Origin of the sequence: Halomonas sp. (genome assembly GCF_014859505.1) — a bacterium.
Taxonomy (GTDB): domain Bacteria; phylum Pseudomonadota; class Gammaproteobacteria; order Pseudomonadales; family Halomonadaceae; genus Halomonas.
The window spans coordinates 1-47,712 of sequence record NZ_JACUUD010000010.1; the positions used below are offsets into that span (position 1 = coordinate 1).

Here is a 47,712-nt window from a genome sequence, read left to right on the forward strand (position 1 = left end):
ACACCGGGCACTCTATGAATCGTTCAATGGCAAGAATCGCGAACTCGACGATCCGGGCGAGTTCGAATTGGCATGGCGTGGCGCACCGGTTGGTGTGCGGCGTCCGCCTCACAGCACCGCGGCGGTTGGCCGCAACTGCTCCCTGAACCTCCTTTAGCAAGCATAGATACACCCCCGCGGTGCCTGAAGGTCGCCGGGGCTGGCAACCGCGCGAGTTCTGGGTACAATCCCGCGATGATTGAAGTAGACGGAGATACGATGGAAACGGAACTGAACGAGTTCGAGCGCAAGATGCGCCGCGACATCAACACTTTCATGGACAAGGCTCAGGACACCAGGCGCAAGGCGGCGACATCGCCCCCCGAATGGCCCAGGGAACCCGGCGAGGAGGCCAAGACCAAGGCGCCGCGCAGCAAGGCGGCCGGCTCGCCCAAGACCGGCCACCTGGTGAAGCTGGCGGTGCGCACCAAACCGCTCGAGCTGGACACCGTCTTCGAGCACGTCTCCTCCAGCATCTCCAGGATCGAGGCTCAGTTCGAGGCCGAGAAGGCCGCCCGCAAGGCCGGCTATCCCATCATCGGCCATGTGATCGAGACCACTCGACTGTAATGCCTTCCCGCCTGGGCCAGGCGTTGGGGGTTTCCAGCAAGGAGCCGCCCGTGAGAATCACCCAGCTCAATATCTACCCGGTCAAGTCGCTGGGCGGTATCTCCCTGGATGAGGCGCGGCTGACCGCCGAGGGACTGGCCCATGATCGCCGCTGGATGGTGGTCGACGATGTCGGCCGTTTCGTCACCCAGCGTCAGCTGCCGGCCATGGCGCGCATCCGCGTGGGCCTCGAGCCCGATGCCCTGGTGCTCACGCACCCCGGGGCATCGCCGCTGCGGGTGCCACTGGAGGCGGGAGAGCTCTCCCGGCGCTCGGTCTACGTCTGGGAGGACCGCTGCGATGCCCTGGACGAGGGCGCCGAGGCCCGTGAGTGGCTGGGCGCGGTGCTGGGCGATCTGCGCGGCAGCGGCCTGGGCCTGGTGCGCTTCGCCCCCGACCACCACCGCCCGGTGGAACCGCACTACCTGGCGCCCGGCGAGCGGGCCCACACCGGCTTCGCCGACGGCTACCCGCTGCTGGTGGTGAGCGAGGGGTCGCTGGCCGAGGTCAACCGGCGCCTGGTCGCCAAGGGGCTCGCCCCGGTGCCCATGAGCCGCTTTCGCCCCAATATCGTGATCGAGGGTGCCGAGCCCTTCGCCGAGGATGGCTGGGACACCCTGGCCGCGGCCGATGGCGCCTGGCGGCTGGGGCTGCGCAAGCCCTGCCAGCGCTGCAAGGTCACCACCGTTGACCAGCAGAGCGGCGAGATCAGTGTGCCCGGCGAACCGCTGCGTACCCTGGTGGAGATGAACACCCGTCTGGCTCCCGGCGGCTACTTCGGCCAGAACGCCATCGTGCTGGCGGGGGAGGGCGCGCGCCTTGCCGTCGGCGATGCTCTGGTGGCGAACCCAGCGGCATCGTCCTGAACAGAGCGTATTTCTGGAACGGTTTTTCACATACTTCCTGCTGGGCTTTGATGGCGGGCCCCATTCGTCTCCATCAGGAGCCCATCATGATCTTTCATGTCTATCTGTCCGGCGAGATCCTGCGCTACGTGCTCGAGGCCTGATTCAGCGGCCTGCCCCTCTTCCATGCTGCATTCTGGCGGTAAAGTTTTACGGACTTTTTAGCTGGCCTCGTGATTCCATCGCCGGGTACTGCCTCGGCACGACATGCCGGGGCAGGTGACTGAGCCGATGGGATGGGCATGGGCATGGCCGCAGCAGAGATGATGCGTCGATGGGGGGGCAGCCGGGTGCAGGGCTGGGCACCTGTGCTCAAGGTGATGTCGGTGCTGTGGCTGGTCCTGGCGCTGTTCATGGCGATACCCTGGGTGGTCCTGCTGATCGAGCAGGAGCCCGACGCCCGGGCGTTCGGCCTGTCGATGGGTATCGTGCTGGGGGCCGTGGCGCTGACCTGGCTGGCGACACTGAGGGTCAGGATCGAGCTCAAGCCCTGGCAGATGTTCGTGCTCACCACCCTCAGCTGGGTCTCGATCAGCGGCTTTGCGAGCCTGCCCCTGGTGCTCGGGGCGCCGCAGCTCTCCTTCACCAATGCGGTGTTCGAGTCGGTCTCCGCGATCACCACCACCGGCTCGACGGTGCTGGTCGGCATTGAATCGCTCTCCGACGGCCTCAAGCTGTGGCGCGGCATCATGCAGTGGCTGGGCGGCATCGGCATCATCGTGATGGGAATGGCCATCCTGCCGTTCCTCAAGGTGGGGGGCATGCGCCTCTTCCACACGGAATCCTCGGACTGGTCGGACAAGGTGATGCCGCGCACCGGCGGCATCGCCAAGGCAACGCTGGGGATCTATTGCGGCTTCACGTTCACGGCGATGCTCGCCTACTGGCTGGGTGGCATGGCGCCGCTGGATGCCGTGGTACATGCCATGACCTCGCTGGCCACCGGGGGCTTCGCCAACTCCGACGCCTCCTTTGGCGCCTACGCCGGCCAGCCCCACCTGCTGTGGATGGCAAGCCTGTTCATGCTGGCCGGTGCCCTGCCCTTCGTGCTCTACATCCGCCTGCTGCGCGGTTCGCGCGGCTCGCTATGGCGCGACCAGCAGGTCCGGGGGCTGCTGCTGTTGCTGCTGGTCGTGATCCTGTTGCTCACCGGGTGGCGCATGTGGGAGGGCACGCCGCCCTTCGAGGCGCTGACCCATGTCACCTTCAACGTGATTTCGGTGGTGACCACCACCGGCTATGCCTCGGATGACTACACGACCTGGGGCGCGCTCGCCGTCGTCGCCTTCTTCTACCTGACCTTCGTGGGAGGCTGCAGCGGCTCCACCAGCGGCGGCATGAAGATCTTCCGCTTCCAGGTGGCCACGATCCTGCTGCGCAACCAGCTCCGCTACCTGATCCATGCCAGCGGGGTCTTCGCCTCACGCTACAATAATCAGCCGCTGACCGACGATATCACCCGTGGCGTGGTGGCCTTCTCGTTCTTCTTCTTCCTGACCATTGCCGGCCTGGCCCTGGGCCTTTCGATGATGGGGCTGGATATCGTGACGGCGCTCTCGGGGGCGGCCACGGCGGTGGCCAACGTCGGCCCGGGGCTCGGCGATACCATTGGCCCGGCCGGCAACTTCGTGTCGCTGCCGGACGCGGCGAAGTGGCTGTTGTGTGTCGGCATGCTGCTGGGGCGTCTCGAGATCCTTACCGTGCTGGTGCTGCTGACGCCGATGTTCTGGCGACAGTAGGCTGCCAGCTGACCTGACCCGAGGAGGGCCGGATGAGCATGACACCCGAAGGGCAAGACCAGGCGATGCCGTCGCGATCCGCCCGCCTGCTGGTGGCACTCAGCGGCGGCAGCGAGGATGCGACCCTGGTACGTGCCGCACACCGCCTGGCGGAGCGCGATGGCGTTCGCTGGCGGGCCATCCACTTGGACACCGGCCGCGACGATGCCGAGCGGCGTCTGGTACTGGAGCGCGATTTCGCCATGGTGCAGCGCCTGGGCGGCGAGACGCGCGTGCTGCAGGGCCAGGATCGCGCCTCGGAGCTGCTCGACCATGCCCGTGAGCACCAGGTGGCCACCCTGCTGGTGGGCTGCTCGCGCCCCTCCGGCTGGCGGGTGTGGCGCCGCACCCTGGCAGAGCAGCTGCTGCGCCGTGGCGGTACCTTCGACCTGGTGGTGGTGGCCGAGGCTCGCAAGCGGCCGCGCTTTCGCCCGCGTCGGCGGCAGCTGTCCCTGCGCCTGCACGAACCGCTGGTCGCGCTGGCGAGCACGCTGGCGGCCCTGGTGGCGGCCTGGGGGCTCGACTTCTGGCTGGACCTGGCCAACCTCTCGCTGGTGTTCCTTGCCGCCGTGCTGGCCAGCGCGGCCCTGGCCGGGACCCGCGCGGCGATGCTCAGCGCCGTGCTCGGCTTCCTGGCCTTCAACTTCTTCTTTACCCAGCCGCGCTTCTCCCTGGCGATGGTCGAGCACAGCCAGTTGGTCACCGTGGTCTTCTTCCTGCTGGTGGCCCTGGTGGTGGGGCAGCAGGCCGGCAGCGGGCGCCGCCGGCTGCTGGCCCTGCGTGCCAGCCGCGAGCAGACCCACCGCCTGCTGAGTTTCTCCCGGGCCCTGGCGGCGGCTACCGATCGCGCCCAGGTCACCGACATCGGCCTCTCGGCGCTCGAGCGCTGGCTGAGGGTGCCGGCCGTGTTTCTCGAGCGCGATGCGACCGAGCCGGGCCTGGCGGTGCGTGAGGCAGTGCCGCCCGGCTCGACGCCCGACGCCGGTGCGCTCTCGGCGGCCACCTGGAGCTGGCAGCACCGCCGCCCGAGCGGGCATGGCACCGGGGATCTCGCCGACCAGCGCTGGCGCCTGCTGCCGCTGGTGGAGCATGACACCGTGCTGGGCGTGCTCGGGCTGGAACTCGCCGTGCGCGACGCCGCCATCGGCCCCGACCACGAGGCGCTGATCGATGCCGTGGTCAGCCAGCTCGCCATGGCGCTGGAGCGGACCCGCCTGGTAAGCGAGCTGGGCGAGGCGCGCCTCTCGGAGGAGAACGAGCGGCTGCGCTCGGCCCTGCTGTCGTCGGTGTCCCACGACCTGCGCACCCCACTGGCCTCGATCATCGGCTCGGCCAGTTCGCTGCGCGACCTGGAGGCCCAGCTCGGCGCGGCGGATCGCCGCGAACTGCTCGATGGCATTCTCAGCGAGAGCGAGCGGCTGAACCGCTATATCCAGAACCTGCTGGACATGACCCGGCTGGGGCAGGGTGACATGAAGATCGAGCGGGACTGGGTCTCCCTCGACGACCTGGCGGCGTCGGCGCTCAAGCGTCTCGGTCCCTCGCTGTCCGGCCTGACGGTGGAGCGCGACTGGCCCGACGACCTGCCGCTGCTCCACGTGCATCCGGCGCTGATCGAGCAGGCGCTGGTCAACGTCATCGACAACGCGGTGCGCTTCTCGCCCGAGGGCGGGACGCTGCGGCTGGAGGGCCGCTGGCGGGAGACGGAGCACCGGCTCGAGATCCGGGTAACGGACCAGGGGCCGGGGATCCCGCCGGAGCTCCGCGAGACGGTGTTCGACATGTTCACCACCGGCGGCGACGGCGACCGCAGCCGCTATGGCAGCGGGCTCGGCCTGGCCATCTGCCGCGGCATGCTGGGCGCCCACGGCGGGACCATCGCCGCCAAGCCCGGCCCCCACGGGGAGGGCACGACCATCGTGATGCAGCTGCCGCTGCCCGAGGAGAGCCCCCATGACGAATGAGCCGCAAAGGGTGCTGGTGGTGGACGACGAGCCGCAGATCCGTCGCTTCCTGCGGATCAGCCTGGCCTCCCAGGGCTTTCTGGTGAGCGAGGCGGCGACCGCTGGCGAGGGCCTGAGGAAGGCGCTGGAGGAGGCGCCGGATCTGGTGCTGCTCGACCTGGGCCTGCCGGACCTGGATGGCCAGCGCGTCCTCGAGACCCTGCGGGCCCGCAGCGCGGTGCCGGTCATCGTGGTTTCCGTGCGCGAGCAGGAGGGCGAGAAGGTCCGGGCGCTGGACAGCGGCGCCAGCGACTACGTCACCAAGCCGTTCGGCATCCAGGAGCTGCTGGCCCGGGTGCGCTCGCTGCTTCGCCGCCCGCTGCCTAGCGCCAGCGACCCGGCCAGGTTGCGCTACCGTTGCGGCGAGTTGCTGATCGACCTGGGGGCCCGGCGGGTCACCCTGCACGATGAGCCCGTGCATCTCACCCCCAAGGAGTACGCGGTGCTGGAGCGCCTGGCGCAACAGGCGGGCAGGGTGGTCACCCAGACGCAGCTGCTGCGCGACGTCTGGGGGCCCAGCCACGCGGACGACACCCACTACCTGCGCATCGTGGTCAGCAAGCTGCGCCACAAGCTGGGCGACGACCCCCAGGCGCCCGAGCTGCTGCAGACCGAGGCGGGCGTCGGCTATCGGCTGCTGGCGGAACCCGAGCCCCGAACGGGTACACGCGAGGAGATCGTGCCATGAAGATCATCGTTCTCGGCGCCGGCCAGGTCGGCCTGACCTTCTTCTGACGGGGAGCCGGTCCTCGCCAACCGTATGGCTTTCCTGGTCTACGCTGATCAGGGAAACCCTACGGGCTCCAGGCAGGGGGGATGCGCATGGGGTCCGCCAACTGCTTGCCCGGCGACCCCCGCAGCGACTGGGCCCGCCCAGCGCGGGTCATGCCGGCAGAGGAGCGTCAGGATGACCCTGGAGTGCTACCATCCGATCATCTACGTGCGCGGTTTCGCCATGCGTGACAGCGAGATCGAGGCGACCGTCAACACGCCCTATATGGGCTTCAACCTGGGGGCGACCCGGGTACGCCAGGGCCCCAGCGGGGAGTTCAACTCCCTGATCTTCGAGTCGCCGGTGATCCGCCTGATGAAGGACCACGGCTACCGGGACGTCTACGCCGAGGGGGCGGAGCGCGAGGACCGGCTGCCGCGCCGCACCCTGCTGATCCACCGCTACTACGAGGGGGAGGGCGGTGAGGGGCAGCGCCCCTCGATCCCCGAGGCGGCCCGGGCACTCTCCGAGCGCATCCTGTGGCTGCGCGAGCGGATCTGCGGCGACGACGAGGAGGCGCTGGCGGCCTTCAAGGTCTATCTGGTCGCCCACTCCATGGGTGGGCTGGTCTGCCGCTGCCTGCTGCAGAACCCCGAGGCGGGCAGCGCCGAGGCGCGGGCCTGTGTGGACAAGGTCTTCACCTACGGCACCCCCCCACGATGGCATCGAGATGGCCGGGCTCAACGTGCCGCGCTTTCTGGGCCTGTGGGACATCAACAACTTCAACCGCAAGAGCATCGCCGGCTACCTCAAGCTTTCCCCGCGCGGGGGCCGGGTCAATCGCCTGGGGGGGCACTTCCCGCCGGAACGCTTCTTCTGCCTGGTGGGCACCAACCACCGCGACTACAACGCCACCCGCCACGTGGTGGGCTCCCGCAGCGACGGCCTGGTGAAGATCGACTGTGCCTGGGTCGAGGACGCCCCGCGGGTGCATCTCTACCTGGCCCACAGCGGCCCCTTCGGCATGGTCAACTCCGAGGCCGGCTACCTCAACCTGACGCGCTTCCTGTTCGGCGATGCCCGCATGCTGGGGCGCATGGTGGTCGAGCACCTGCCGCTGCCGCCCTCGCTGCAGCAGGCTCGTGACGAGGGGCGCGAGATCGAGGGCAGCTACCACTTCGAGTGCACGGTGATGCCGCGGCTCTACCTGCACATCGATCCCTGGCAGTGAGGCATCGCCTGGGCATCAAGGACAACGCCGCCCCCGGCCATGGCCGGGGGCGGCGTTTCTCGCGGTCGCGCCCTGTGTCAAGCGCGCCTGTCGGATCGAGAGAGAGGCTCAGAGGGTCATGAAGGGCGTGGCCTCGCCGTCGCGGAACTGGTAGACGTCCCAGTCGCCCTGCTTGGGCCCGGGCATGCCGGGGGTGCCGATGGGCATGCCGGCCAGGCCGATGCCGCGGGTGTCGGGGCGCTCCTCGAAGAGCTTCTCCAGCGCCTCGAAGGGCACGTGCCCCTCGATGGCGTAGCCGCCCATCTGGATGGTATGGCAGGAGCCCAGGCCATAGGGCAGCCCGACGCGCTGCTTTATCTTGCCCACCTCGATATCGTCGACGATCTTCACCGTGACCCCGCGGGCCTCGAGCTGGCGGGCGTACTCGTCGCAGCAGCCACACTGGGGGTTCTTGTACATCGTCGCCTCGTCGGGCAGGGCGGCGTGGGCGGTGCCGGCGCCCAGCAGCAAGGCGGCGGAGAGCAGGAGAGTGGAGCCTGTGCGGTTCATGAGCGGGCCTCCGGAAGGTCGCGGGACGTGGGGCGGGAGGTGAACAGGTACTTGGTGAGCGCGGCGATGCCGAGGCCGAGCAGGGACAGCATGGCGACGGGCATCAGCCAGCCCAGCCAGGACAGGTTGCCCATCAGGGCGAGGCAGTTGTTGAGCATGGGAGTATCTCCTGACGAACGGTTACGAATGGGTCGGGAAGGCGCACGGCCTTCGGGGCGGAGAGGTCCGCCGGGCGTTCGGTCAGGCCCTGGGAGGGCGGCGGGGGGGCAAGGTGCGGTGGGCGATCACAGCCAGCGCCGGGGCGAAGGCCGGGAAGCGGTGAGCGGCCGTGGCCAGGTCGATGGCGGGTGGCAGCGCCGCGCAGCTGGCGCAGCGAGGCTCGTCCGGCGTGTCGCCGTCGAGCAGCTGCGCCGGCGCGGCGAGCCCGCAGTCGGCCTGGTGGCTCTCCATGGCGCCATGGCTCGAGAGGCTGGTCACCGCCAGCAGCAGCGCGAGGAGCAGGGCCAGCAGGCGGCCTCCTCCTGCGCTGTGCCTTGATGCGATGACGGTGCGAGTCATGACGATGCCTCCTGGATGATGGTGTCAGGATGCCGCGTCGGCAGCGCCTGCGTATTGACCCAGGGCAACTTCCCGGCGGGCCGCTCACTCCTCGTGGCGATGGCCGTGCCGGTGCAGGAAAAGATGCATGCCGAGGCAGAGCCCCATGGGGAGCAGCAGCCAGGTGCCAGCGCCAAAGGGGTTGCCGCGCCACAGCACGATGAGCATGGCCACCCCCATCAGCACCAGGCAGGCGGTCATCATTGCGTGGTGCAGGCGGTTCATCGGGTATCTCCTTGCGGGTTCGTGCGGGTGAAGCCCCGCTTGAGCAGCAGCGAGTTGCCGATCACCGAGAGCGAGCTGGCGGTCATGGCGATCACGCCGATCATGGGGTGCAGCAGGCCGATGGCGGCGATGGGAATGGCCGCCACGTTGTAGGCGCTGGCCCAGATCAGGTTCTGGACGATCTTGCCGAAGGTGGCGCGGCTGAGGTGCATCGCCTCCACCACGCTGGTCAGCTCGCCGCGCACCAGGGTGACGTCGGCGGCCTCGATGGCCACGTCGGCCCCGGCGCCGATGGCGATGCCGACGTTGGCCTGCTTCAGCGCCGCGGCGTCGTTGATGCCGTCGCCCACCATGGCCACGTGGTTGCCGTGCTTCGCCTGCAGCGCGCGGATGGCATCGACCTTGCCCTCCGGCAGCACGCCGGCCTGGACCTCGTCGATGCCGACTTCCTCGGCCACGGCCCGGGCGGCGCGCTCGTTGTCGCCAGTGATCATCACCACGTGCAGGCCGAGGTCATGCATCCCGCGGATGGCCTCGATCGATTCCTGCTTGAGGGTATCGGCCACGGCCACCAGGCCGAGCGCCTGGCCGTCGGCGGCGACGATCACCACGGTGCGTCCCTTGGCCTCGAGCTCGTCCATGGCGTCATCCAGGGCCTCGAGGCCGGTCACGCCTTCTTCTTCCAGCAACCGGCGATTGCCGATCAGCACCGTTTCGTTGCCTACCTTGCCGGAAACGCCGCGTGCCCCGGTGGAGCGGAACTCGCTGACCTCACCGGGTTTCACGTCGCGCTCCCGGGCACCGTCGACGATGGCTCGGGCGATGGGGTGCTCCGAGGCGTTCTCCACGCTCGCCGCCAGCGTCAGCAGGCGGTTTTCGTCGACGCCCTCGGCGTTGACGGCCTCGGTGAGCGTCGGCTCGCCGCGGGTGATGGTGCCGGTCTTGTCCAGCACCATGACCTTGATGTCCTTGAAGGTCTGGATGGCCTCGCCGGAGCGGATCAGGATGCCGCGCTCGGCGCCGATGCCGGAACCCACCATCAGCGCCGTGGGCGTAGCCAGGCCCAGGGCGCAGGGGCAGGCGATGACCAGCACGGCCACCGCGGCCAGTATCGCCAGCACCGGGGTGGCGGCCTCGGGGTTCACCCAGGGCAGGAAGGTCGCGCCCCAGTCGAGGACAGGGCGCAGGGCCTCCGGGAACAGCGCCCAGACGATCAGGCTGGCCAGGGCGATCAGCAGCACCGCCGGCACGAAGCGCCCGGTCATGCGGTCGGCAAACTCCTGGATCGGCACCCGGGACCCCTGGGCTTGGTCGATCAGGCGCACCACCTGGGAGAGGAAGGTATCGCCGCCGACCCGAGTCGCCTTGACCCGCAGGCGCCCCTCCTTGTTGATGGTGGCACCGATCACGCTGTCCCCGGTGCTCTTGTAGACCGGTATCGACTCACCCGTGGCGATGGACTCGTCGAGATGGCTCTCGCCCTCGACCACCTCGCCGTCGGTGGGGATCTTGTCGCCGGGGCGCACGATCATGATGTCTCCGGGCGCCAGCTCCTTCACCGGCACCTCGACCTCCTCGCCATCACGCTCGACGCGCGCCGTCTTGGCGCCCAGGGTCATCAGGCGGCGGATGGCCTGGGAGGCGCGCCCCTTGGCCAATGCCTCCAGGTATCGGCCCAGCAGGTGGAAGGTCATGATGGTGGCAGCCATCTCGATGAACGAGGTCATGGGGTAGACGAAGCCGACCAGGCCGATCAGGTAGGGCGGCAGGCTGCCCATGGAGATCAGCACATCCATGTTGAAGGTGCCGTTCTTCAACGAGCGCCAGGTCGACCTGTGGGTGGCGATGCCGCCGTAGAGGAATACCACCGGGAAGGCCAGCACAGCGACGATGGCCAGGTAGCCGGGAATCGGCTGCCAGAACATGTGCGGTATCATCAGCAGCATGATCAGGATGGTGGGCACAGCGGCGATGATCAGCCGCTTGCGCGCCTGGGCGAGGTAGGCCTCCTCGATCTCGGCGTCGCCGTCGGCGTCCTCCGCCTCGTCGGCCTGCACGGCGGCCACGTCATAGCCGGCGCCTTCCACGGCGCGCTTCAGGTCGTCGCCGTCGGGGCCATCCGTGGCAACGGAGACCAAGACACGGTGACTGGCGATATTGGTCTCGATCTCGTTCACGCCATCGAGGCGTTCGAGCGTCTTGCGCACGATGCCAGCACAGTGGTCGCTGCCCATGCCGGGCACCGTCAGCCGCACCTGGCGCTTCTGGGAGCCGCCGCCGCTCACGGCGGCCACGTCATAGCCCGCCCCCTCGACGGCCTTCTTCAAGGCGTCGCCGTCGGGCCCACCTTCCTCGATGGTCACGCGCACATGGTGGTTGGCGATATTGGTCTTTATCTCGCCTACGCCATTGTGGCGTTCGAGCGTCTTGCGCACGATGCCGGCGCAGTGATCGCTGCCCATGCCGGGCACCGTCAGGGTGATCGTTCTGGACCTGGTGTCACTCATCACGTGCCTCCTGCTGCTGTCGCCGAGTGGACGGCCAGGGTTGGCCGTCCTTGATGTTGCTTACTCAGTGACTCCGCCGCTCAGTGATGGGCATCGTGGTCCTCGGGATCCACCTCGGCGGGCGCCGCCTGGCGGAGCTGCTCGCGCTGCTCATCGGTCATGAGGTCGTGCATGGCGTTACGCATGCGCACCATCTCGGCCATCATCTCGCCGTGCAGCTCGGCCATGCGGCCATGCAGTGCCTGCACCTGCTCGGGATCCGGACGCTCGCCATGCATCTCGGCCATCAGGTCGTCGCGCAGGTTCATCAGGCGGCCCTTGCGCTCGAACTGGGCGGGGCGGTGTTCCTGCATCAGCTCGCGCATCTGGCTGCGCTGGTCGGGCTCGAGCATCGACATCATGCCCATGCCCTCGGCCATCATCGGGCAGGGCATCATGCCGCCGCCCATCATGCCGCCCTGGCCGCCGCCGCTCATCATTCCACCCATCATGCCGGGGCCCATGCCGCCCTGGCCGCCGCCGCCCATCATGCCACCCATCATGCCGCTGCCCTGGCCGGGCTGACTGTCCGGCATGCCCTGGGCGAGGGCGGCGCCGGCACTACCGGCACCGAGTGCCAGGGCGAGTCCGAGGGCGAGGGTATGCTTGCGAAAGTTCATGATCGTTCTCCTTGCGGTTATTGGGCCCTTTCATGGGCCTCTGGTTGAGTGTAGAAGGTATGTGTTACACAAAGGTCAATGCCGAGACGGCAGGTCTTTTCCATTGAGCAAAATGAAAAGGTGTCAAACGGTTAACCTGCGTGCAGGACCCAGGTTGCGGTGCTCCGCATGGCCATGAAATACTCGCGCTTCCGCTTCCATTGCCTGACAAGGCCGTTTCACCCCATGCGTAGACTCTCCTCTCACTGGCTGCTCTGTCTGATGATGGCCCTCGTTCTGGCCATCGCAGCGCCGGTGGCCACGGGAGGGCACCATGGCGATGCCGCCTGTGTCGAGAGCCTGGTCGAGCAGGATTCGGCGGTCGCATGGGAATTGTCTGCAATGGTCGACCCGGGTGAGTCCGATGCTCCCGCGGCTTCGTCCTGCGGCTCGCCCTGCGCCCAGTGCGTCGCCTCCATGGCTAGGCTGGCCGACGATGCGGTGGCAGCTTCCATTCCCCTGTCCGGGCCCGGCCTGGGCACTCCCTCTGGTCCTCCCGCTCCCTTCGAGCGGCCTCCTCGCGCCTGAACCTCTCTTTCCCTGATGGTGCCGCGGGTGATCGAACCGCGGTGTGAGTGTTCATGTCACGAGGACTACCTGATGAATCGTCGCGATTTCCTGCGCTACTCGGCCCTGGGTGGCCTGGTCATCTCATCGGCGGGCTACATGGCCTTTGCCGCTACTCGTAATCAACTCAACGGCATGGCACTCGCCATGTTCCCCGAAGGCGGCCAGCCGCTTCAGCCGCTGCCGCGTATCAACAACCTGAGCGAGACGGCCGGCCGCTTTCACAGCGCGCTGACCCCGGGCCCTCATTCGGTGCCGCTCGGCGATGGGTTCGAGGCCAGGCTCTGGCTCTACAACGGCAAGGTGGCGCCGCTGATCGAGGTGCGCGAGGGGGATGAGCTGGATATCACCCTGATCAACGAGCTGGAGCAGGAGACCACGGTGCACTGGCACGGCGTTCCGGTTCCCCAGGCCCAGGATGGTGCTCCCTGGGATGCCGTGGCGCCAGGCGAGTCACGCCGCTATCACTACACCTTCCCCGAGGGTAGCGCCGGCCTGCACTGGTTCCACCCCCACCCCCATCAGGGCACCGCCCGTCAGGTAGCCCATGGTCTGGCGGGGGCGCTGCTGGTGCGCCCGCCTCAGGATCTGCTGCCCGTGGAGGTGGAGGAGCACCTGCTGGTGGTCAGCGACCTGCGCCTGGCGGCCAACGGTGAGGTGGCGCCGCATACCGCCGAGGACTGGATGAACGGCCGCGAGGGGGAGTTGCTGCTGGTCAATGGGCAGCGTGAACCGCGCCTGGACGTGGCGCCGGGCACCACCCTGCGCCTGCGGCTGATCAACGCCTGCGCCGGCCGCTACCTGCGCCTGCGCCTGGACGAGCACGAACTCACCCTGATCGGCACCGACGGCGGGTTGCTCGAACGGCCGCAGCCGCTCGAGGAGCTGCTGCTCACCCCGGGCGAGCGCGCCGACCTGCTGGTGCGGGTGAGCGAGCAGGCCGAGGGACGCTTCCAACTGGCCAGCCATCCCTACGCGCGGGGCTGGATGGGACCCCGGCCGCCCCATCTTGACGAGGTCGCGCCGCTGCTGGCCATCCATACCCTCGACTCGAGTGTACACCCCTCGGTCGCGCTACCCGAGCGGCTGGGCCGCGTCGAGCCCCTGGGCGAGCCGGCGGTGCAGCGTCGGGTGGAACTGACCGAGGAAATGCCGGGGCATGACGATAACGGCGCAGGACATGGCGACGCAGGCGGCATGCCGGAAGCGGGTCATGGCGACCATGGCGGGATGTCCGGCTCCTCGGGTGGCCACGGCGATCATGGCGGCATGTCGGCAGCGCCGGGCGGCCACGGAGCCCATGGCGGCGACGCGATGTCCGATAGCGACGCCACGATGTCCCACGGTCGTACCGGGATGGCCCATGGCGACGCCGGTCGCGAGGCGCCCCACGGGATGGACCATGGAAATGGCCAAGGCATGCCCGAGATGGCCGGCCGGCCTGCGGTGGACTTCCTGATCAACGGCCGTGCCTTCGCCATGGACGAGGTGCTGTTCGAGGGGCAGGCCGGCGAGGTGGAGGAGTGGGAGGTCTTCAACAACTCCCACATGGACCACCCCTTCCACGTGCACGGCACCCACTTCCAGGTGATCGCCACCCGCGATGCCGACGGCGAGTGGCGCGAGGCGCCCTGGCTGGCCTGGAAGGACACCGTCAACCTCGCGCCCTACCAGCGCCTCAAGCTGCGCATGGTGTTCCGCGAGCCCGGCGACTGGCTGTTCCACTGCCACATCATCGAGCACGAGGAGCTGGGCATGATGGCGACGATCCGCGTGAGCTGATCCTGCCTTGGCCTGCTTCGGCGCCATGCGGCGGTTTCGCATGGCGCCGGCCACACCTGACGAAGGATAAGGAAATGACGTCATGACCCGTTATCGATGGCCACTTGTCATGGCCGTGCTGCTGACCCTGCTGGCGGGCTGTTCCCGCGAGCCGAGCGGCACCAGCCTCGAGCAGCTACGACAGCAGACTCACATTCACGGCCTGGCCTTCGACCGAGCCGACAGCGACCGACTGTGGCTGGCGACCCACCATGGCTTCTATGCCGTGGGTAGCGATGGAATGGCCCGCCGGGTCTCGGAAGACACCCATGACTTCATGGGCTTCGCACCCCATCCCGAAGAGGCCGAGACCTTCTTCGCCAGCGGCCACCCGGCCAGGGGAGGCAATCTCGGGGTGGTGAAGTCCCGCGATGGAGGTCGCAGCTGGTCACGGCATGCGGCGGGCGTCGATGGCCCGGTGGACTTCCATCAGTTGACCATCAGCGCGGCCAGCCCCGGCGTGCTCTACGGGGCCCACGCCGGCCAGCTCCAGGTCAGCGAGGATGGCGGTGCCAGTTGGCGGGTTCATGGCAAGGCACCGGCCGGGCTGATTGCCCTGGCCGCCTCGAGCCGTGACCCCGAGCAGCTCTATGCCGCGACTCAGACCGGACTCCTGATGAGCCCGGACGGCGGCGAACGCTGGCGCCAGGTCCATGCCGAGCGCCGCCCCGCGAGCCTGGTGGTGGCCAACCAGGGGACGCTCTACGCCTTCATGCTGGACGTCGGCCTGCTGCGCGCCGAGGAAGCCAGCCGTGACTGGGAAGTGGTGAGGCGTGGTTGGGAAGAGCGCTATCTGATGCATCTGGCGGTGGATCCGAGTGACCCCCAGCGCCTGGTTGCGGCTGATGACCTGAACCAGCTGCTGATCAGCGAAAACGGTGGACGCGACTGGTCGCGCCTCGAGTGAACCGGGAGGTACCCCCATGCTGCAATACCCCAATATCGACCCGGTGGCCATCAGCCTCGGCCCCTTCGCGATCCACTGGTATGGCCTGATGTACGTGGTGGGCTTCGTCGCCGCCTGGTGGCTGGGGCGCCGACGGGCCCACCGCCTGGGCCTGACCCACGATGACATCGGCGACCTGATCTTCTACGCCGCCGTGGGCGTGGTGCTCGGCGGGCGGCTGGGCTATGCGCTCTTCTACGGCAGCGAGCAGTGGCTGGCCGACCCCCTGTGGCTGCTGCGTATCTGGGAGGGCGGCATGAGCTTCCACGGCGGCCTGATCGGGGTGCTGGTCGCGGCCCTGGTGTTCGCGCGCAAGCACCGCCTGGGCTTCTTCCGGCTTACCGACTTCATCGCCCCGTTGGTGCCGATCGGCCTCGGTGCCGGGCGGATCGGCAACTTCATCAACCACGAATTGCCGGGCCGAGTCAGCGAGCTGCCCTGGGCGATGCCCTTCCCGCACATGGGCCCGGAGCCACGCCACCCCACGGCGCTCTACGAGTTCGCCCTGGAGGGGGTGGTGCTGTTCGCGGTGCTCTGGTGGCTGTCCCGCGAGCCACGCCGCACCGGGCTGATCTCCGGGCTCTTCCTGCTGCTCTATGGCGTCTTCCGCTTCGCCGTGGAGTTCGTGCGTCTGCCCGATCCCCACATCGGCTTCATCGCCTTCGGCTGGGTGACCATGGGCATGCTGCTGACCCTGCCGATGATCCTGGCCGGCGTGGCGCTGATCGGCTGGTCGCGTCGTCAAACCATGGAGGTAACCTCATGAGCCATCACGATCATCGTGTCGGTGTATCCGAGATCCACCTGGTGACCCGGCATCTGAAGCTCGAGCCCAACGATGAGGCGGCGATAGGCGCCGCAGTGGCCGATATCGATGCGCTCTACGGGCTGGATAGTGTCTCCTACGATGCCAGAAGGCACCGGCTGGACTTCGCCTATGACGCGACACGGCTGTGCATCGACTGCATCGAGGAGATACTCGAGAAACACGCCGTGACCATCAGCCAGGGGTGGTGGAACCGGTTCAAGGAAGATCACTATCGATTCGTCGATCAGAACGTGAAAGACAACGCCCGCCAGGAACCCTGGAGCTGCCATCAGTCGCCGCCTGGGGGAAGGAAGAAGTGACTGGAAAGAGGCTCAGTCTCGCCACCCCAGAATTCAATGTGGCGCTCTTTGCCTTGCTGCTCAACTTCCCCTGGGAGTTCCTGCAGGTCCCGCTCTTCGCCGAGATGCCGACCATGGCGCACTGGGACGCCGTCCTGTTCTGCACCCGGGCGACCCTGGGTGACGTGCTCATCGCCCTTGTCGCCTACTGGGTCGTGGCGGGGGTGCGGCGACGGCGCGACTGGCTGCGCTGCCCTGACGTCAAGGCGATCGCCGGCTTCGTGGCGGTGGGCGTCGTGATCACGATCGGCCTGGAGTGGCACGCTACGGTGCTGCAGGATCGCTGGCAGTATGGTGAGCTGATGCCCACCCTGCCGCTGCTGGGCACGGGGCTGGCCCCGCTGCTGCAGTGGCTTATCTTGCCGCCGCTGATCGTCTGGCTGGCGCGTCGCCAGCTGTTAGGCGTGAGCTATCTCCAGAGAGGGGGCAGCAGGTGAGGGGGGCGCGAGAATCATCCGCCTCAGGCCAGCTGCCGGCCCGGCGACGTCGACCCTGGCGCCGGCTGCTGGTGGTGGTGGGCATCGCTCACCTGGTGGGCCTGGTCTCGTCGCTGGATGCGATGATGTCGAGCCGTACCTCCCAGGGGGCGGTGGCGTGGATCGTCTCCCTGAACACGGTGCCCTATGTGGCAGTGCCCGCCTACTGGGTGTTCGGGCGTGCCAGGTTCCAGGGCTATGTCTCGGCGCGGCGCGACGAGGACTCGGCGCTGGGGCAGGCGCTGGCCGACAAGCTGGCGGAGTTGCGCGCTCACGGCGTCTCCGTCGCTCACGCCGACAAGCACCTGGTGGGCGTCGAGCAGCTGGCCAAGCTGCCGTTCCTCGGTGGCAACCGGGTGGAGCTCTTGATCGATGGCGAGCAGACCTTCGAGAGCCTGTTTGCCGGTATCGAGTCGGCCGAGCGCTATCTGCTGGTGCAGTTCTACATCGTGCGCGCCGACGAGGTGGGGCTGGCGCTGCAGGCGCGGCTGATCGAGAAGGCGCGGGCGGGGGTGGAGGTCTTTTTCCTCTACGACGAGATCGGCAGCTATGCGCTGCCGGGCCGCTATCTCCAGGAGATGGAAGAGGCCGGGGTCCGGGTGCACCGCTTCCACTCCACGCGGGGCACGGGCAATCGCTTCCAGCTCAATTTCCGCAACCATCGCAAGATCGTGGTGGCCGACGGCGAGCGGGCCTGGGTGGGGGGCTTCAACATCGGCGACGAGTACCTGCATGGCCACCCGAGCATCGGTCCCTGGCGCGACACCCATCTGATGATCGAGGGGCCGGCGGCGCTGGCGCTGCAGCTGGTGTTCCTCGAGGACTGGCACTGGGCCACGGAGGAGTTGCCCGAGCTGCCCTGGTCGCCGGTGGTGCCGAGCCACCATGGCACCCCGGTGCTGATCCTGCCGACCGGCCCCGCGGATCGCTTCGAGACCGCGAGCCTGATGATCCAGCAGGCGATTCATGCCGCCCAAGAGCGGATCTGGATCTCCAGCCCCTACTTCGTGCCCGACGAGGGGGTGCTCTCGATGCTCAAGCTGGCCGCCCTGAGCGGCGTGGACGTGCGGGTGCTGATCCCGGAGCGGCCGGACAACCCGCTGACCTACTTCGCCGCCTACGCCTTCCTCGATTCGCTGCTCGAGGCGGGGGTCAAGGTCTATCGCTACGAGGAGGGCTTCCTCCACGGCAAGGCCTTCCTGGTGGACGACATCGGCGCGGCGGTAGGCACCGTGAATCTCGACAATCGCTCCTTCCGCCTCAATTTCGAGGTCACGGCGCTGGTGCTGGACCCCGGCTTGGCCGCCGAGGTCCAAACCATGTTCGAGGTTGATTTTGCCGGATCGAGGCGGATGCGCCCTGGCGAGCTCGATGGGTATCCGCTCTGGCATCGGGTCGCTGCCCGCGCGTCATATCTGCTGGCGCCGGTCTTGTGAACCTCGGTTGCCACGACAACGGTCGGCGTAAGGTAGTGGGGTCCTCGGTGACAAATCTCAACACGCTTGCGGCTCATGACGGGGGCGATCCCCGTTACACTTGTAGACACGATAAACCTTCTTCGGCCGTTCAAGCCGAGGCTGCCTTGACGAGGTGAGTAGATGGTAATGACAGGCTGCAGACCAGGTGCGTCGGGGGACTCCCCGAGGTGGTTGGCGCGAATTCAGGGTGGACTTCTCGCCGGCGCGCTCCTCCTCTCGGGTGCCGCGCAGGCCGAAGAATCCGAGTGGCCTCGCGGTCACTATCCACTGCCCGATGAGGGCAATGTGATCGGCGAGACCTACGCCGTGACGGTGGAGAATCACGAGGACACCCTGATCGACATCGCGCGTCGGCACAACATCGGCTACGAGGAGATCGTACGCGCCAACCCGGAGGTGAGCATCTGGATCCCGGGCGAGGGCACCGAGGTGATGATTCCCGGTGGCTTCATCCTGCCCGATGCCGAGCGCACCGGGATCGTCATCAATATCGCCGAGCTGCGCCTCTACTACTACCCGGAGGTGGGCGAGGGCGAGACGCCGCGGGTAGAGACCTACCCCATCGGCATCGGCCGTGAGGGCTACGACACCCCGCTGGGAATCACCAAGACCACCATGCGCCTGGAGGATCCGGCCTGGTATCCGCCGCGCTCGATGCGTGAAGAGGCGGCTGCCCGAGGGGAACCGGCGCCTGCCGTGGTGCCGCCGGGCCCCGACAATCCGCTGGGTCGCCACGCCGTGCTGCTCGACATCCCCGGCTACCTGATCCACGGCACCAACGATCCCGACGGCATCGGCATGCGCGCCAGCCGCGGCTGTATCCGCATGTTCCCGGAAGACATCGAGACGGTCTTCGACAACGTGTCGGTGGGCACCCAGGTCAATATCATCGACCAGCCCATCAAGGTCGGCTGGCAGGACGGCCAGCCGCTGGTGCAAGTCTTCCAGCCTCTGGAGGAGCAGGAGCATGGCATGTCGGCGCTGATCGAGACCATCGCCCGCCTCAACGAGGTCAACGCCAACGGCCAGGCCTTCGACTACGAGCAGCTGCGTGGCCTGCTCGAATCGCCCAGCGGCCAGCTGGTGGCCCTCGAGCCTCCCGCCGAGCCTGAGCCCGACGAGGCGCCGGCCCTGAACGGCCTCTTCGAGGAGCTGGCGCTCAGCGACGACTGACGCGCGTCAGGCTCACGGAACGGGCGCCCTTGGGCGCCCGTTGTCGTCAGTGGGCGTGCGCGCGGCAGGTCTGCCAGGGAAGGGTCACTCGTCGTCGAGGCAATTCCGGTCAGGCAGCGCCTGCACCAGCTCCAGCGCCACGCAGAGCCGCACCAGTTCGGCCAGGCTCGATGCCCCCAGCGCCTTCATGGCACGCAGCCGGTAGACCTCCACGGTCTTGGCGCTGATGCCCAGGTGCTCGGCGACCTCGCGGCTGGTCATCCCCTCCGCCACGTGCACCAGGATCTGCCGCTCCTTGGGGCGCAGCGCCGCATAGCGAGCCTGCAGGGCGTCGCGCTGCTCGCGGGACTGGCGGGCCCGCTGGTGCTCGCGCAGGGCCTGCTGCACGGTGTCGATCAGCTGCTGGTGGTTGAAGGGCTTCTCGATGAAGTCCAGGGCACCGGCCTTGAGGGCCGCCACCGCCATGGGCACGTCGCCGTGGCCGGTCATGAAGATCACCGGGAGCTCGTCGCCGCGCTCGTTGAGGCGCTGCTGGACCTGCAGGCCGGAGAGGCCCGGCATGCGCACATCCAGCAGCACGACGTCGAAGGCGTCGGGGTCGGCGGCCAGGAAGGCCTCGCCGTCGGCGAAGGCGCGGCTGGCCAGGCCCACGGAGTCGAGCAGCCAGGCCAGCGACTCGCGCAGGTCCTGGTCGTCGTCGACGACGGCGATGCAGGCGTCGGGAGTGTCGGTCACGGGTGTCTCGCGGCAGCCAGGGGAGCGGGTTCGGCCAGCAGTGTAGCGGCAAAGGTGGCTCCCCCGGAACCGTCGGCGGGCAACAGGCGCAGGTCGCCCCCCATCGCTTCCATCAGCGAGTGGCTGATGGCGAGCCCCATGCCGAGCCCCTCCGAGCGCCCGGAGTGGAAGGGGGCGAAGATGCGCTCGGCTTCCCTGGCCGGCACCCCGGGGCCCTGGTCGCTGACCGTGAGAGTGACCTCGCGGCGCCCACTCTGGCGGGCACGCAGGCTGACCCGTCTGGCGCCGGGGTGGTCGCGGCTCGCCTCCAGGGCGTTGAGCAGCAGGTTGACGAGCACCTGCTCCAGGGCCACCGGGTCGGCGATCACCCGCGGCAGCGCCTCTGGCAGGTGGTGTTCCAGGCCGATGCCGGCCTGCTGGAACTGCCACTCGCAGAGCCGGCAGGCGGCGTCCACCACCTCCAGCAGAGGAACCGGCCGCGGCCGGGTCTGCCCCTTGCGCACGAAGGCGCGGATATGGCGCAGGCGCTCGGCCAGGCGGGCCACCTGGTCGCTGATCCGCGAGAGCGGCAGGCGCAGCGTCTCGGCCGGCAGGTCGGGGTCGGCGTCGAGCTTGAGCAGGGCGCCGCTGGCGTAGTTGGCGATGGCCCCCAGGGGCTGGTTAAGCTCGTGGGCGATGTTGGAGGCGAGCTCGCCGGTGGTGGCCAGGCGGTTGGCGTGGGCGATCTGCTCCTGGTGGCGGCGGGCCTGGGTCTCGGCGGCCTTGCGCAGGCCGATATCGCGGTTGAGCAGCGACACGTGGCCCGGCTCGCTCCCCGGGCCCCGGTGGGCCATCACCACGCTGAGCACCGGTACCGGCCCGTCGGGGCCGCGCATGGCAAGCTCGCCGCTCCAGGAGCCGTAACGGGCCACCGCGGGCAGCACGATATCGCGCAGCTCGGCCAGCGACCCTTCGCTGTAGGCATCGGCCAGGCGTGCCGCGCCGCCCTCCCGGGGCAGGCGCAGCAGGCGCCTGGCGGCCTCGTTGGCGTAGAAGAGCCGCTCGCGTTCATCCATGAACAGCACGTGGTCGGTGGTGGATTCCACGACCCGGGCCAGGCGTTCGCGGTTGGCCTCGGCGCGCAGACGCCGGCTCACGTCGCGGGAGACGCTGAGGATGTCGAGCAGCTCTCCGGTGGCCGGGTCGCGGCGGGTGCGGCTGGTGGTCTCGAACCAGACGTAGTGGCCGTCCTTGGCGCGGAAGCGGTAGGTCTGCTGGTAGAAGCCGGCGTGGTAGTAGACCCGGGGCGACTTGTTGAGCAGGTCGGCGAGATCCGCCGGGTGGAAGAGGTCGTAGGCGGAGACGCCGATCAGCTCCTCGGGCTCATAGCCGAGCAGGTCCCGGGCGGCGCGGGAGGCGTAGAGGAAGGTGCCGTCCCGGGCGTGGCGGCTGATCAGGTCGGTGGTGCTCTCGGCCAGCCACTGGTAGTGGTCGCGCTCGCCCTGGAGCTGCTGCACCTGGCCGGTGAGCCGCCGGTTGTGTGCCTCCAGCTCGGCGCAGCGCGCCGCCAGCCCCTCGGGGCCTTCGCCTTGCCCTGCCATCAGCGCGCCGGGTCCACTCGGCCGTCCAGGGAGGCGTTGCGCCGGAACCAGCCGGCGATGCTGGCCCGCGGCAGGCGGGTCGGCAGCACCTCGTGGGGCACGCTCTCGGCGAGAAAGCAGGCGAAGGTGCCGGCGCTGGGCGGCACCCGGGCCACCTCGCGCTCGGGCTCATCGGGGGCGTAGAGCACCATCTCGCCGCCGCCGTCCTCGGGCCAGTCGGGGTTGAGGTAGCCCACGGTGGAGACCACCCGGTTGGCGCGTCCGCGGAAGCTGTCCAGGTGCCGGCGGTAGAAGGCACCGGGCGGGTAGTGGGCGAAGTGGGCCTCGTACTCGAACAGCCCCAGGAACAGTGCCCGGTTGAGCGCCTGCTGCACCTCGGCCATGGCCGAAAGATAGCGGCGCTGGGCGAGGCTCTCGCGGTCGAGCCAGAGGATGGCGTCGCCGCGGATATCGCGACGCAGCTGCAGCTCGTGGCCGCGGCCGATGCCGGCGGCCTCCAGGGCGTCGCGTTCGGCCAGGGCGGTGAGTTCGGCATGAAGCTCGGCGCACAGGTCGGCATCCAGCACCCCCTCGCCCAGGTACCAGCCCTGCTCCACCAGGGCATCGATCAGGCGTGGCAGGGCCTCGGAGGCCAGCGCGGGGGGCAGGGCGGAGGGGAGGGGCAGGCTCAGTGTCGTGGTCTCCTGGGGCGAACGGGTCAGCGGCTGGCCTGCTGCTGGATGCGCAGCAGGCGCTCGGGAAAATAGCAGAGCCGGCCGGGCGGCTTCTGGTCCAGGCTCACCGGGCAGCCGAAGCCCTCGGCCAGCAGCTCCACCAGCATCATTGCCGAGAGGCCCCAGATCACCTGGCCCCCCACATGGTAGTTGGGCACATAGAGGGGCCGGCCGTCCATGGGGATGACGTCGGTATGGTGGCGACGGTCCTCCAGGAAGTGGGCGAGGGGCACCTCGAAGATGGCGTCGAGCTCCGTGGGGTCGGGGGTCAGCGGCAGGTCCGGTGGAATCAGGCCCACGTAGGGGGTGACGCGCAGGCCGTGCAGTGAGACCACATCCGACAGCCGACCGAGCAGCTCCACCCGGTAGGGGGGCAGGGCGATCTCCTCATGGGACTCGCGCAGGGCGGTGGTCAGCAGGTCAGGGTCGCCCGCCTCGCGCTTGCCGCCGGGGAAGGCCACCTGGCCACTGTGGGTGTTGAGGTGGGCGGCGCGGCGGGTGAGCAGCAGGGTGGGCTCGGGACGGTCGACGATGGGCATCAGCACCGCCGCCTCCGGCAGCTGCAGCACGGACCGCCGGGGATGGTGCGCTTGCAGGCGTTCGCGAAGATTCTCTAACATGGGGTTTCCATCGGGTTTGATTCCTTCTACCCGTCCCTCGAGAGCGGCGTCAAGCCCGCCAGCCTGCCCGGGAGCCCCATGAACTTCTGCAGCCACTGCGGCCATACCGTGCGTTTCGCCATCCCCGAGGGGGACGACCGCCCCCGCTACCTGTGCGATGAGTGCAGCACCATCCACTACCAGAACCCGCGCATCGTCGCCGGCACCCTGCCGGTCAGCGGCACCCGGGTGCTGCTCTGCCGCCGCGCCATCGCCCCGCGCAAGGGGTACTGGACCCTGCCGGCGGGCTATATGGAGAACGCCGAGACCACCGTGGAGGCGGCCGCCCGGGAGACCCGCGAGGAGGCCTGCGCCGAGGTCGATATCCATGGACTCTACACCTTGATCAACCTGCCCCACATCAACCAGGTCTACATGATGTTCCGGGCCGATCTCACCGGCGGCTTCGGGCCCGGCCCCGAGAGCCTGGAGGTGGCGTTGTTCGAGGAGCACGAGATCCCCTGGGACGAGCTCGCCTTTCCCACCATCGAGCGCACCCTGCGACACTTCTACGCCGACCGCCGCGATCAGCTGTTTCCGCTGCACGTCAGCGACATCACCCCCGAGGACCGCGAGCGCTACTTCGGTTCCGCCTGACCTTGGTTGTGCCTGACCTCGGTTGCGCCTGACAGGGGCTCGGCCTGAGCGTCAGTCGAAGGTCTCCAGCCTCCAGACATCGTAGGCCGGCTCCTCGTAGGGGTGGGCCTGCTTCAGCGCCGCCACCGCCGCGCGGATCAGGTGGTCCTCGCAGACCAGTTCCACCTTGAGCTCCTCGACGCGCTCCAGCTCGCCGACGCGGCCGATATGCGGGTTGGCGCCTGTCAGCGGGCGGAACTGCCCGGTGCCCGGCGTCTGGAAACAGCACGCCTCGTAGTCGCCGATGCGCCCCGCGCCGGTGGCGAACACGGCTTCCTTGACCGCCTCGGCATCCGCCACGGGCACGAAGAAGGCCAGCTTGTACATCATCGGTTCTCCTTGTCGGTGGTTGACGGCAGGGGACTCGAGTTCCCCACCGTTCCTTGTGCCATGGCTCCGTCTGTTGGGGCCAGGAAAAAAAATCCGCGACAGAATGAACTTCCTGTCCAAGACATGTACAAATGTGGTGTCGCGTACAAGGATGCCCTCTGGCAACTCCGAGCGATTCAGGGCCTTAGACACACTTGCCCGCTGGACAACTTCCCGAGGAGTGACACCATGACAAGCTTCAAGACAGCAACCCGTTGGATGGGCGTCGGCATGACCGGCCTGATGATGGCTGGCGCCGTACACGCCGGCAGCCACTCCCATGCCGAGCAATCCCATGACATCGTCGATACCGCCATCGCCGCCGGGCAGTTCGAGACCCTGGTGGCCGCCGTCGAGGCCGCCGGCCTGGTCGACACCCTGAAGGGCGAGGGTCCCTTCACCGTCTTCGCGCCCACCGATGATGCCTTTGCCGCCCTGCCCGAGGGCACCCTGGACGAGCTGCTGCTGCCCGAGAACCAGGAGACCCTGCAGGCGATCCTCACCTACCACGTGGTGGCCGGCAAGGTGATGGCCGAAGACGCCATGGGCCTGGACAGCGCCGAGACCGTTCAGGGTCAGGAGATCACCATCACCACCATGGATGGCAGCGTGTTGATCAACGATGCCACCGTGATCCAGGCCGATATCGAGACCAGCAACGGCGTGATCCACGTCATCGACGGGGTGCTGCTGCCCGAGTGATTTTCCCTCTTCGCGTTTCCTCCAGTCCCTTGCTCTTGCCGTCCTTCGGGGCGGCTTTTTTGTAGCGTGTTTCCGGCCGGTGACTCCGGCGCCTACGGCGAGGCCTTCTGGCACGACAACGCCCCGGCCGATGGGCCGGGGCGTTTGGCGGGCCAGATGCGTCTTACCAGGCCTTGTAGGGCAGGAACTTGCCGTTGAGGGTCAGCAGCACGCGGTCCCCCTTGGGGTCCTCGATCTTGTCGACCTCCATGGTGAAGTCGATGGCGCTCATGATGCCGTCGCCGAACCTCTCCTGGACCACGTCCTTGAGGGTCTCGCCGTAGACGCCGACGACCTCGTAGAGGCGGTAGATGAAGGGGTCCTGGGGGATCGCCTCGTCCCAGGCCTTGGTGGGGAAATCGGTGAGCGCCTCGGCGACCTCGCCCTCGACCTCCAGCACGTCGCAGAGCTTGTGGGCCACCTCGTGGCTGGCGCTGTTCATGCCGTAGCAGGCGGAGGCCACCCAGACGGGTGACATGTTCACGGCGGTGGCGATGTCGTCCCAGCTCATCTTCTTGCGGGCCTTGGCGGCGAGCAGGGTGTGGCGCATCTCGAGCTTATCCATGGTGCGTCTCCTTGGGAGTGAACTTGACCAGCTTCTGGATGGGGGAGGCGGATGACGGGGCATCCGCGCTGTCGGACTCTGTCGCCGATTCGGTGACCGGGTTGACCGGGCGCGGGTAGTGCAGCCCGAGGCGGTCGAGGTCGACGGTGCGCAGCTCGCCCGAGCGATTCACCAGGAAATCGACCAGGTAGTTGCGGATGATGTAGAAGTGTGGGTGCTTGACGATCTCGGCCCGGGCGCGGGGCCGGGGCAGGTCGATCTCCACTGCCTCGGCGATGCGCGCCTGGGGGCCGTTGGTCATCAGGAAGATGCGGTCGGCCAGCAGGATCGCCTCGTCCACGTCGTGGGTGATCATGAACACCGTCTGGCGGTCCCGGCTCCAGATCTTCACCAGCTCGTCCTGGATGACGCCGCGGGTGAGGGCGTCCAGCGCCCCGAAGGGCTCGTCGAGCAGCAGCAGCTCCGGCCTGGTGGCAAAGGCCCGGGCGATGCTGACCCGCTGGCGCATGCCCCCGGAGAGCTGGGCCGGCTTGCGATCCTCGACGCCCTTCAGTCCCACCATCTCCAGGTACTCGAGGCTGTGCTCGGTGACCTGGGTCTCGTCCCAGGCCTTCCAGCGGGCACGGACCCCGAAACGCACGTTCTCCAGGGCGGTCAGCCACGGCAGCAGGCTGTAGTTCTGGAACACCACGCCGCGCTCGAGGCCCGGACCCTTGATCTCCCTGCCCTCCATCACCATGGCGCCATCGCTGAACTGATCGAGGCCGGCCAGGGCATTCATGATGGTGGACTTGCCACAGCCGGAGTGGCCGATGATGCAGACGAACTCGCCCTTCTCGAGGCTGAAGCTGACGTTCTCGAAGACCGTCAGGCCCTCGCCGCCCTTGGCGCCGGGAAAGCGCTTGGCGGCCTGTTGAACTTCCACAAAGGCATGACTCATGGTTCTCTCCTGTGGGGGATGCGTGCGGGTGGTCATTCCTGGTAGGCGACCAGCCGGGCGACGGCGCCGAGGGCCAGGTCGAGCAGCATGCCCACCACGCCGATCAGCAGGATCGAGAAGATCACGCTGGTCAGGTCGAGGTTGTTCCACTCGTTCCACACGTAGTAGCCGATGCCGGTGCCGCCCACGAGCATCTCGGCGGCGACGATGACCAGCCAGGCGATGCCGATGGAGATGCGCATGCCGGTCAGGATGGTCGGGGCCGCGGCGGGCAGGATCACCTGGAAGGCGGTCTTCATCGGCGACAGCTCATGAGTGCGGGCCACGTTGACCCAGTCCTGGCGCACGCCGGCCACGCCGAAGGCGGTGTTGAGCAGCATCGGCCAGATCGAGCAGATGAAGATCACGAAGATCGCCGAGGCCTGGGCATCGCGGATGATGAACAGCGCGAGCGGCATCCAGGCCAGCGGCGAGATGGGGCGCAGCACCTGGATGAAGGGGTTGAGCGCCTTGTAGGCCAGCGGCGACATGCCGATCAGAAAGCCGATGGGAATCGCGATCAGCGCCGCGGCGAAGTAGCCGGTAAGCACCCGGAACAGCGAGTAGCCGAGCTGGATGCCGATGCCCTTGTCGTTGGGGCCCGCGTCGTAGAAGGGGTCCGACAGCTGCTCCCAGGCGCGCACCATGATGTCGGAGGGGGGCGGCACCCGGGCGGTCTCGTCGGCGCCACCCATCAGCAGCTCGTACTCGCTGAGCTCGGCGCCGCCTCCGCCGAGGACCGGGGCGCGGTCGAGCCCCTCCCAGAGGCCGAGAAGCAGCGCCAGGATCACCGCGGCGAGCAGGCCGGCGCGAAAATTGAGACTGAACTTCCACTCGGTGGTCGTGCGATCCATGGTTCAGCTCCTGCGGATAGCAAAGCTCTGCACATAGGCTTCGGGGTCGGTGTAGTCGAAGGTCTTGCCCATGATCTGGTAGTTGCGCGAGGTCTCCTCCGGAGCGTCGTAGCCCAGCTCGCGCATCACCTCGGCGGCCTCGGTGGCCAGGAAGACGTCGCGGGCGACCCGCTGGTAGTCCACGTCGCCATCGATGTAGCCCCAGCGCTTCATCTGGGTGAGAATCCACACCGCCATGGAGTGCCAGGGGAAGGGGTCGAAATCGATGCGGTCGGGCACGTTCTGCACGTTGCCCAGACCGTCGGCGAAGCGCCCGGTGAGCACCTGCTCGATCACCGTCACCGGCTGGTTGAGGTAGTTGGTGGGGGCGATGGCCTCGGCGATCTCCGAGCGGTTGGCGGGGTCGGAGGAGTACTGGGTGGCATCGATGATCGCCCTCAGCAGGGCGCCGTAGGTGTTGGGGTTCTCCCGGGCGAAGGTGGCGCTGGTGGCGAAGGCGCAGCAAGGGTGGCCGTCCCAGATCTCCTTGGTGAGCAGGTGGATGAAGCCGATGCGCTCGAATACCGCGCGCTGGTTGAAGGGGTCCGGCGAGAGGAAGCCGTCGATGTTGCCGGCGCGCAGGTTGGCGACCATCTCGGGTGGCGGGATGACGCGGATCTGGATGTCCTGGTCGGGGTCGAGGCCGTGTTCGGCCACGTAGTAGCGCAGCAGGAAGTTGTGCATCGAGTACTCGAAGGGTACCCCGAAGGTAAAGCCCTTCCACTGCGTCGGGTCGCGCTTGTCCTGGTGGTCGTTGTGCAGCACGATCGCCTGGCCGTTGATGTTCTCGATGGCCGGGGTGATGAAGGCGCGGCGGCTGGAGCCGGCCCCCAGGCTCATGGCCAGCGGCATCGGCGAGAGCATGTGGGCGGCATCGTAGTTGTCGTTGAGAGAGTTGTCGCGGATCAGCGCCCAGCCGGCGGTCTTGATCACGTTGACGTCGAGGCCGTAGCGCTCGTAGAAGCCCATGGGGTGGGCCATGATGATCGGCGTGGCGCAGGTGATGGGGATGAAGCCCACGTCAAGGCGGGTCTTTTCCAGCGGGCCGAGGTCCTCCTTCACCGCCGCCTTGATGGCATCCATGGGGAAGAGGGTCGCGAGGGCCGCGGCCGCGGTGCCACCGCCCACCAGCTTCATGAACTGGCGACGGTGCATGTCGCTGTGGCCGAACATGCCGCGAACCAGGGCGCTCTCGACGACGCGGTCCATCATCGCCTCGCTGTCCCGCGGCGCGGCCGAGGCGGGCGACTGTGCCTCTGCGGGGCGGGTGGCGCCGCTGGCGGCCTCGGAGGTGTAGGGGTGCGCATCCGTGCACGTCTTGCAGCCACAGTCGCGTCCATGGACCAGGGATTGCCGGTGGTCGAAGGGGTTGCCCAGACTGTTGTGGTCGTTGTTCATGGTCGTCTCGCTTCGCTAGTGCAGGGGAAGGCCTGTCATGCGCCAGCCTGGTGCAGATACGCTGCCCGCTGGCCGTTCACCCAGGATGCTGCGAAGCGCGTGCCATCCTGGGCAATTCCCGAGATCCTTTAATTATTTCAGCTACTTGGCGAGATTTCCCTGCCTGCCCAACGGGCCTTCTGGGAGTGGCGAGATCTCGTCAATGACGAGATCTCGTTGAAAGATTGACGATTTCTCGTCTTTGGCGCGCGCCTTGTATGGAAGGGGGGATCCATTGCTGCGAGACCCTCGCCATGTCCCTGCCCGATCTCTCCCCGCCATCGCTTGTCCAGGAGGCCTTCGCCCGGGCGCCCCAGGCGCTGCTGCTCATCGACCCCGTGATCGATCGCCTGCTCGGCGCCAATGCCGCGGCCTGCCAGCTGCTGGGTGGCGACCTCGAGGCGCTCACCGCCCACCCCTTCAGCCATCGCCTGGGGGCCTCACTGCCGCTGTGGGTCAGCTTCACCGACGAGGCCCTGACCCGCTCCCCCGCCTGGTCGGATGACCTGGTGGTTCTCGACCTCAAGCGCCAGCCGCGCCACGTGGAGGTGCAGGCCCAGGCGCTGGAGCGTGGGCGGCTGCTGCTGACCCTGGTCGATCGCCAGAAGGCCGAGCAGCGCCGCGCCAGGGCCGACCTGCGGCGCCAGCACCGGCGCGGCCAGGTGGGCTGGGAGCGGGTCGAGCAGGTATTCGAACGCATCGAGCGGCAGAACCAGCTGATCCTGGGCGCCGCGGGGGAGGGGATCTACGGGCTGGACGCCGAGGGCCGCACCACCTTCGTCAACCCGGCCGCCGAGCGGATCCTGGGCTGGAGCAGCGAGGACATGGTGGGCCACGATGCCCACCTGCTGTTCCACCACACCCAGGCAGATGGCCGCCACTTTCCGGTGCAACAATGCCCCATCCATGCTTCCTTCAGCGATGGCCAGGTGCACCGGGTCGACGACGAGGTGTTCTGGCACAAGAACGGCGAGGCGATCCCGGTGGAGTACACCAGCACGCCGATCTTCGAGATGGGGCGGCTGGTGGGGGCCGTGGTGCTGTTTCGCGACATCTCGGAGCGCAAGCTCGCCGAGCAGCAGCTGCGCGATGCCCTGGCCGAGGTGGAGTCTCTCAAGCAGCGCCTGGAGTTGGAGAACCAGTACCTGCAGGAGGAGATCAAGGCCGAGTTCAACCATCGCGAGATCGTCGGCGAGAGCGCGGCCGTGGCCCACCTGGTGCGCCAGATTGCGCTGGTGGCCCCCACCGATGCCAACGTGCTGATCAGCGGCGAATCGGGGACCGGCAAGGAGCTGATCGCGCGGGCCATCCATGCCGGGGGGGCGCGCGGCGGCCGCCCGCTGATCCGTGTCAACTGCGCCGCCATCCCCCGCGACCTCTTCGAGAGCGAGTTCTTCGGCCACGTGAAGGGCGCCTTCACCGGGGCGGTCAACGACCGGCCGGGCCGCTTCGAGTTGGCCGATGGCGGCACCCTGTTCCTCGACGAGGTGGGCGAGATCCCCCTCGAGCTGCAGAGCAAGCTGCTGCGCGTACTGCAGGAGCAGCAGTTCGAGCGGGTCGGCGACAACCGCACGCGGCAGGTGGACGTGCGGGTGATCGCCGCCACCAACCGCGAGCTGCGCGAGATGGTCGCGGCGGGGACGTTTCGCGAGGACCTCTACTTCCGCCTCAACGTCTTTCCGATCGCCTCGGTGCCGCTGCGCGAGCGCAGCGAGGACGTACCCCTGCTGGCGCGGCACTTCCTGCTGCGCGCCTGCCAGAAGTTCAACAAGCCGGGGGTGAGGATACCGCCGGCCCAGCTCGAGGTGCTCAAGCGCTACCCCTGGCCGGGCAACATCCGCGAGCTGGAGAACGTGATCGAGCGCCAGGTGATCGTGGCCCAGGGGCGCCAGCTGGCCTTCGACGAGCTGAGCCCGGCGGCCGGCGATGAGCGGGTGGCGCCGACTGGCCAGGCGCTCCCGCCGCCCCGAGAGTCGGCCGAGGCGGGCCTTTTGACCGAGCACGAGCTGTCACGCCGCCAGCGCGAGAATGCCCTGGCGGCGCTGCGTGCCAGCGCTGGCAAGGTGTCGGGGGAGGGCGGGGCCGCCGAGCGACTGGGCGTGAAACCCACGACCCTGCGCTCGCGCCTCAAGGCCTGGGGGATCGCGCCCCGGGACTTCAGGGCGAACTGAGCGCGCCGCCTATCCCCGAAGCCTTGCGAGCAGGCGTTGCCACCAGCGGGGGGAGGGAGGCGCCGGCGGTGCCGGCATCAGTGTCTCTCTCGGCCGTTCGAGGAAATCGGCGATGGGGTCGACCTGGCTCGCCCGGTCGAGCATGGGGGCGTGGCCACAGCCGGGCACCTCCAGCGTGACCAGGCCCGGTTGGGCCTCGGCCATCTTCGCCACGCTGTCCCGGCGCAGCAGCGGGGAGTCGGCGCCGCGCACCACCATGAGCGGGCAGCGGATGGCGCGCCAGTCGGCCCAGGTGTCGCGGGGGGTGTCGTGGATGAATTGCTCGCCGATGCGGGGATCAAAGTGGTAGGTCCAGCTGCCGTCGGGCAGCCGGCGTGCGCTGCCCAGGGCCAGCCGCCGCCAGGCGTCGTCGCTGTCGATGCCGAACCCGACATAGTGCTGGCGCAGCTCGGCCTCAAGGTCGCCGAAGCGGGTGAAGCGGTGGGGGGCGGCGAAGTAGCGGCCCAGGTCGGCCAGCCCCTGGGGGTCCAGCTCCGGGCCCACATCGTTGAGCACCAGCCGCTCGAGGCGCGGGGCCGTCTCGGAGTCCGCCGCCAGCAGCATGCCGATCAGCCCCCCCATGGATGTGCCTACCCAGGGCACACTGTCGAGCCCGAAGTGGTCGAGCAGGGCGATGGCCAGTGTCGTGTAGCGCGAGTAGAGGTAGTCCTGGGCGGGAAAGAGCGGCCAGCCCGAGAGGCCTCGCCCCGGGGTGTCGGGAGCGAGCACTCGCCAGGTGGGGCCCAGCGCCCGGGCGAAGTCCTCAAAATCGCCGCCATGGCGGGCCAGGCCGTGCCAGGCCATGACCGTTCTGGTCGCCTCGGGGTGCCAGATGCGCACCGCGACCTCCAGCTGCTCGACCCTTACCAGTTCCAGCGCATCCATTCCCTTTGCTCCGTTTTCGGGGTTGTGTCGCCGCCTCGGAGCAGCTTAGCGGCGGACCGGGCTCGGGTCGAGATGGCAGGAATTCTATACAAGTCTTGATCAATACTTATTCTATGTATAATATTCAGTGAGGGTTCGTTAACCCTGCTCTTGAAATGACCTGTCTCTCGTTTCAAGTCCCGTCTGTACCAACCCTGCTTGACCGCCCCGCCCCGGGCGGTTTTTTTCTGCCGTCCAGCGGATCGGAAGGGGAAAAGTGACTAGTATACATACATGAATGTAGCTATAATTCAGGCCTGTTTTCGACCCGCTCGACGGCGCTTTCCCCCGCCCCCGCCCCCGGGCCCACCGACGAGATCACCCAGAGTGGAGACTTCCATGCGATTGGCACCCCTGAAGGGGCACAGGCCCCTGACACTTCTGGCCCTGGCCGGCCTGATGGCCGTCGGACTGTCCGCCTGTGGGCAGGACAACGACGAGGCCGGAGGGCCCGGCGGCGGAGGTGACCGCCCGCCGCCCCCGGTCGTGGTGGTCGCCGTGGAGCCGCGCAGCGTGGAGGTGATCGTGGAGTATGCGGCCCGCGTGCGAGGGTCCCGCGAGGTGGAGGTGCGCGCCCGGGTCGAAGGCATCCTCGAGGAGCGCCTCTACACCGAGGGTCAGGTGGTCAGCGAGGGGGATGCGCTGTTCCGGATTGATCGCGAGCCCTACGAGATCGAACTCAAGCGCGCCGAGGCGGAGCGCGCCAACGCCCGCGCCGAGCTGAACCAGGCCAACCGCGAGTGGCAGCGGATCTCCACCCTGTTCAACCAGAATGCGGTCAGCGAGCGCGAGCGTGACAGCTCGCTCTCCGCCCGGGAACTGGCCGAGGCGCGCCTGGCCCTTACCGAGGCCGGCGTGGCCAACGCCGAGCTCAACCTCAGCTACACCGAGGTTCAGGCGCCCCTTGCCGGGCTGACCGGGCTTGAGAGCTTCCCCGAGGGCAGCCTGATCGAGCGCGGCACCCTGCTGACCAGCGTGACCCAGCAGGACCCGGTCCATGTGCGCTTCTCCCTGCCGGAGCAAGATGCCGCCCTGCAGCGTGCCGCGCGCCGCGCCATGACCGATGCCCAGGCGGAGGCGCCTCGCGAGGCCTGGCTGACCCTGCCCGACGGCAGCGAGTATGAGGAGATGGGTCAGATCGATTTCACCGACAGCACCATCGACCCCCGCACCGGCAGCGTCTCGGCTCGGGCCGTCTTCCCCAACCCGGAGGGCATGGTGGTGCCGGGCCAGTTCGTGCGGGTGCGCGTGCTGGTGCAGGAGCTCGACGATATCTTCCTGGTGCCCCAGGAGGCGGTGGGCCAGGGCGCCGAGGGGCCGCGGATCTTCGTGATCGTGGAGGACACCGCCTACGCTCGCAGCGTGGAGCTGGGCCCCATCGTCGACAATCGCCAGGTGGTGCTCTCGGGCCTCGAGGCCGACGACCGCATCGTGGTCAGTGGCCAGGTGACCCTGCAGGACGGCATGCCGGTGCAGGTCAGCGTGGCGGACTCCGCCGAGGAGGTCGTTGACGACGAGACGGCCGGCGAGGTGTCGCTGGACGACGAGCTCGCCGCTGACGAGGAGGCGTGATGCTCAGGTTCTTCATCGATCGACCGATCTTCTCGTCGGTCATCTCCATCATCATCGTGCTGGCCGGCCTCGCCGCGCTGCGCATGCTGCCCGTGGAGCAGTATCCCGACGTGGTGCCGCCCCAGGTGGTGGTGCAGGCCGCCTACCCCGGCGCCAGTGCCGAGGTGATCGCCGAGGCGGTGGCCGCTCCCCTGGAGCAGGAGATCAATGGCGTCGACAACATGCTCTACATGGAATCGGCCTCCACCGACTCCGGCAGCCTCCAGATCACCGTCTCCTTCGCGATGGGCACCGACCCCGACCAGGCCGCCATCAACGTCAACAACCGGGTCCAGGCCGCCACCGCTCGCCTTCCCCAGTCGGTGCGCGACCAGGGTGTGCGCGTCGAGGCGCGCTCCACCAACATCCTGATGGTGCCGGTGCTCTTCTCGCCGGACGGCAGCCGCGATGTGCTGTTCATGTCCAACTATGCGCTGCTCAACGTGCTCGACGAGCTGGTGCGTATTCCGGGCGTGGGCGACGCCTCGCTGTTCGGCGCCCAGGACTACTCCATGCGCATCTGGCTCAGCCCCGACAAGCTGGCCCAGTATGACCTGACCCCCAACGATGTGGCCTCGGCAATCCGCGAGCAGAACGCCCAGTTCGCCGCCGGCAGCCTGGGCGCCGAGCCCTCGCCCGAGGGCCAGGCCTATACCTTCACGGTGACCACCCGCGGCCAGCTCTCCGATCCCGAAGAGTTCGAGGCCATCATCCTGCGCGCCGAGCAGGACGGCAGCACCCTGCGCCTGGGGGATGTGGCCCGCGCCGAGCTGGGCTCCCAGAACTACGCCTTCTCGGCCACCTACAACGGCCAGAACGCCGTGCCCATGGGCGTCTACCTGCAGCCGGGCGCCAACGCCCTGGAGACCGCCGAGGCGGTGCACGAGGCGCTGGAAGACATGGCCGGGCGCTTTCCTGAGGGGCTCACCTACACGGTGCCCTACGACACCACCGAGTTCGTCGAGATCTCCATCCGCGAGGTGTTCATCACCCTGCTGATTGCCGTGGCGCTAGTGGTGGTGGTGACCTTCCTGTTCCTGCAGCACCTGCGGGCTACCCTGATCCCGGTGGTGGCCATCCCGGTGTCGCTGATCGGTACCTTTGCCGGCATGCTGGCCTTCGGCTTCTCGGTCAACCTGCTGACGTTGTTCGGCCTGGTGCTGGCCATCGGCATCGTGGTGGACAACGCCATCATCGTGCTGGAAAACGTCGACCGGCTGATCAACGAGCAGGGCATGAAGGCCCGCGAGGCCTCCATCGAGACCATGAAGCAGGTGGCCGGCGCGGTGGTCTCCTCCACCCTGGTACTGGTGGCGGTCTTCGCCCCGGTGACCTTCCTGGGTGGCCTGACCGGCGAGCTCTATCGCCAGTTCGCGGTGACCATCGCGGTCTCGGTGGTGGTCTCCGGCGTGGTGGCCCTGACCCTGACCCCGGCCATGTGTGCGATGCTGCTGGACAAGCAGACACACAGGGTGGCCAGGCCCTTCCAGTGGTTCAACGCCGGCTTCGATCGGCTTACCAACGGCTTCAGTTGGCTGGTGAGCAAGCTGCTGCGCCACGCGGTGATCGGCGTGGTGCTCTTCATCGGCGTGATCGCCGCGACGCTGTTCACCATGTCGCGCCTGCCCCCGGGGCTCGTGCCCCAGGAGGACCAGGGTGTGGCGCTGGTGGTCTACCAGCTGCCCCAGGTATCGGCGCTGCCGCGCACCGAGGCGGTGCGTGACGAGGTCTCGGCGATGCTGCTGGAGATGGACGAGGTCGACGAGTTCACCTCCTTCGCCGGCTTCGACATCATCGCCGGCGCCCTGCGCACCAATACCGGGGTGGGTTTCGCCAACCTCTCGGACTGGAGCGAACGGGAAGGCCCCGGGCAGGACGCCCAGTCGCTGGCCGGCCGGATCATGGGCATGGGCGGCGGCATTCCCGAGGCGCTGGTGATCGCCTTCACCCCGCCGCCGATCATGGGGCTGTCGCTGACCGGTGGCGTGGAGGGCTACCTGCAGGTGCGCGGCGACGCCACCACCCAGCAGATCGCCGACCTGGCCAACCGGCTTGCCGCCGCGGCCAACGAGCGCCCGGAGCTGACCAACGCCCGCACCACCCTGGATACCACGATCCCGCGCTATCGCGCCGAGCTGGACCGGGAGAAGGCCCGCGCCATGGGGGTGCCTGTCAACGAGGTGTTTGCCGCCATGCAGAGCACCTTCGGCTCCATGTACGTGAACGACTTCACCCTCTCGGGGCGCAACTGGCAGGTGAACCTGCAGTCCGAGGGCGAGTTCCGCAGCCAGCCCGAGGATCTCAACAAGGTCTTCGTGCGCTCCCAGGGCGGCGAGATGATCCCGCTCTCCTCGGTGGTGACCCTGACCCGCGAGTCGGGGGCGGACATCTTCAACCGCTACAACGTCTACTCGGCTGCCAAGTTCCTGGCCGACGCCGCGCCGGGCTTCACCACCGGCCAGGCCAAGGACGCCATGGACCAGGTCGCCGCAGAGGTGCTGGAGGGCGGTAACGTCCAGCTGGGCTGGACCGGCGAGGCCTTTCAGCTCGACGCCGCAGCCGGTGCCGGCGCCCTGGCCTTCGGGCTGGGCCTGCTGATGGTGTTCCTGATCCTGTCCGCCCAGTACGAGCGCTGGACGCTGCCCCTGGCGGTGGCCACCGCGGTGCCCTTCGGGGTGCTGGGGGCGGCGCTGGCCGCCATGCTCCGCGGCTTCCCCAATGACATCTACTTCCAGGTGGGCCTGCTGGTGCTGATCGGCCTGGCGGCCAAGAACGCCATCCTGATAGTGGAATTCGCCGCCCAGAACCGCCGCACCGGGATGAGCTCCACCGAGGCCGCCCTGGGCGCGGCGAGGCAGCGCTTTCGTGCCATCCTGATGACGGCGCTGACCTTCATCATCGGCACCCTGCCGCTGGTGTTCGCCACCGGTGCCGGTGCCAACAGCCGCCAGGAGATCGGCACCGTGGTGGTAGGCGGCATGATCCTTGCCAGCTCGCTCGCGCTGATCTTCGTGCCGCTGGCCTACAAGGTGCTGGAGGACCTGGTGACCTGGCGCCGCGAGCGCAAGGCCAGCCGCCTGGACAAGGAGGTTCCCCATGCATAAGGCACTGCCTGTGCTGCTGCTCTCCACCGCCCTGCTGGCCGGCTGTGCCGTGGGGCCCGACTACCGGGCCCCCGCGCTGGACCTGCCCGAGGAGTGGCCCGAGCATGTGCTGCTCTCCGCCGAGGCCCGCGCCGACTGGCAGCAGTGGTGGCGCCAGTTCGAGGATCCCTATCTGGACGGCCTGGTGGCGCGGGCGGTGGAGGATAACCTGGAACTGCGCCTGCAGCTGGCGCGGATCCAGGAGGCCCGGGCGAGGCTGGGGCTCACTCGCGCTGAGCAGCTCCCCTCGGTGAGCGCCCAGGCCGAGGCGGCTCGGGAGCGCACCCCGGGAACCCTGTCGCCCTTCGGCGAGAGTACCGACAACACCTTCTCCCTGGCCGGCGTGCTCGACTACGAGATCGATCTCTGGGGGCGCCTGGCCCGTGAGCGAGAGGCCTCGGAGGCGCTGCTCGAACAGAGTGTCTTTGCCCACGACGCGGTGCGCCTGAACGTGATCGCCGACGTGGCGACCACCTACTTCGACCTGCGCAGCGCCGAGCGCCAGCTGCGCATCACCCGGGCCACCGCGCAGTCCCGCGAGGAGACCTTCCGCCTCGAGCAGCTGCGTTTCGACGTGGGTGAGAGCGACGAACTGGCGTTGCGCCAGGCGCAGTCGGAGCTGGAGTCGACCCTGGCCCAGCTGCCGGGTCAGCGGGAGCGGGTGCGGGTGCTGGAAGGCGCCCTGGCGTTGCTGGTGGGCATGAGTCCCGCGGAGCTGATGAGCGAGCTGGACTTCGGCGATAACGATCTGGAGGCGATCTCCCTGCCCGACGGCATGCCGGCGGTGCTGCCCTCGGAGCTGCTCGCGCGTCGCCCCGATATCCGCTCCGCCGAGGCGGGGCTGGTCGCCGTCAATGCCGGCATCGGCGTGGCCGAGGCGAGCCGCCTGCCGCGCTTCAACCTGGGGGGGCTGCTGGGCAGCGCCGCCGGGGATGCCGGGGATCTCTTCACCTCGGCGGCCGGCACCTGGGGGCTCTCTGCCACGGTGATGGGCCCGCTGTTCGACTTCGGCCGCAGCGCTTCGCGCATCGAGACCGCCGAGGCCCTGGCCGAGCAGGCCGAGGTGCAGTACCGCGCCACCGTTGACCAGGCCTTCAATGAGGTACGCAACGCCCTGGTCACCTTCGAGGCCAGCGGCGAGCGCGTCGAGGCGATCCGCCGCCAGTTGACGGCCTTCGAGCGCACCCTGGAGCTGGCGGAGGTGCGCTACCGGGAGGGCTTCGTCGGCTTCATCGAGCTGCTCGATGCCCAGCGCGCCACCCTCGCCGCCGAATTGGCGCTCTCCGAGGCGATGCGCGACCGCCTGACCGCCACCGCCACGCTGTTCAAGGCGCTGGGCGGCGGCTGGCAGGTCGACGGCTGAAGGCCGAAAGGCCCTGGGAGCGAGGGCGGCCCCCCGACAGGCCGGGCCGCCCGATCCAACACAAGGGAGACATGTCATGGCGACCCGAATCACCGCTTACCGCCGGGGCGACGGCATCATGGTGCTCAAGATCAGCTGCCCGGAGCGGCGCAATATCCTCGACGAGGCGAGCTACATGCAACTGATCGAGGGCCTTGCCGCGGCCGAGGCCGACGACAGTGTCAGGGTGCTGATCATCACCGGCGCGGAGAACTGCTTCACGGCGGGCAACGACCTGGCCAACTACCAGGCTCTGGCCGATGCCGAGAGCGTCACGGCGATCACCTTCCTGCGTCGCCTGCACGCCTTTCCTAAGCCGGCCATCGCCGCGGCGGAAGGCATCGCCCTGGGGCTTGGGGTATCGATCCTGCTGCACTGCGATTTCGCCTACGGGGGCCACTCCACCCGCTTCCAGCTGCCCTTCACCCACTTCGCCCTGAGCCCGCTGGGGGGCACCACCTGGCTGCTGCCGCAGCTGGCGGGCCACAAGGCGGCGGCGCAGATGCTGCTGCTGGGGCAGGCCTTCTCGGCCAACGAGGCGAGAGAGATCGGCCTGCTGACGGATGCGACCCCCGACGGCCGGGCGCTGGAGCAGGCCTTCGACTGCGCTACCCGCCTGCTGGCCAAGCCCTTCGATGCGCTGCTGGCCACCAAGGCGCTGATGCGCGAGGGGCAGGCCGAGGCAATCGGTGCGGCGCTGGACCGCGAGGAGCAGGCGCTGCTGGCGCGTTGTCGGACGCCCGAGGCCCAGGGGGCCATCGATGCCTTCTACGCCAGAAGGCGCCATCCGTGACATGACGGAAGGCCTTCGGGCCGGATCAGGCCTGGCGCCTGAACAGCCTGAGCTGGGTCTCCACCAGCAGGTTGCCCTGTTCCGCGATGGAGAACTGCTCGTGATTGCGCAGCCAGTCGTGGAAGAGCCCTCCCAGCATCGACTGCAGCAGGTTGGCGGCGAGCTCCGGTGAGAGGTCCTCGCGCAGCTGGCCCAGCCGGGCCGCGCACTGCAGGTAGTCGCGCAGGGCTCCGCAGGACTCCTCGGCCATCTCGTTCTGCATGGCCAGCGGGTCGATATCGCCGAACACCTCGCAATGGTGGATCAGGATGGCGTGCACGCGGCGGTAGCGCGGCCGCTCCAGGCGCTCGAAGCCGCTGAGGCAGGCCAGGCGGATCGCCTCCAGTGGGGCGTCGGCAAGGCTCGGGTCGCCGATCTCCTCCACCAGTTCCTGAAAGGGCATGCGCACCCGGTTGAGCATGGCATGGAAGAGGTCCGCCTTGTTCCTGAAGTGCCAGTAGACGGCCCCCCGTGTCATGCCGGCATGGCGGGCGATCTGCTCCAGGGAGGTGCGGGCCACGCCCCTCTCCAGGAAGACCTCCTCGGCGGCGTCGAGCAGGGCCTCGCGGGTCGCGGCGGCCTCGGCCTTGGTCTTTCGCGCCATGGGGGGCGGACTCCATCAAGCGGTGGGGCAGTGATTCTACCCGATCGCCATCACTTTTACATTCGTCAATGTATGGTTGGCGGGGTGGCGCTTGCCGCCCTCGCCAACGCCCTGATGACACGGGTATAAAGGGAACCTCGCCCCGTCACAGGATGACCCGACATGGCCCGAGCGCCCTTCGACCTCGCCGGCATACGGATTGCCCCCGGCAGTCGCACCCAGATCGATGTGCCGGTGGCGCGGCTCTACACCCATGCGCCGCTCTACATCCCGGTGGAGGTGGTGCACGGTCGCCAGGCGGGGCCGACGCTGCTGGTGTGCGGGGGTATCCATGGCGACGAGATCAACGGCGTGGAGATCGTGCGCCGTCTGCTGCGGTCCAGGCAGATCCAGGGCCTGCGCGGCACCCTGATCGCTGCGCCCATCGTCAACGTGTTCGGCTTCGTGCAGCACAGCCGCTACCTGCCCGACCGGCGCGACCTCAACCGCTGCTTCCCGGGCAGCGAGTCGGGCTCGCTGGGCGGCCGGGTGGCGGCGCTGTTCCGGGAGCAGATCGTCGATCATGCCACTCATATCATCGATCTGCACACCGGTGCGATTCACCGCACCAACCTGCCGCAGATCCGTGCCCAGCTGGAGACCGGCAGCGAGACCGAGCGCATGGCCAATGCCTTCGGTGCGCCGGTGATCCTCAATGCCGAGCTGCGCGAGGGTAGCCTGCGCCACTATGCCCAGAATCGGGGGATCCCGGTGCTCACCTACGAGGCGGGCGAGGCGCTACGTTTCGATGAATGGGCGATTGCCCCGGGCGTGCGCGGCGTGCTGCGGGTGATGCGCCGGCTCGGTATGCTGACCGGCGAGCACCGCCGTCGTGCGCCGCCGGCGGCGGAGATCGCCAACGGCTCGAGCTGGGCGCGGGCGCCCATCGACGGCATCCTTCGGCCCCAGGTGCGTCTCGGTGCCCGGGTAGCAAAGGGTGAGCTTCTGGGGCGGGTCGCCGACCCCTTCGGCAATGCGGAAGGGGAGGTGCGCTCCATGGCCGATGGCATCGTGATCGGCATGAGCCGGCTGCCGCTGGCCAACGAGGGGGAGGCGCTCTTCCATATCGCCCGCTTCGATGCCATCGAGGAGGCCGAGAGCGCCGTCGAGGACTTCCACTCCAGCCTGGTCCCCCCGCCCGATTCGCTCTATTGAGGCAGCACGCCCGCCGGGGCGCGTCGTCAGGCCGCGGCGGCGGGTTCGCGCTCGGGGACCAGGCTCAGGGCGTCGTCGAAGACGCGCAGGCAGGCGCCCTCGAGGTGGCCGTTCTCGGAGAGGTGGCGGCGGAAGCGCCGTCCCCCCGGCTGGCCCTGGAAGAGCCCCAGCAGGTGGCGAGTGATGTGGTTGAGCTTGGCGCCCTCCTCGAGGCGCTGAGCGATGTAGGGGCGAAAGGCCTGCGCTGCCGCATGACGGCTGGTCGCCGGCCCCGGCTCGCCGTAGAAGGCCTCGTCCACGCCGGCCAGCAGCCAGGGGTTCTGGTAGGCCTCGCGCCCCACCATGACGCTGTCTAACTGCTCGAGCTGCGCCCGACACTCGTCGAGGGTCCTGATGCCGCCGTTGATGCCGATATGCAGTTCGGGGCGGCTCGCCTTGAGGCGGTGCACCCGGGGGTAGTTGAGGGGCGGGATGTCGCGGTTCTCCTTGGGGGAGAGGCCCTGCAGCCAGGCCTTGCGGGCGTGCACGATGAACACCTCGCAGCCGGCGTCGGCCACCGTGGCGATAAAGCGCTCGAGATCGGCGTCCTCATCCTGATCGTCGATGCCGATGCGGCACTTCACCGTGACCGGGATCGACACCGCGTCGCGCATGGCGCGCACCCCGGCGGCCACCGTCTCGGGATGGCCCATCAGGCAGGCGCCGATCAGGTTGTTCTGCACCCGGTCGCTCGGGCAGCCCACGTTGAGGTTGACCTCGTCATAGCCCCAGGCCTCGGCAATGGCCGCGCACTCGGCGAGCTCGCTCGGGTCGCTGCCGCCCAGCTGCAGGGCCAGCGGGTGCTCCACGGCGTCGAAGCCCAGGAAGCGCTCCCGCGGGCTGCCGTGCAGGATGGCGCCGGTGGTGACCATCTCGGTGTAGAACAGCGCGTGGCGGGTCAGGGTGCGGGCGAACGCGCGGTAGTCGCGGGTCGTCCAGTCCATCATCGGCGCGACGGAGAAGGTGCGGTCGAGCTGGGGCATCGGGCATCACGGGGTTGTTCGGTAAGGCCAGCATTCTACCAGCCCCCAGCGCGGGTTGCCCATGTCGGTGATGCTGCTGCCTGGCTCGCCTAGCCGGCCCGGAAGAAGGCGATCGGGTCCAGTTCGTGGAGCCCGATGGTGACGGCGGCCTGGCAGTTCAGGCAGCGCAGGGTGCCGGTGTCGCGGGAGAGTCCCTCGACCCGGAACCGCGTGAGGTTGAGGGTGACCGGCTCTTCGGTGTTGCCGCACTGGCGGCAGATGAGGGTCAGGCCATGTACCTTGTGGGTGAGGGTGATGGTGTCCATGCCGACCTCCTGCTTCGTGATGGGAGAGTACCACCGGGATTCTGGAAGGCAGGACGAGGTGCCCCGACATCTCATTCTGGAACCCTATGCCATCTCCGTCGCGAGTGCCCGTGAAAACGCTTCAAGCGCGACCGGCGATAACCTTGGAACCCTTTCTGCGAGATGACGGCCATGTCCCACGAACTGACGGACCACCAGTTGGAGATCCTGGCGCGGGTGCTGCAGCATGGCGGGGTGCTCTCCTCGCCCTTCGGCTACTCCGACGAGGATGCCCTGCTGCCGGCGCTGCGCGAGAATATCGCGGCACTCGAGGCACGGGGGCTGATCACGGTGACAGCACATGAAGCCCCCGGCCAGGGCGAGACCCTGACGCTGACCGAGGAGGGCTATGCGGCCCTCGGCATGACCTGACGAGCCGCCATCGCCCGGCTGGGCCTCAGGCGGTGAACACCGTGTAGAGCATCTGCAGCGCCAGGATCATCAGCATGACCGCGAACACCCGCCTGAGGAGCGCCACCGGCAGGCGGTGGGCGAGCCTCGCGCCGAGGGGGGCGGTGAGGATGCTGAACGGTGCCATGAGCAGCAGGGCGGGCAGGTAGACATAGCCCCAGGCGGCATCCGGCAGGCCGGCGGTGTCCCAGCCGTTGATGACGTAGCCCAGCGCCCCGGCCAGGGCGATGGGCAGGCCCACCGCGGCCGAGGTGCCGATGGCCTGGGGCAGCCGCACGTTGCACCAGGTCAGGAAGGGCACGGTGAGCGAGCCGCCGCCGATGGCCACCAGCGCCGAGATGCCGCCGATGCCGAGCCCCGCCCCGGAGAGGCCGACGGGGCCCGGCAGGGTGCGGGTCGGCTTGGGCTTCAGGTTGACAAGCATCTGCAGCGACATCAGCACCATGAAGGCGGCGAAGAAGATCGCCAGACCGCGGGTCGGCATCAGGGCGGCGATGAAGGTGGCCAGGAAGGTGCCGGCGAGGATGGCCGGGGTGATGTGGCGCACGATGTGCCAGCGCACCGCGCCGTGCCGGTGGTGCGACCATAGGCTGGCCGAGGCCGACGGCACGATGGCCGCCATGGCGGTGCCCAGCGCCAGGTGGGCGATATGCTCGTGGGGGACCCCCTGGATCACGAACAGCGAGGTCAGGATCGGCACCATGATGCCGCCGCCGCCGATGCCGAGCAGGCCGGCCATCAGGCCGACAAAGCTTCCCAGGGCCAGGTAGGCCAGCCACCACAGGGGATCCACGGGCGTCTCCTCGATCGTCATGGGTTGTCGTGAAGGGGGCATTCTAGTGGAAAACCCGTGCCGACAGGCAATTGCCGGGCCGTGGTACGGTCGGCATGTGCTATGAAGAAGGACAGGGCGTTGCCACTCCGGCACGCCTGGCGACGGGAGGCATGACGATGATGGAGCGCAAGCAGCGGCTCGAGACCCTGCGGGACGAGCTGGTCGAGCGAATCGAACGCTACCGGGACCACAAGGAGCAGCGCGCAGGTCCGCTGGACAAGGACATGGAGGAGCAGGCCATCGAGTTGCAGAATGACGAGGTGGTCGACGCCCTGGAGCGGGAGGCCGAGGAGGAGCTGCGCCAGGTGATGCACGCCCTCGCGCGCGTCGCTGCCGGGGAGGGTGATCTCTGCGAGGTGTGTGAGGAGCCGATCGCGCCCGGGCGTCTCGACGCCGTCCCCTTCACCACGCTTTGCCGGCAGTGCGCCGAGCCTCGTTGAGTGACCGACGGGACGGGCAGCCCGGGGCGGTGATAGCCTTGAGGCAGGAATCATCGCTTCGGAGGTCATGCATGAACGTGTGGTATCGATGGTGCGGCCTGGGCGTGATGCTGGTGCTGCTTGCGGGGTGCGGCGGGAACGGTAATGAGACCGGAGAGGCGCCGGACGAGCCGGAGCAGGTTGCCCAGCCATCTCCCCCCGCTGAGCCCGAGGCCGAGGTGGAGCCCTTTGCCGAGCCGGTAGCGATCGAGTTTGCGGTCAGCCTCGGCAGTGACCGGCGCCTGCTGGTGGAAGGGGAGAGCAACCTGCCGGATAACACCCGCCTGCAGGTGGTGGTGGAGCGAGAGCTCAGCGGCGTCCGCTGGCAGGAGCGTACGACGTTGACGGGCGGTCGCTTCCAGGCCGGCCCCTTTGGATCGGGCAGCGGCCTTCCGGACGGGGGCTACACCATCACCGTCAATCTCTCCGAAGCCACCGTGCAGCCCACGGACGTTCGCGCACGGATCGGCGAGCGGGGCGAGCACCTGAGTGGCCCGCTGGTGAGCACCTCGCGTCACGGCCTGGGGCAGGTCGCGAGCGACTCGCGGCGGTTCCTGATCGGAAGCGAACCCCGTCGTACCCACGATAACGTCGAAGTGCTCGGCGTCGAATAGCACTGGGCGTTGAATAGCACCGGGTGTCGAATAGCATGGAAGCGCGAACGGCGCTCGGGATCGAGTCGCGAGGGCGGGGTGCCAGCGCTACGTCAGAGCGGCGAGGCCTGCCAGCGGGCCAGGAGCATGCCCAGCAAGCGGGTGTCATGGGCAGCTGGGTGGGCAGTGGCGTCGCCCTCCCCGCAGAACTGCAGTCCTCCATCCTCCCGCTGGGAAACCCGGCGGACCCAAAGCTGGCCGTCCTCCTCCACCAGGTAGAGGCCCGGCTCGCGAAAGTCCTCCGTGGGGGCCAAGGCAACGAGGTCGTGATCGCCCAGGAAATCGAAGGTATCGCCCGGCGCTGGGGTCAGCAGGTAGCACTCCTTGTGCCATCGCTGGCCTTGCCCTTGCGGTATGGGTAGCAGGTCATCGGGCACTTCGATGCGGCCGGCAACAGGGTCCTGCCAGGGCGCGGGAGGCTGACGACGCAGGTAGAGGGGCGCTGGCCGGTCCCCTCTGTTGCCTTCGAGCAGCCTCGACAGCGGGCAATCCAGTGCCTGGGCCAGGGCTACCAGCCGCTCATGGCCTATCTGGCGAATGGCACCGGACTCCCAGTAGGAGATGGTCACATCGGAGACGCCAACCCGACGGGCCAGGGCTGCCTTGTTGAGGTTAGCCTCCAGCCGGAGTTCCTTGATGCGCGGGCCTAGTGAATCCATCTATCCATCCTGTCGTTGCATGGGTTGTCTTATCTGAACGTAGAAAGGGCCGGTGCGATCATCGGGGATCCCGTGAGGCTGTGCAATATCTCCCATCAACGCTGAGCCACCGCTGATGCCGGTCACCAGGCCACGGTTTCGCCGGCCCAGTCGTGGAAGCTGGCGGCCCCCCCGAGCGGGCGCTCGCCCAGCACCGCGAGAAGTCGCTCGGCCACGAAGGCCGGCGTGAACAGCTTGCCTTCCGGCACGCGGGCCTGGAAGGGGCGTGAGAGTCCGGTATCTGTGGTACCGGGATGCAGGCAGACCACGGCGAGGCTCCTGTTGAGCCGTCGGAGTTCCACCGCGGCGGTTCTCATCAGCATGTTGTGGGCCGCCTTGCTGGCGCGATAGGCGTACCAGCCGCCCAGGCGATTGTCCTCGATGGAGCCGACCCGGGCAGAGAGGCTTGCCACCAGCGCCGGGTGCTGACCCTTCAGGCTGGGCTGCAGGGCCTGCAGCAGCAGGGCCGGGGTCGCGGCATTGACGTGGAACAGGTGCGCCATGGCCTCGGCGTCGAGGTCGTCGAGCTTCTTTTCGGGGTGAATGCCGAGCGCCTCGTCATGGAGCATGCCGAGGGTATTGAAGACCAGATGGAGCGGCGTGCCGTTCAGGTGGGCGGCCAGGCGCTCGCGCCCCTCGGGCGTGGTGAGGTCGGCAGTCAGCGACTCGAAGCGGGTATCGTCAACCTGGGCCCCTGGCTGTCGGCTGACGCCGATCACTCGCCCCGGCCTGAGGCTGGCCAGCAGGGCATCCACTATCGCGCCGCCGATGCCGCCGCCGGCGCCGGTCACCAGCGTGGTAAAACCCTCGGGAAGTTGCACAAGCATGGTGCTCTCCAGGTTATCCGGATCGAATGCCGAGACATTGACCGCGATCCTGTCGGATGATTCCCCGCGACGGCTGCTGACGCGGCGGCAGGTGCGTATAATGTCTTCGTTCATCCACCCTCGGATCCGGGACACCGCAACGACATGACCGTACGCACGCGTATCGCGCCGTCACCGACCGGCGATCCCCACGTCGGCACCGCCTACATCGCCCTGTTCAACCTCTGCTTCGCCCGCCAGCACGGCGGCCAGTTCATCCTGCGCATCGAGGATACCGACCGGGTGCGCTCGACACCCGAGTCGGAGCAGATGATTCTCGACTCGCTGCGCTGGCTGGGTCTCGACTGGGACGAGGGCCCCGACGTGGGAGGTCCCCATGGTCCCTACCGGCAGAGCGAGCGCGGCGACATCTACGCAGAGTACGCTCGCCAGCTGATCGAGGCGGGGCACGCCTTCAAGTGCTACCGCACCAGCGAGGAGCTCGACGAGCTGCGTGAGGCGCGCAAGGCCGCCGGCATGCAGCTGGCGCTCAAGCCCGCCGACCTGGCCCTGCCCGCCGATGAGCAGGCGCGCCGCGAGACGGAGGGCTGGCCCCATGTGGTGCGCATGGCGGTGCCTGCCAGCGGCACCTGCGTGATCCGGGACATGCTGCGGGGCACCATCGAAGTGGACTGGGCCCAGGTGGATGCCCAGATCCTGCTCAAGTCCGACGGCATGCCCACCTATCACCTGGCCAATGTGGTCGACGACCACCTGATGGGCATCACCCATGTGCTGCGCGGCGAGGAGTGGATCAACTCGGCGCCCAAGCACCAGCTCCTCTATGAGTATTTCGGCTGGGAGATGCCCGAGCTCTGCCACATGCCGCTGCTGCGCAACCCCGACAAGTCGAAGCTTTCCAAGCGCAAGAACCCGACCTCGATCAACTACTACCGGCGCATGGGCTTCCTGCCCCAGGCGGTGATCAACTATCTGGGCCGCATGGGCTGGTCGATGCCTGACGAGCGCGAGAAGTTCAGCCTCGACGAGATGATGGCCCACTTCGATATCCAGCGGGTTTCCCTGGGTGGCCCGGTGTTCGACCTGGAGAAGCTGACCTGGCTCAATGGCCTCTATATCCGCGAGGAGCTCGACGACGAGGGCTTCCTCAAGGTGCTGATGGAGTGGGCCTTCAACGAGCGCTACGTGAAGGAGATCCTGCCCCAGGTGCGTCCACGGGTGGAGACCCTCTCCGAGGTGGTGCCCCTGGCCGGCCACTTCTTCTCTGGCCTGCCGCGCATCACCGAGGAGAGCTTCGACGGCGTCAAGCTGGGCCGAGAGGACCTGCTCAGACTGCTGCAGTTCCTGGTGTGGCGCTTCGAGGTCGTGCCAGCGTGGGACAAGGAGGCCCTGCTGGGCGAGGTGAAGGCGCTGGCCGGCCATTTCGATCTGAAGATGAAGGAGTTCCTGGCGCCGGTGTTCATCGCCATTACCGGCTCCGCCGCCAGCACCTCGGTGATGGACGCCATGGCGATTATCGGCTCCGACATGACCCGGGCGCGCCTGCGCCACGCCATCGAGGTGCTCGGTGGCGTCTCCAAGAAGCAGGCCAAGCGGTTCGAGAAGGAGTTCCGCGAACTCGCTTGATTTCCTGTTGACGAAGACGAGTCGAATCAGTACTATGCGACTCGTCTTCAGGGCACGGGGCCTTAGCTCAGCTGGGAGAGCGCAACACTGGCAGTGTTGAGGTCAGCGG

General features: G+C 68.3%; 47 protein-coding genes. 25 read left to right on the forward strand and 22 right to left on the reverse strand.

Going from position 1 to position 47,712, the window contains the following annotated elements; all coding sequences use genetic code 11:
* Positions 1-258 precede the first annotated feature (258 nt).
* The 6 genes from IBX53_RS02695 (at position 259) to IBX53_RS02720 (ending at position 7,277) form a co-directional block, all read left to right on the forward strand.
* The gene (locus tag IBX53_RS02695) at positions 259-609 is read left to right on the forward strand and encodes a hypothetical protein (RefSeq protein WP_290904971.1); all 351 of its coding nucleotides are present in this window, start codon (positions 259-261) and stop codon (positions 607-609) included.
* 50 nt (positions 610-659) lie between these two features.
* Positions 660-1,514, forward strand: coding sequence for an MOSC N-terminal beta barrel domain-containing protein (locus IBX53_RS02700; RefSeq protein ID WP_290904973.1), 855 nt, complete (start codon positions 660-662; stop codon positions 1,512-1,514).
* A gap of 302 nt (positions 1,515-1,816) precedes the next feature.
* Entirely contained in the window at positions 1,817-3,292 is a 1,476-nt protein-coding gene (gene trkI / locus IBX53_RS02705; RefSeq protein ID WP_290904975.1) for a Trk system potassium transporter TrkI, read from the forward strand.
* A gap of 32 nt (positions 3,293-3,324) precedes the next feature.
* Positions 3,325-5,295 carry an ATP-binding protein gene (locus IBX53_RS02710; protein WP_290904978.1) on the forward strand — a complete coding sequence of 657 codons (1,971 nt, stop codon included), beginning with the start codon at positions 3,325-3,327 and terminating at the stop codon, positions 5,293-5,295.
* A complete protein-coding gene (locus IBX53_RS02715) occupies positions 5,285-6,022 on the forward strand; it encodes a response regulator transcription factor (RefSeq protein WP_290904981.1) in 738 nt (245 codons plus the stop codon). The genes IBX53_RS02710 and IBX53_RS02715 overlap by 11 nt, the downstream gene beginning before the upstream one ends.
* A 754-nt stretch (positions 6,023-6,776) precedes the next feature.
* Positions 6,777-7,277, forward strand: a complete 501-nt coding sequence (locus tag IBX53_RS02720) for a hypothetical protein (protein ID WP_290904982.1) — start codon at positions 6,777-6,779, stop codon at positions 7,275-7,277.
* A 108-nt stretch (positions 7,278-7,385) separates the two neighbouring features.
* Here IBX53_RS02720 and IBX53_RS02725 read toward each other — a convergent pair whose 3' ends face one another.
* The 6 genes from IBX53_RS02725 to IBX53_RS02750 form a co-directional block, all read right to left on the reverse strand.
* Entirely contained in the window at positions 7,386-7,826 is a 441-nt protein-coding gene (locus IBX53_RS02725) for a DUF411 domain-containing protein (protein ID WP_290904985.1), read from the reverse strand.
* Entirely contained in the window at positions 7,823-7,984 is a 162-nt protein-coding gene (locus IBX53_RS02730; RefSeq protein ID WP_290904987.1) for a hypothetical protein, read from the reverse strand. Before IBX53_RS02730 ends, IBX53_RS02725 begins: the two co-directional genes overlap by 4 nt.
* An 82-nt stretch (positions 7,985-8,066) precedes the next feature.
* Complete coding sequence (locus IBX53_RS02735; protein WP_290904989.1) at positions 8,067-8,384, reverse strand: hypothetical protein; 318 nt, start codon at positions 8,382-8,384, stop codon at positions 8,067-8,069.
* An 84-nt stretch (positions 8,385-8,468) separates the two neighbouring features.
* Entirely contained in the window at positions 8,469-8,648 is a 180-nt protein-coding gene (locus tag IBX53_RS02740; RefSeq protein ID WP_290904991.1) for a hypothetical protein, read from the reverse strand.
* Entirely contained in the window at positions 8,645-11,155 is a 2,511-nt protein-coding gene (locus tag IBX53_RS02745) for a heavy metal translocating P-type ATPase (protein WP_290904994.1), read from the reverse strand. Before IBX53_RS02745 ends, IBX53_RS02740 begins: the two co-directional genes overlap by 4 nt.
* 80 nt (positions 11,156-11,235) lie before the next feature.
* Entirely contained in the window at positions 11,236-11,814 is a 579-nt protein-coding gene (locus tag IBX53_RS02750; RefSeq protein ID WP_290904996.1) for a Spy/CpxP family protein refolding chaperone, read from the reverse strand.
* Positions 11,815-12,453: 639 nt separating this feature from the next.
* Between IBX53_RS02750 and IBX53_RS02755 the strand changes: the two genes are divergently transcribed.
* The 7 genes from IBX53_RS02755 (at position 12,454) to IBX53_RS02785 (ending at position 19,481) form a co-directional block, all read left to right on the forward strand.
* Positions 12,454-14,202, forward strand: a complete 1,749-nt coding sequence (locus tag IBX53_RS02755) for a multicopper oxidase family protein (protein WP_290904999.1) — start codon at positions 12,454-12,456, stop codon at positions 14,200-14,202.
* Between the two features lie 82 nt (positions 14,203-14,284).
* Positions 14,285-15,148, forward strand: a complete 864-nt coding sequence (locus tag IBX53_RS02760; protein ID WP_290905003.1) for a F510_1955 family glycosylhydrolase — start codon at positions 14,285-14,287, stop codon at positions 15,146-15,148.
* A gap of 16 nt (positions 15,149-15,164) precedes the next feature.
* Entirely contained in the window at positions 15,165-15,953 is a 789-nt protein-coding gene (gene lgt, locus IBX53_RS02765) for a prolipoprotein diacylglyceryl transferase (RefSeq protein ID WP_290905006.1), read from the forward strand.
* Positions 15,950-16,315, forward strand: coding sequence for a cation transporter (locus IBX53_RS02770; protein WP_290905008.1), 366 nt, complete (start codon positions 15,950-15,952; stop codon positions 16,313-16,315). The genes lgt and IBX53_RS02770 overlap by 4 nt, the downstream gene beginning before the upstream one ends.
* A 38-nt stretch (positions 16,316-16,353) precedes the next feature.
* Positions 16,354-16,791 carry a hypothetical protein gene (locus tag IBX53_RS02775; protein WP_290905011.1) on the forward strand — a complete coding sequence of 146 codons (438 nt, stop codon included), beginning with the start codon at positions 16,354-16,356 and terminating at the stop codon, positions 16,789-16,791.
* Positions 16,792-16,856: 65 nt separating this feature from the next.
* The gene (gene cls, locus IBX53_RS02780) at positions 16,857-18,266 is read left to right on the forward strand and encodes a cardiolipin synthase (RefSeq protein ID WP_290905097.1); all 1,410 of its coding nucleotides are present in this window, start codon (positions 16,857-16,859) and stop codon (positions 18,264-18,266) included.
* A gap of 222 nt (positions 18,267-18,488) precedes the next feature.
* On the forward strand, positions 18,489-19,481 hold the full coding sequence (locus IBX53_RS02785) for a L,D-transpeptidase family protein (RefSeq protein ID WP_290905099.1): 993 nt from the start codon (positions 18,489-18,491) through the stop codon (positions 19,479-19,481).
* A gap of 84 nt (positions 19,482-19,565) precedes the next feature.
* Here IBX53_RS02785 and IBX53_RS02790 read toward each other — a convergent pair whose 3' ends face one another.
* From IBX53_RS02790 to IBX53_RS02805, 4 genes are all read right to left on the reverse strand, one after another.
* On the reverse strand, positions 19,566-20,216 hold the full coding sequence (locus IBX53_RS02790) for a sigma-70 family RNA polymerase sigma factor (RefSeq protein ID WP_290905014.1): 651 nt from the start codon (positions 20,214-20,216) through the stop codon (positions 19,566-19,568).
* Positions 20,213-21,796, reverse strand: coding sequence for an ATP-binding protein (locus IBX53_RS02795; RefSeq protein WP_290905017.1), 1,584 nt, complete (start codon positions 21,794-21,796; stop codon positions 20,213-20,215). The genes IBX53_RS02790 and IBX53_RS02795 overlap by 4 nt, the downstream gene beginning before the upstream one ends.
* On the reverse strand, positions 21,796-22,392 hold the full coding sequence (locus IBX53_RS02800) for a 2OG-Fe(II) oxygenase (RefSeq protein WP_290905020.1): 597 nt from the start codon (positions 22,390-22,392) through the stop codon (positions 21,796-21,798). The genes IBX53_RS02795 and IBX53_RS02800 overlap by 1 nt, the downstream gene beginning before the upstream one ends.
* A 101-nt stretch (positions 22,393-22,493) precedes the next feature.
* On the reverse strand, positions 22,494-23,129 hold the full coding sequence (locus tag IBX53_RS02805; protein ID WP_290905024.1) for a CoA pyrophosphatase: 636 nt from the start codon (positions 23,127-23,129) through the stop codon (positions 22,494-22,496).
* A 78-nt stretch (positions 23,130-23,207) separates the two neighbouring features.
* Between IBX53_RS02805 and IBX53_RS02810 the strand changes: the two genes are divergently transcribed.
* Positions 23,208-23,765 (forward strand): NUDIX hydrolase, encoded by a 558-nt coding sequence (locus tag IBX53_RS02810; RefSeq protein ID WP_290905027.1) that lies wholly within the window; start codon positions 23,208-23,210, stop codon positions 23,763-23,765.
* Between the two features lie 51 nt (positions 23,766-23,816).
* On the opposite strand, the gene IBX53_RS02815 is transcribed toward IBX53_RS02810, so the two are convergent.
* Positions 23,817-24,131, reverse strand: a complete 315-nt coding sequence (locus IBX53_RS02815) for a YqfO family protein (protein WP_290905102.1) — start codon at positions 24,129-24,131, stop codon at positions 23,817-23,819.
* Between the two features lie 231 nt (positions 24,132-24,362).
* Here IBX53_RS02815 and IBX53_RS02820 point away from each other — a divergent pair, with 231 nt between their 5' ends.
* Positions 24,363-24,875, forward strand: coding sequence for a fasciclin domain-containing protein (locus IBX53_RS02820; RefSeq protein WP_290905030.1), 513 nt, complete (start codon positions 24,363-24,365; stop codon positions 24,873-24,875).
* A gap of 163 nt (positions 24,876-25,038) precedes the next feature.
* On the opposite strand, the gene cynS is transcribed toward IBX53_RS02820, so the two are convergent.
* The 4 genes from cynS to IBX53_RS02840 are packed head-to-tail and all read right to left on the reverse strand — an operon-like array spanning position 25,039 to position 28,749.
* A complete protein-coding gene (gene cynS / locus IBX53_RS02825; RefSeq protein ID WP_290905032.1) occupies positions 25,039-25,479 on the reverse strand; it encodes a cyanase in 441 nt (146 codons plus the stop codon).
* Positions 25,472-26,419 (reverse strand): ABC transporter ATP-binding protein, encoded by a 948-nt coding sequence (locus tag IBX53_RS02830; RefSeq protein WP_290905035.1) that lies wholly within the window; start codon positions 26,417-26,419, stop codon positions 25,472-25,474. The genes cynS and IBX53_RS02830 overlap by 8 nt, the downstream gene beginning before the upstream one ends.
* A gap of 32 nt (positions 26,420-26,451) precedes the next feature.
* Entirely contained in the window at positions 26,452-27,312 is an 861-nt protein-coding gene (gene ntrB, locus IBX53_RS02835) for a nitrate ABC transporter permease (protein WP_290905038.1), read from the reverse strand.
* Between the two features lie 3 nt (positions 27,313-27,315).
* Entirely contained in the window at positions 27,316-28,749 is a 1,434-nt protein-coding gene (locus IBX53_RS02840) for a CmpA/NrtA family ABC transporter substrate-binding protein (protein ID WP_290905041.1), read from the reverse strand.
* Between the two features lie 293 nt (positions 28,750-29,042).
* On the opposite strand from IBX53_RS02840, the gene IBX53_RS02845 reads away from it, so the two are divergent.
* The gene (locus IBX53_RS02845) at positions 29,043-30,959 is read left to right on the forward strand and encodes a sigma 54-interacting transcriptional regulator (RefSeq protein WP_290905045.1); all 1,917 of its coding nucleotides are present in this window, start codon (positions 29,043-29,045) and stop codon (positions 30,957-30,959) included.
* Positions 30,960-30,968: 9 nt separating this feature from the next.
* On the opposite strand, the gene IBX53_RS02850 is transcribed toward IBX53_RS02845, so the two are convergent.
* The gene (locus IBX53_RS02850; protein WP_290905048.1) at positions 30,969-31,883 is read right to left on the reverse strand and encodes an alpha/beta hydrolase; all 915 of its coding nucleotides are present in this window, start codon (positions 31,881-31,883) and stop codon (positions 30,969-30,971) included.
* A 378-nt stretch (positions 31,884-32,261) separates the two neighbouring features.
* Between IBX53_RS02850 and IBX53_RS02855 the strand changes: the two genes are divergently transcribed.
* The 4 genes from IBX53_RS02855 (at position 32,262) to IBX53_RS02870 (ending at position 38,871) form a co-directional block, all read left to right on the forward strand.
* A complete protein-coding gene (locus tag IBX53_RS02855; protein WP_290905051.1) occupies positions 32,262-33,494 on the forward strand; it encodes an efflux RND transporter periplasmic adaptor subunit in 1,233 nt (410 codons plus the stop codon).
* Positions 33,494-36,637, forward strand: a complete 3,144-nt coding sequence (locus IBX53_RS02860; RefSeq protein ID WP_290905054.1) for an efflux RND transporter permease subunit — start codon at positions 33,494-33,496, stop codon at positions 36,635-36,637. The genes IBX53_RS02855 and IBX53_RS02860 overlap by 1 nt, the downstream gene beginning before the upstream one ends.
* The gene (locus IBX53_RS02865) at positions 36,630-38,039 is read left to right on the forward strand and encodes an efflux transporter outer membrane subunit (RefSeq protein WP_290905056.1); all 1,410 of its coding nucleotides are present in this window, start codon (positions 36,630-36,632) and stop codon (positions 38,037-38,039) included. The genes IBX53_RS02860 and IBX53_RS02865 overlap by 8 nt, the downstream gene beginning before the upstream one ends.
* A 76-nt stretch (positions 38,040-38,115) precedes the next feature.
* Positions 38,116-38,871, forward strand: a complete 756-nt coding sequence (locus IBX53_RS02870; RefSeq protein WP_290905059.1) for an enoyl-CoA hydratase-related protein — start codon at positions 38,116-38,118, stop codon at positions 38,869-38,871.
* Positions 38,872-38,896: 25 nt separating this feature from the next.
* Here IBX53_RS02870 and IBX53_RS02875 read toward each other — a convergent pair whose 3' ends face one another.
* A complete protein-coding gene (locus IBX53_RS02875) occupies positions 38,897-39,514 on the reverse strand; it encodes a TetR family transcriptional regulator (protein ID WP_290905062.1) in 618 nt (205 codons plus the stop codon).
* Between the two features lie 162 nt (positions 39,515-39,676).
* Here IBX53_RS02875 and IBX53_RS02880 point away from each other — a divergent pair, with 162 nt between their 5' ends.
* Positions 39,677-40,708, forward strand: a complete 1,032-nt coding sequence (locus IBX53_RS02880; protein ID WP_290905067.1) for a succinylglutamate desuccinylase/aspartoacylase family protein — start codon at positions 39,677-39,679, stop codon at positions 40,706-40,708.
* 26 nt (positions 40,709-40,734) lie between these two features.
* Here the strand turns inward: IBX53_RS02880 and dusA are convergent, their stop codons facing one another.
* Together dusA and IBX53_RS02890 are read right to left on the reverse strand one after the other, a co-directional pair.
* Positions 40,735-41,730, reverse strand: a complete 996-nt coding sequence (dusA, locus tag IBX53_RS02885) for a tRNA dihydrouridine(20/20a) synthase DusA (protein WP_290905070.1) — start codon at positions 41,728-41,730, stop codon at positions 40,735-40,737.
* Positions 41,731-41,819: 89 nt separating this feature from the next.
* On the reverse strand, positions 41,820-42,035 hold the full coding sequence (locus tag IBX53_RS02890) for a hypothetical protein (RefSeq protein WP_290905073.1): 216 nt from the start codon (positions 42,033-42,035) through the stop codon (positions 41,820-41,822).
* 171 nt (positions 42,036-42,206) lie between these two features.
* Here IBX53_RS02890 and IBX53_RS02895 point away from each other — a divergent pair, with 171 nt between their 5' ends.
* Positions 42,207-42,446, forward strand: a complete 240-nt coding sequence (locus IBX53_RS02895; protein ID WP_290905075.1) for a hypothetical protein — start codon at positions 42,207-42,209, stop codon at positions 42,444-42,446.
* 25 nt (positions 42,447-42,471) lie between these two features.
* Here the strand turns inward: IBX53_RS02895 and IBX53_RS02900 are convergent, their stop codons facing one another.
* A complete protein-coding gene (locus tag IBX53_RS02900) occupies positions 42,472-43,299 on the reverse strand; it encodes a sulfite exporter TauE/SafE family protein (RefSeq protein WP_290905079.1) in 828 nt (275 codons plus the stop codon).
* A gap of 137 nt (positions 43,300-43,436) precedes the next feature.
* On the opposite strand from IBX53_RS02900, the gene IBX53_RS02905 reads away from it, so the two are divergent.
* Positions 43,437-43,760 carry a TraR/DksA C4-type zinc finger protein gene (locus tag IBX53_RS02905; RefSeq protein ID WP_290905082.1) on the forward strand — a complete coding sequence of 108 codons (324 nt, stop codon included), beginning with the start codon at positions 43,437-43,439 and terminating at the stop codon, positions 43,758-43,760.
* Positions 43,761-43,831: 71 nt separating this feature from the next.
* Positions 43,832-44,413 (forward strand): hypothetical protein, encoded by a 582-nt coding sequence (locus IBX53_RS02910; protein WP_290905086.1) that lies wholly within the window; start codon positions 43,832-43,834, stop codon positions 44,411-44,413.
* A 92-nt stretch (positions 44,414-44,505) separates the two neighbouring features.
* On the opposite strand, the gene IBX53_RS02915 is transcribed toward IBX53_RS02910, so the two are convergent.
* The gene (locus tag IBX53_RS02915; protein ID WP_290905089.1) at positions 44,506-45,111 is read right to left on the reverse strand and encodes a helix-turn-helix transcriptional regulator; all 606 of its coding nucleotides are present in this window, start codon (positions 45,109-45,111) and stop codon (positions 44,506-44,508) included.
* 122 nt (positions 45,112-45,233) lie between these two features.
* The gene (locus IBX53_RS02920; RefSeq protein WP_290905091.1) at positions 45,234-45,977 is read right to left on the reverse strand and encodes an SDR family NAD(P)-dependent oxidoreductase; all 744 of its coding nucleotides are present in this window, start codon (positions 45,975-45,977) and stop codon (positions 45,234-45,236) included.
* 144 nt (positions 45,978-46,121) lie between these two features.
* Here IBX53_RS02920 and gltX point away from each other — a divergent pair, with 144 nt between their 5' ends.
* Positions 46,122-47,603, forward strand: a complete 1,482-nt coding sequence (gene gltX, locus IBX53_RS02925; protein WP_290905094.1) for a glutamate--tRNA ligase — start codon at positions 46,122-46,124, stop codon at positions 47,601-47,603.
* The last annotated feature ends 109 nt before the right edge of the window (positions 47,604-47,712 follow it).

Coding starts and splice junctions, on each gene's coding strand:
- IBX53_RS02905 (WP_290905082.1), top strand. CDS start 43,437: ATGATGGAGCGCAAGCAGCGGCTCGAGACCCTGCGGGACGAGCTGGTC.
- IBX53_RS02875 (WP_290905062.1), bottom strand. CDS start 39,514: ATGGCGCGAAAGACCAAGGCCGAGGCCGCCGCGACCCGCGAGGCCCTG.
- IBX53_RS02795 (WP_290905017.1), bottom strand. CDS start 21,796: ATGGCAGGGCAAGGCGAAGGCCCCGAGGGGCTGGCGGCGCGCTGCGCC.
- IBX53_RS02920 (WP_290905091.1), bottom strand. CDS start 45,977: ATGCTTGTGCAACTTCCCGAGGGTTTTACCACGCTGGTGACCGGCGCC.
- gltX (WP_290905094.1), top strand. CDS start 46,122: ATGACCGTACGCACGCGTATCGCGCCGTCACCGACCGGCGATCCCCAC.
- trkI (WP_290904975.1), top strand. CDS start 1,817: ATGATGCGTCGATGGGGGGGCAGCCGGGTGCAGGGCTGGGCACCTGTG.
- IBX53_RS02810 (WP_290905027.1), top strand. CDS start 23,208: ATGAACTTCTGCAGCCACTGCGGCCATACCGTGCGTTTCGCCATCCCC.
- IBX53_RS02770 (WP_290905008.1), top strand. CDS start 15,950: ATGAGCCATCACGATCATCGTGTCGGTGTATCCGAGATCCACCTGGTG.
- IBX53_RS02830 (WP_290905035.1), bottom strand. CDS start 26,419: ATGAGTCATGCCTTTGTGGAAGTTCAACAGGCCGCCAAGCGCTTTCCC.
- IBX53_RS02815 (WP_290905102.1), bottom strand. CDS start 24,131: ATGTACAAGCTGGCCTTCTTCGTGCCCGTGGCGGATGCCGAGGCGGTC.
- dusA (WP_290905070.1), bottom strand. CDS start 41,730: ATGCCCCAGCTCGACCGCACCTTCTCCGTCGCGCCGATGATGGACTGG.
- IBX53_RS02915 (WP_290905089.1), bottom strand. CDS start 45,111: ATGGATTCACTAGGCCCGCGCATCAAGGAACTCCGGCTGGAGGCTAAC.
- IBX53_RS02725 (WP_290904985.1), bottom strand. CDS start 7,826: ATGAACCGCACAGGCTCCACTCTCCTGCTCTCCGCCGCCTTGCTGCTG.
- IBX53_RS02860 (WP_290905054.1), top strand. CDS start 33,494: ATGCTCAGGTTCTTCATCGATCGACCGATCTTCTCGTCGGTCATCTCC.
- IBX53_RS02890 (WP_290905073.1), bottom strand. CDS start 42,035: ATGGACACCATCACCCTCACCCACAAGGTACATGGCCTGACCCTCATC.
- IBX53_RS02720 (WP_290904982.1), top strand. CDS start 6,777: ATGGCCGGGCTCAACGTGCCGCGCTTTCTGGGCCTGTGGGACATCAAC.
- IBX53_RS02880 (WP_290905067.1), top strand. CDS start 39,677: ATGGCCCGAGCGCCCTTCGACCTCGCCGGCATACGGATTGCCCCCGGC.
- IBX53_RS02755 (WP_290904999.1), top strand. CDS start 12,454: ATGAATCGTCGCGATTTCCTGCGCTACTCGGCCCTGGGTGGCCTGGTC.
- IBX53_RS02870 (WP_290905059.1), top strand. CDS start 38,116: ATGGCGACCCGAATCACCGCTTACCGCCGGGGCGACGGCATCATGGTG.
- lgt (WP_290905006.1), top strand. CDS start 15,165: ATGCTGCAATACCCCAATATCGACCCGGTGGCCATCAGCCTCGGCCCC.
- IBX53_RS02695 (WP_290904971.1), top strand. CDS start 259: ATGGAAACGGAACTGAACGAGTTCGAGCGCAAGATGCGCCGCGACATC.
- IBX53_RS02715 (WP_290904981.1), top strand. CDS start 5,285: ATGACGAATGAGCCGCAAAGGGTGCTGGTGGTGGACGACGAGCCGCAG.
- IBX53_RS02895 (WP_290905075.1), top strand. CDS start 42,207: ATGTCCCACGAACTGACGGACCACCAGTTGGAGATCCTGGCGCGGGTG.
- IBX53_RS02840 (WP_290905041.1), bottom strand. CDS start 28,749: ATGAACAACGACCACAACAGTCTGGGCAACCCCTTCGACCACCGGCAA.
- IBX53_RS02730 (WP_290904987.1), bottom strand. CDS start 7,984: ATGCTCAACAACTGCCTCGCCCTGATGGGCAACCTGTCCTGGCTGGGC.
- IBX53_RS02710 (WP_290904978.1), top strand. CDS start 3,325: ATGAGCATGACACCCGAAGGGCAAGACCAGGCGATGCCGTCGCGATCC.
- IBX53_RS02745 (WP_290904994.1), bottom strand. CDS start 11,155: ATGAGTGACACCAGGTCCAGAACGATCACCCTGACGGTGCCCGGCATG.
- IBX53_RS02735 (WP_290904989.1), bottom strand. CDS start 8,384: ATGACTCGCACCGTCATCGCATCAAGGCACAGCGCAGGAGGAGGCCGC.
- IBX53_RS02760 (WP_290905003.1), top strand. CDS start 14,285: ATGACCCGTTATCGATGGCCACTTGTCATGGCCGTGCTGCTGACCCTG.
- IBX53_RS02740 (WP_290904991.1), bottom strand. CDS start 8,648: ATGAACCGCCTGCACCACGCAATGATGACCGCCTGCCTGGTGCTGATG.
- IBX53_RS02820 (WP_290905030.1), top strand. CDS start 24,363: ATGACAAGCTTCAAGACAGCAACCCGTTGGATGGGCGTCGGCATGACC.
- IBX53_RS02910 (WP_290905086.1), top strand. CDS start 43,832: ATGAACGTGTGGTATCGATGGTGCGGCCTGGGCGTGATGCTGGTGCTG.
- ntrB (WP_290905038.1), bottom strand. CDS start 27,312: ATGGATCGCACGACCACCGAGTGGAAGTTCAGTCTCAATTTTCGCGCC.
- IBX53_RS02805 (WP_290905024.1), bottom strand. CDS start 23,129: ATGTTAGAGAATCTTCGCGAACGCCTGCAAGCGCACCATCCCCGGCGG.
- IBX53_RS02865 (WP_290905056.1), top strand. CDS start 36,630: ATGCATAAGGCACTGCCTGTGCTGCTGCTCTCCACCGCCCTGCTGGCC.
- IBX53_RS02750 (WP_290904996.1), bottom strand. CDS start 11,814: ATGAACTTTCGCAAGCATACCCTCGCCCTCGGACTCGCCCTGGCACTC.
- cynS (WP_290905032.1), bottom strand. CDS start 25,479: ATGGATAAGCTCGAGATGCGCCACACCCTGCTCGCCGCCAAGGCCCGC.
- IBX53_RS02900 (WP_290905079.1), bottom strand. CDS start 43,299: ATGACGATCGAGGAGACGCCCGTGGATCCCCTGTGGTGGCTGGCCTAC.
- IBX53_RS02845 (WP_290905045.1), top strand. CDS start 29,043: ATGTCCCTGCCCGATCTCTCCCCGCCATCGCTTGTCCAGGAGGCCTTC.
- IBX53_RS02855 (WP_290905051.1), top strand. CDS start 32,262: ATGCGATTGGCACCCCTGAAGGGGCACAGGCCCCTGACACTTCTGGCC.
- IBX53_RS02850 (WP_290905048.1), bottom strand. CDS start 31,883: ATGGATGCGCTGGAACTGGTAAGGGTCGAGCAGCTGGAGGTCGCGGTG.